At 64.0% G+C, this 55328-nt stretch carries 57 protein-coding genes and 3 pseudogenes (1 of these 60 only partly in view); 31 read left to right on the top strand and 29 right to left on the bottom strand.

Annotated features, from left to right (window positions below):
- Together ACYQML_RS03790 and goxA are read right to left on the bottom strand one after the other, a co-directional pair.
- A protein-coding gene (locus ACYQML_RS03790) for an NAD(P)/FAD-dependent oxidoreductase (protein ID WP_461234768.1) crosses the window boundary here: on the bottom strand, positions 1-336 show its 5' portion. It extends 735 nt beyond the left edge of the window; the window shows 336 of its 1071 coding nt (coding positions 1-336); the start codon lies at positions 334-336; the stop codon falls past the left edge of the window.
- 11 nt (positions 337-347) lie between these two features.
- Positions 348-2312, bottom strand: coding sequence for a CTQ-dependent glycine oxidase GoxA (gene goxA, locus ACYQML_RS03785; RefSeq protein WP_461234767.1), 1965 nt, complete (start codon positions 2310-2312; stop codon positions 348-350).
- A gap of 888 nt (positions 2313-3200) precedes the next feature.
- On the opposite strand from goxA, the gene ACYQML_RS03780 reads away from it, so the two are divergent.
- Both ACYQML_RS03780 and ACYQML_RS03775 read left to right on the top strand, forming a co-directional pair.
- Positions 3201-3452 (top strand): hypothetical protein, encoded by a 252-nt coding sequence (locus ACYQML_RS03780; RefSeq protein ID WP_461234766.1) that lies wholly within the window; start codon positions 3201-3203, stop codon positions 3450-3452.
- Between the two features lie 48 nt (positions 3453-3500).
- On the top strand, positions 3501-4259 hold the full coding sequence (locus tag ACYQML_RS03775) for a DUF6602 domain-containing protein (RefSeq protein ID WP_461234765.1): 759 nt from the start codon (positions 3501-3503) through the stop codon (positions 4257-4259).
- A gap of 149 nt (positions 4260-4408) precedes the next feature.
- On the opposite strand, the gene ACYQML_RS03770 is transcribed toward ACYQML_RS03775, so the two are convergent.
- The 13 genes from ACYQML_RS03770 to ACYQML_RS03710 all read right to left on the bottom strand — a co-directional run bounded on the left by ACYQML_RS03770 (position 4409) and on the right by ACYQML_RS03710 (position 15035).
- Positions 4409-4768 carry a hypothetical protein gene (locus tag ACYQML_RS03770; protein WP_056453189.1) on the bottom strand — a complete coding sequence of 120 codons (360 nt, stop codon included), beginning with the start codon at positions 4766-4768 and terminating at the stop codon, positions 4409-4411.
- A gap of 85 nt (positions 4769-4853) precedes the next feature.
- Positions 4854-5141, bottom strand: a complete 288-nt coding sequence (locus ACYQML_RS03765) for a hypothetical protein (protein WP_461234764.1) — start codon at positions 5139-5141, stop codon at positions 4854-4856.
- Positions 5142-5354: 213 nt separating this feature from the next.
- Entirely contained in the window at positions 5355-5543 is a 189-nt protein-coding gene (locus ACYQML_RS03760; protein WP_461234763.1) for a hypothetical protein, read from the bottom strand.
- 132 nt (positions 5544-5675) lie between these two features.
- A complete protein-coding gene (locus ACYQML_RS03755) occupies positions 5676-5963 on the bottom strand; it encodes a hypothetical protein (protein ID WP_461234762.1) in 288 nt (95 codons plus the stop codon).
- Positions 5964-6477: 514 nt separating this feature from the next.
- The gene (locus ACYQML_RS03750; protein WP_461234761.1) at positions 6478-7242 is read right to left on the bottom strand and encodes a hypothetical protein; all 765 of its coding nucleotides are present in this window, start codon (positions 7240-7242) and stop codon (positions 6478-6480) included.
- Positions 7243-7422: 180 nt separating this feature from the next.
- Positions 7423-8157: an Abi-alpha family protein gene (locus ACYQML_RS03745; protein WP_461234760.1), complete on the bottom strand. Its 735-nt coding sequence runs from the start codon at positions 8155-8157 to the stop codon at positions 7423-7425.
- Between the two features lie 62 nt (positions 8158-8219).
- Positions 8220-8948 carry a hypothetical protein gene (locus ACYQML_RS03740; protein ID WP_461234759.1) on the bottom strand — a complete coding sequence of 243 codons (729 nt, stop codon included), beginning with the start codon at positions 8946-8948 and terminating at the stop codon, positions 8220-8222.
- Positions 8949-9202: 254 nt separating this feature from the next.
- Positions 9203-9745, bottom strand: a complete 543-nt coding sequence (locus ACYQML_RS03735; RefSeq protein ID WP_461234758.1) for a glyoxalase superfamily protein — start codon at positions 9743-9745, stop codon at positions 9203-9205.
- A 334-nt stretch (positions 9746-10079) separates the two neighbouring features.
- Positions 10080-10877: a hypothetical protein gene (locus ACYQML_RS03730; RefSeq protein ID WP_461234757.1), complete on the bottom strand. Its 798-nt coding sequence runs from the start codon at positions 10875-10877 to the stop codon at positions 10080-10082.
- 377 nt (positions 10878-11254) lie between these two features.
- Positions 11255-11593 (bottom strand): hypothetical protein, encoded by a 339-nt coding sequence (locus tag ACYQML_RS03725; RefSeq protein WP_461234756.1) that lies wholly within the window; start codon positions 11591-11593, stop codon positions 11255-11257.
- A gap of 7 nt (positions 11594-11600) precedes the next feature.
- Positions 11601-12080: a hypothetical protein gene (locus tag ACYQML_RS03720; RefSeq protein WP_461234755.1), complete on the bottom strand. Its 480-nt coding sequence runs from the start codon at positions 12078-12080 to the stop codon at positions 11601-11603.
- Entirely contained in the window at positions 12077-13084 is a 1008-nt protein-coding gene (locus ACYQML_RS03715) for a nucleoid-associated protein (RefSeq protein WP_461234754.1), read from the bottom strand. The genes ACYQML_RS03720 and ACYQML_RS03715 overlap by 4 nt, the downstream gene beginning before the upstream one ends.
- Before the next feature lie 976 nt (positions 13085-14060).
- Positions 14061-15035, bottom strand: coding sequence for a GlxA family transcriptional regulator (locus tag ACYQML_RS03710; RefSeq protein WP_461235658.1), 975 nt, complete (start codon positions 15033-15035; stop codon positions 14061-14063).
- Between the two features lie 119 nt (positions 15036-15154).
- On the opposite strand from ACYQML_RS03710, the gene ACYQML_RS03705 reads away from it, so the two are divergent.
- From ACYQML_RS03705 to ACYQML_RS03680, 6 genes are all read left to right on the top strand, one after another.
- On the top strand, positions 15155-15949 hold the full coding sequence (locus ACYQML_RS03705) for an SDR family NAD(P)-dependent oxidoreductase (RefSeq protein ID WP_461234753.1): 795 nt from the start codon (positions 15155-15157) through the stop codon (positions 15947-15949).
- 190 nt (positions 15950-16139) lie between these two features.
- Entirely contained in the window at positions 16140-17087 is a 948-nt protein-coding gene (locus ACYQML_RS03700) for a GlxA family transcriptional regulator (RefSeq protein WP_461234752.1), read from the top strand.
- Between the two features lie 104 nt (positions 17088-17191).
- A complete protein-coding gene (locus tag ACYQML_RS03695; protein ID WP_461234751.1) occupies positions 17192-17638 on the top strand; it encodes a (2Fe-2S)-binding protein in 447 nt (148 codons plus the stop codon).
- Between the two features lie 14 nt (positions 17639-17652).
- Complete coding sequence (locus ACYQML_RS03690) at positions 17653-19899, top strand: xanthine dehydrogenase family protein molybdopterin-binding subunit (protein WP_461234750.1); 2247 nt, start codon at positions 17653-17655, stop codon at positions 19897-19899.
- A gap of 62 nt (positions 19900-19961) precedes the next feature.
- The gene (locus tag ACYQML_RS03685; protein WP_461235657.1) at positions 19962-20966 is read left to right on the top strand and encodes an SLAC1 anion channel family protein; all 1005 of its coding nucleotides are present in this window, start codon (positions 19962-19964) and stop codon (positions 20964-20966) included.
- Between the two features lie 150 nt (positions 20967-21116).
- On the top strand, positions 21117-22733 hold the full coding sequence (locus ACYQML_RS03680) for an FAD-dependent oxidoreductase (RefSeq protein ID WP_461234749.1): 1617 nt from the start codon (positions 21117-21119) through the stop codon (positions 22731-22733).
- Positions 22734-23238: 505 nt separating this feature from the next.
- On the opposite strand, the gene ACYQML_RS03675 is transcribed toward ACYQML_RS03680, so the two are convergent.
- Entirely contained in the window at positions 23239-23625 is a 387-nt protein-coding gene (locus ACYQML_RS03675) for a winged helix-turn-helix transcriptional regulator (protein WP_461234748.1), read from the bottom strand.
- 136 nt (positions 23626-23761) lie between these two features.
- Here ACYQML_RS03675 and gstA point away from each other — a divergent pair, with 136 nt between their 5' ends.
- Positions 23762-24379 (top strand): glutathione transferase GstA, encoded by a 618-nt coding sequence (gstA, locus tag ACYQML_RS03670; protein ID WP_461234747.1) that lies wholly within the window; start codon positions 23762-23764, stop codon positions 24377-24379.
- Between the two features lie 226 nt (positions 24380-24605).
- Positions 24606-25214 carry a hemerythrin domain-containing protein gene (locus tag ACYQML_RS03665; protein ID WP_461234746.1) on the top strand — a complete coding sequence of 203 codons (609 nt, stop codon included), beginning with the start codon at positions 24606-24608 and terminating at the stop codon, positions 25212-25214.
- A 434-nt stretch (positions 25215-25648) separates the two neighbouring features.
- On the opposite strand, the gene ACYQML_RS03660 is transcribed toward ACYQML_RS03665, so the two are convergent.
- Entirely contained in the window at positions 25649-26152 is a 504-nt protein-coding gene (locus ACYQML_RS03660) for a Thoeris anti-defense Tad2 family protein (RefSeq protein WP_461234745.1), read from the bottom strand.
- Positions 26153-26427: 275 nt separating this feature from the next.
- Between ACYQML_RS03660 and ACYQML_RS03655 the strand changes: the two genes are divergently transcribed.
- The 4 genes from ACYQML_RS03655 (at position 26428) to ACYQML_RS03640 (ending at position 29160) form a co-directional block, all read left to right on the top strand.
- Entirely contained in the window at positions 26428-27186 is a 759-nt protein-coding gene (locus ACYQML_RS03655; protein ID WP_461234744.1) for a hypothetical protein, read from the top strand.
- 65 nt (positions 27187-27251) lie between these two features.
- A complete protein-coding gene (locus ACYQML_RS03650) occupies positions 27252-27719 on the top strand; it encodes a hypothetical protein (RefSeq protein WP_461234743.1) in 468 nt (155 codons plus the stop codon).
- Positions 27716-27931 (top strand): hypothetical protein, encoded by a 216-nt coding sequence (locus ACYQML_RS03645; protein ID WP_461234742.1) that lies wholly within the window; start codon positions 27716-27718, stop codon positions 27929-27931. The genes ACYQML_RS03650 and ACYQML_RS03645 overlap by 4 nt, the downstream gene beginning before the upstream one ends.
- Positions 27928-29160 carry a relaxase/mobilization nuclease domain-containing protein gene (locus ACYQML_RS03640; RefSeq protein ID WP_461234741.1) on the top strand — a complete coding sequence of 411 codons (1233 nt, stop codon included), beginning with the start codon at positions 27928-27930 and terminating at the stop codon, positions 29158-29160. Before ACYQML_RS03645 ends, ACYQML_RS03640 begins: the two co-directional genes overlap by 4 nt.
- 209 nt (positions 29161-29369) lie before the next feature.
- Here ACYQML_RS03640 and ACYQML_RS03635 read toward each other — a convergent pair whose 3' ends face one another.
- The 3 genes from ACYQML_RS03635 to ACYQML_RS03625 all read right to left on the bottom strand — a co-directional run bounded on the left by ACYQML_RS03635 (position 29370) and on the right by ACYQML_RS03625 (position 30635).
- Positions 29370-29534: a hypothetical protein gene (locus ACYQML_RS03635; RefSeq protein WP_461234740.1), complete on the bottom strand. Its 165-nt coding sequence runs from the start codon at positions 29532-29534 to the stop codon at positions 29370-29372.
- A 311-nt stretch (positions 29535-29845) separates the two neighbouring features.
- Positions 29846-30109: a hypothetical protein gene (locus ACYQML_RS03630; RefSeq protein ID WP_461234739.1), complete on the bottom strand. Its 264-nt coding sequence runs from the start codon at positions 30107-30109 to the stop codon at positions 29846-29848.
- Positions 30110-30275: 166 nt separating this feature from the next.
- Positions 30276-30635, bottom strand: a complete 360-nt coding sequence (locus ACYQML_RS03625; RefSeq protein WP_461234738.1) for a hypothetical protein — start codon at positions 30633-30635, stop codon at positions 30276-30278.
- A gap of 229 nt (positions 30636-30864) precedes the next feature.
- Between ACYQML_RS03625 and ACYQML_RS03620 the strand changes: the two genes are divergently transcribed.
- Positions 30865-31383, top strand: a complete 519-nt coding sequence (locus tag ACYQML_RS03620; protein ID WP_461234737.1) for a hypothetical protein — start codon at positions 30865-30867, stop codon at positions 31381-31383.
- A gap of 329 nt (positions 31384-31712) precedes the next feature.
- A pseudogene (locus ACYQML_RS03615) lies at positions 31713-32663 on the top strand (IS481 family transposase).
- A 6-nt stretch (positions 32664-32669) separates the two neighbouring features.
- On the opposite strand, the pseudogene ACYQML_RS03610 reads toward ACYQML_RS03615, so the two are convergent.
- The 6 genes and pseudogenes from ACYQML_RS03610 to ACYQML_RS03585 form a co-directional block, all read right to left on the bottom strand.
- Positions 32670-32991: pseudogene (locus ACYQML_RS03610) on the bottom strand (transposase); the annotation flags it as partial.
- Positions 32977-33225: pseudogene (locus ACYQML_RS03605) on the bottom strand (IS21 family transposase); the annotation flags it as partial. The pseudogenes ACYQML_RS03605 and ACYQML_RS03610, both read right to left, overlap by 15 nt.
- Positions 33226-33551: 326 nt before the next feature.
- Entirely contained in the window at positions 33552-34346 is a 795-nt protein-coding gene (gene tetH / locus ACYQML_RS03600; RefSeq protein WP_461234736.1) for a thiosulfate dehydrogenase, read from the bottom strand.
- A gap of 12 nt (positions 34347-34358) precedes the next feature.
- Positions 34359-34904, bottom strand: coding sequence for a c-type cytochrome (locus tag ACYQML_RS03595; RefSeq protein ID WP_461234735.1), 546 nt, complete (start codon positions 34902-34904; stop codon positions 34359-34361).
- Positions 34891-36162: a sulfite dehydrogenase gene (gene soxC / locus ACYQML_RS03590; RefSeq protein WP_461235656.1), complete on the bottom strand. Its 1272-nt coding sequence runs from the start codon at positions 36160-36162 to the stop codon at positions 34891-34893. Before soxC ends, ACYQML_RS03595 begins: the two co-directional genes overlap by 14 nt.
- Before the next feature lie 52 nt (positions 36163-36214).
- Positions 36215-36706, bottom strand: a complete 492-nt coding sequence (locus ACYQML_RS03585; RefSeq protein WP_461234734.1) for a DUF302 domain-containing protein — start codon at positions 36704-36706, stop codon at positions 36215-36217.
- A 792-nt stretch (positions 36707-37498) separates the two neighbouring features.
- Between ACYQML_RS03585 and ACYQML_RS03580 the strand changes: the two genes are divergently transcribed.
- The 4 genes from ACYQML_RS03580 to ACYQML_RS03565 all read left to right on the top strand — a co-directional run bounded on the left by ACYQML_RS03580 (position 37499) and on the right by ACYQML_RS03565 (position 41611).
- The gene (locus ACYQML_RS03580; protein WP_461234733.1) at positions 37499-37945 is read left to right on the top strand and encodes a (2Fe-2S)-binding protein; all 447 of its coding nucleotides are present in this window, start codon (positions 37499-37501) and stop codon (positions 37943-37945) included.
- A gap of 11 nt (positions 37946-37956) precedes the next feature.
- Positions 37957-40209, top strand: a complete 2253-nt coding sequence (locus ACYQML_RS03575) for a xanthine dehydrogenase family protein molybdopterin-binding subunit (protein WP_461234732.1) — start codon at positions 37957-37959, stop codon at positions 40207-40209.
- Between the two features lie 74 nt (positions 40210-40283).
- Positions 40284-41114 carry an alpha/beta fold hydrolase gene (locus tag ACYQML_RS03570; protein ID WP_461234731.1) on the top strand — a complete coding sequence of 277 codons (831 nt, stop codon included), beginning with the start codon at positions 40284-40286 and terminating at the stop codon, positions 41112-41114.
- Between the two features lie 113 nt (positions 41115-41227).
- On the top strand, positions 41228-41611 hold the full coding sequence (locus ACYQML_RS03565; protein ID WP_461234730.1) for a hypothetical protein: 384 nt from the start codon (positions 41228-41230) through the stop codon (positions 41609-41611).
- Positions 41612-41696: 85 nt separating this feature from the next.
- Here ACYQML_RS03565 and tehA read toward each other — a convergent pair whose 3' ends face one another.
- Positions 41697-42707: a dicarboxylate transporter/tellurite-resistance protein TehA gene (gene tehA / locus ACYQML_RS03560; protein ID WP_461235655.1), complete on the bottom strand. Its 1011-nt coding sequence runs from the start codon at positions 42705-42707 to the stop codon at positions 41697-41699.
- Position 42708: 1 nt separating this feature from the next.
- Entirely contained in the window at positions 42709-43272 is a 564-nt protein-coding gene (locus tag ACYQML_RS03555; protein WP_461234729.1) for a hypothetical protein, read from the bottom strand.
- Between the two features lie 142 nt (positions 43273-43414).
- Between ACYQML_RS03555 and ACYQML_RS03550 the strand changes: the two genes are divergently transcribed.
- Positions 43415-43513, top strand: coding sequence for a DUF983 domain-containing protein (locus tag ACYQML_RS03550; protein WP_461234728.1), 99 nt, complete (start codon positions 43415-43417; stop codon positions 43511-43513).
- 172 nt (positions 43514-43685) lie between these two features.
- On the opposite strand, the gene ACYQML_RS03545 is transcribed toward ACYQML_RS03550, so the two are convergent.
- Complete coding sequence (locus ACYQML_RS03545) at positions 43686-45080, bottom strand: aminotransferase-like domain-containing protein (protein ID WP_461234727.1); 1395 nt, start codon at positions 45078-45080, stop codon at positions 43686-43688.
- A gap of 404 nt (positions 45081-45484) precedes the next feature.
- Here ACYQML_RS03545 and ACYQML_RS03540 point away from each other — a divergent pair, with 404 nt between their 5' ends.
- From ACYQML_RS03540 to ACYQML_RS03495, 10 genes are all read left to right on the top strand, one after another.
- Positions 45485-45967, top strand: coding sequence for an MSMEG_0572/Sll0783 family nitrogen starvation response protein (locus ACYQML_RS03540; RefSeq protein WP_056167628.1), 483 nt, complete (start codon positions 45485-45487; stop codon positions 45965-45967).
- Positions 45968-46049: 82 nt separating this feature from the next.
- Entirely contained in the window at positions 46050-47126 is a 1077-nt protein-coding gene (locus ACYQML_RS03535) for a Nit6803 family nitrilase (RefSeq protein ID WP_461234726.1), read from the top strand.
- The gene (locus ACYQML_RS03530) at positions 47080-48183 is read left to right on the top strand and encodes an MSMEG_0568 family radical SAM protein (RefSeq protein ID WP_461235654.1); all 1104 of its coding nucleotides are present in this window, start codon (positions 47080-47082) and stop codon (positions 48181-48183) included. Before ACYQML_RS03535 ends, ACYQML_RS03530 begins: the two co-directional genes overlap by 47 nt.
- Positions 48180-48725, top strand: coding sequence for an MSMEG_0567/Sll0786 family nitrogen starvation N-acetyltransferase (locus ACYQML_RS03525; RefSeq protein ID WP_461234725.1), 546 nt, complete (start codon positions 48180-48182; stop codon positions 48723-48725). Before ACYQML_RS03530 ends, ACYQML_RS03525 begins: the two co-directional genes overlap by 4 nt.
- Complete coding sequence (locus ACYQML_RS03520) at positions 48725-49720, top strand: sll0787 family AIR synthase-like protein (RefSeq protein WP_461234724.1); 996 nt, start codon at positions 48725-48727, stop codon at positions 49718-49720. The genes ACYQML_RS03525 and ACYQML_RS03520 overlap by 1 nt, the downstream gene beginning before the upstream one ends.
- Positions 49717-50892, top strand: coding sequence for an MSMEG_0565 family glycosyltransferase (locus ACYQML_RS03515; RefSeq protein ID WP_461234723.1), 1176 nt, complete (start codon positions 49717-49719; stop codon positions 50890-50892). Before ACYQML_RS03520 ends, ACYQML_RS03515 begins: the two co-directional genes overlap by 4 nt.
- Positions 50885-51166, top strand: a complete 282-nt coding sequence (locus tag ACYQML_RS03510; protein ID WP_461234722.1) for an MSMEG_0570 family nitrogen starvation response protein — start codon at positions 50885-50887, stop codon at positions 51164-51166. Before ACYQML_RS03515 ends, ACYQML_RS03510 begins: the two co-directional genes overlap by 8 nt.
- A 39-nt stretch (positions 51167-51205) precedes the next feature.
- Positions 51206-52474 (top strand): MSMEG_0569 family flavin-dependent oxidoreductase, encoded by a 1269-nt coding sequence (locus tag ACYQML_RS03505; RefSeq protein WP_461234721.1) that lies wholly within the window; start codon positions 51206-51208, stop codon positions 52472-52474.
- A gap of 337 nt (positions 52475-52811) precedes the next feature.
- Positions 52812-53744 carry a transporter gene (locus ACYQML_RS03500; RefSeq protein ID WP_461234720.1) on the top strand — a complete coding sequence of 311 codons (933 nt, stop codon included), beginning with the start codon at positions 52812-52814 and terminating at the stop codon, positions 53742-53744.
- Between the two features lie 231 nt (positions 53745-53975).
- The gene (locus ACYQML_RS03495) at positions 53976-54749 is read left to right on the top strand and encodes a Pnap_2097 family protein (RefSeq protein WP_461234719.1); all 774 of its coding nucleotides are present in this window, start codon (positions 53976-53978) and stop codon (positions 54747-54749) included.
- The last annotated feature ends 579 nt before the right edge of the window (positions 54750-55328 follow it).

Below are 55328 nucleotides of genomic sequence, written 5' to 3'. Positions count from 1 at the left end.
GCGCTCGATCCCGCGCTCAGCCAGAGACGCCGCCATCCGTCCTTCGAGCAGGGAGCGGTCGATATGGGCGCCGTGCTCGTGCCCGGCCGCCCTGCGCAGGGCGCAGTCACCCCAGATCGAGAAGCGTCCTTGACTGGCCATGGCGGTGTCGCCGTCGATCAGGGCGGACCAGCCGAGCCCGTCCAGAAACGAAGCTGCCGTGGCGGAGAGCGTTTCCCCGCGGCTCGGCACGACGCGATCCGGCGCGACGAGAACGGGAGAATGTCCGGCGAGGACGAGTCGCCGGACTGCGGACAGCCCGGCGACTCCCGCCCCGACGACCACGATACGGTCCACGCGCCGCGCGCTCAGCGGCGGGGGAACGGGGCTGCGATGTCCATGGAGCCGCGCTGGGTCTCCACGTAGATCACTTCCGGCACGCCGGTCAGGCCCTTGGGGCCGGGGCGGCGGACGAGGACACCCATGCGGGTCCACAGCTCGATCATGCGGCGCAGGCCATCGGTGTAGCCCGCCTCCACGTGAAGGCCGATACCGGCCGCGCCCCGCGCCCAAGGCACCCGCGCATGGTAGAAGCGCAAACGCTCCTCGTCGCTGAGATCGGTGCGCATGACGTGCTCGTAGAAAGTCTCCGGCAGGACATCCACCGGCAGCAGCGCGGGCCACCAGACCGGGGTGGGGAAGCCCGAGGCTGTCAGAACCGCCTGACAGCTGAAAGCGTCGCCCTGCCACGGCACACCCATCCAGCGGGTCAGGTCGCCGGGGGCCTGCGGGCCGATGGGAGCTCCTTCGCGCGGCTTGGCGGGATTGCCCGCGAACACGTTGGTGGCATTGAGCTGCAGGCCGAGATCCTGGATCAGGCCCGGTCGATCCGAGATCTTGATGCGGAAGGGCAGCTTCGTCTCGTCACGGCCGCGATAGAGGGCGGCGTGACGGATCGGCCACGTGATCTCGACCCCGGGGTGGAAGGCTCCGCCCGAGCAGGCATCGAGCGCGGCGCGGGTGAGGGCCTCCGGCCGGAGGGCGAGCGGCAGGTCGTCGAGGCGCGTGACGGAATCGGCGGCGGCGTCTTCGTAATCGTCGGCGAATTTTCCATCCGCCCAGAGTTCGAGCTGACGGTACTGGGTCGGCGTGAGGGTGAGCCAGGTGCGCTGGCTCTCCGGGTAATTCACCCCGTCGCCCAGCATGATCGGCATGGCGGCGGCCCGCTGGTCCTCGCCGCCTGGACGGCGGAAGGCCTGGAGAACGTTCTGCCGCATCGCGCGGCCCTCTTCATGGGGACGCGCCAGCTTGGCGATGAGCGCCGGACTGGAGAGGTCGCCGATCTGGTTCCAGGCCGCGCCGAGGAACGAGGAGGTGGCCACCCATTGCATGGTGCCGGCCCGGCGCAGAATCGGCAGCACGTCGCGCCGGAACGAGACGGTATCGGAGGGGGCCTTCAGATGGCCGAGCTCGACCATCGCTTCGCGGGCGGCGTCATAGAGCGTGACGATGGGTTCGAGCTGGGGCGCGAATTTCGGACCGCAGCAGACGATCCAGGCCGGTTCGCATGGCACGGAGGCGCCGTCGATTTCGACCCTGGCCTGTACCCAGCCGTCGCACCAATCGTCGTGCCAGCCGTCGTTGTTGGTGAAGTCGCGCACCGGGTTCTGCGGCAGGGCCGTGCGCGAGATGCCGTTGGCGGCAAAGACCAGCAGGCGGCCGTTGTCGTCGGTGCGCAGGTGGCCGAGATCGACATCGAGGGTGTTCCAGAACCGACCCTGCATGCGGCAGGCCGGATCCTTGCCCGCCGCATTGGCGGAGATGCCGCCGATCTCGACGATGCCGGGGTCGATCACCAGGAGATCGTCGCGCCGGTCGGCCAGGACCAGGGGATTGCGCTGGGTGCCGGGAATGCCGGGCGCCGCCGGCCCCTGATCGAGCGCGTTGATGAACCCGTACCAGGCCGCCTTGGTGTTGGCCACGTGGACGCTCCAGCGGACGCCCTTGGACGCGTCGAGTTCGCGCACCACACGGCCTTCCTCGTCGTAGCCATAGAGGCGGAACCGCTGAACCTGCTTCTTGATGCGGCCTTCGGAATCCTTGAAGCCGCCCTCCGGCTCGTCGAGGAGGCCCGGCACCTCGGGTGCGGGAAACCAGGCGTCGGAATTGCCGACCCGGGAAAAGCCGATCGCCGGATGTATGGCGACCCGGGCGATCCGGGCTCCCGCGGGCGCCGCCGCCGGCGCCTGGAGCGGCGATACGGCGGCCTTCGCGATAGACGAGGAGGCCAAGCCAAGGGCGGACGCCCCGATGAGGAAATCCCGACGTTTCAAGGCGCTATCTCGCTTATACGAACGACAGACACGTCTCGACCGGTCTGTGTCTCGTCTGGGACATAGCGCAGATGCCCTTAACATTGAGTTGCCTCTGCTTGTCCTGAAGCTCCTCTAGACTCAGGCCCGAGAGTCCCTTGTTGGGCTATCCAAGTATCGGTCCTGGCTGCTGTTTCCTGACCATGGAGCGATGCAGCAACGGTCGAAGCTCGTGCTCGATCTCGTCCTTCTCCACGTGGACATGTTCAGGATCAGGGTGGAGGGCGCAGCCGGCGAAGGCGTCGAGGGCGGGGCCGCCGTCGACGGGTCTCTTTGCCTAGCGTTGGTAGCGAGGCTCATCCCGGCGCGTCGCTCGCCCCCGAATGGCCCAGACGATCGACGACGACTCGAGGGTGGAAAGCACGTCATGGCTGGTGAGATCCCGCCCGCCACGCCTCGCCCCATACCTGAATCACCGGGGCGATCTGGGCCGGTCACCGAATACGGGTTTCCAAGAGGCGTCTCCGACCATCGAGCAGCCTCGCGGGCACGCTGCATCCGAAGGCGGACAACGTCACGCGGAACCCGACGCGGATCATTCGGTCCGCGAAGCGGTCCATGTAAGGCTTGGATTTTGGGGGAGCAGTAAGAGACTGCAAGCTCTCGGGAAATTTGGTCGGAGTGGCAGGATTTGAACCTGCGACCCCCACGTCCCGAACGTGGTGCGCTATAGCGCGACCGTTGATTTCATTGGCTTTTCAGCCATCGAAATCGGTCCATGTGGACCGCTTCATACACTCATTCGGTCCACGTTCCGGTCCACGGTCCCCATAGGTTCGTGGAGCGTTCTGCGGAGCATCGCGCTACAATCGCGCGATGCCGCCCCGCAGAAATCCCCGCCGATCCTACATGCGCGACGGCACCGAGCTGAAGCCGATGGACATCGCCAACGCCAAGGCGAACGGCGTGACCGGCGTCGAGGCATCCTGCATGTGCGGCCACGAGGCGACGATCCCGTTCGGTGACATGCCGGACAATCTCTTCATCCCCGACATCGCCCTGCGCCTGCGCTGTTCAGCGTGTGGCGGGAAGGAGATCACCACCCGCCCGGACTGGCCTCGGCGAATAGACCTGGACGCGAAGAAGCTTGGCGCACCATGATGGCAACCAACCTCGCATGCCAAGTGCGAACGGGAGGGGCGAACCACGATGTCGAAATATTCCGAAACACTCGGCAAACTTAGCAAAACGCTGGTTGCTCAATCCGATACTATTTTTGAGCACAACGGAAATCGCGGTGACTCTCGTGAGAGTGCGGTTATCGCTTACCTATATCAAGTTTTTCCAACCGCTTATGGCTTCGCTAAGGGTGAGATCTTTGATGCCGATGGAACCAATTCCGGTGAGGTCGATGTAATCATTTACGACACCGTCCACTCCCCAGTATTCAGAGATACTTCCAATAAATTACTTTGTCCAAATGAGTCATCGTATGGGGCAATCGAAGTAAAATCGAACCTGACAAAACTAGAGCTTAATAATTGCCAGGAAAAGATCGCGAGATACCGGAAACTGCAGCGTCCACAAGCGCCACCGAACACGCGCTTTATTACGCCCTACACCCCCTTCAGCGCGGGGGGAGCGCTGCGAATACAGAGCTCCGACAATAGCCCAATATATGGAGTTTTCGCCTACACTAACTCGATTGCTCTCGATACAATCTTGGCGGAACTGCAAGAAAATGAAAATATCGCGTTCATCGTTGTGCCGAACGAGTTTATTTTCATTGGAATACCATGGGTGTTCGAGGGCGAGATTCGCAGAAATTTTATCATTCGCACGCCAAAGTCAGTAGCTATTTGGGTTTTGTTGCTGCAGGCATGCTTGACGAACACGCACCTGATTGGTGCCGATGTAACTCAATTGCTCGCGGCAGCAGTTGATGAAGCCGTTCGCGGATACCCCTGAGAAAAAGGGCCATGCCCTCTTCACCGTCTCAATCGTGGCGGACGGGAAGGTCGTCTACGAGGACGATACGCAGACAGCAGAAAGCCCCGCCGCAGCGTGAGCCGGGCGGGGCAGGGGCAGTTATACAGGGATGTGGATAGCGGGGACGGTTACCTCGGCGGACGTCCATGGAGAACCGCGTCGAGCAGCTCCGACCGCGTCGCGCGCATCTCCTCCCGGACCGAGGACACCATGCCGTCGATCCGCCCCTCGAGCCGGGTGATGACGTCGCCGGTCACATATTTCTGCGCGACCTCGACCTTGAAGGCGTTCAGTGCGTCGCCCTGACGTTCGACGTTGAGCTTCACCGAAGCGAGGTCAAGCACCAGCGGGCTGACAGCCTCCTTCTCTCGCGTCTTGAGCTTCCCGGCGATCCAGTCGACCGCCTTCAGCACCGCGACGAGGAACAGCGCGAACGCGATGAGGGCGGCCCAGGTGATCGGGCCGCCGGCGAGGAACGAGGTGTCCATGATGCAAGCCCCCACGGGCGCGGTGGCACGCCGGTATTCCGGTCGCGCTGGATCAATGACCCTCCCCCTCCTCAGGGGAGGGGTGCTACTTCGAGAAGACCTTGCGGACGGCCCCGGCGATGCCGGCGACACCGATCACCGCCATGACGATCGACCATTCCATCTGATCGTAGGGCGTCGGCAGCTTCGCCACCCGCCAGTTGAACAGGAAGGTCGAGTCGAGAACGATCGCGCCGAAGTGGATCATGCAGAGCCCGAACGCGGTCGGGATCATCCAGGCCGTCCAGGGCGAGAGGTGCTGCGCAGCGCGCTCCGCCGCGATCACCTTGCGCTCCTCGACATAGGCGGCAATCCGCTTGAGCACCTTCGCCACCAGGTCAGCGGTGAGGGCCTGTTTCTTCGCCGGACGGCGGCCCAGCGTGTTGCGGATGCCTGCCAGGATCGTGCGGACCTCCTCGAAGGCGGTCGGCGCGGTGTGCCCGGCGGCGCGGTGAACGGCGGCGATGGCGGCGGCCCGGCGGTCGATCGTCGAGACCGACCGGCCGAGGCCTGCGAGATGGGTGACATACCGGCCGACCGTCCGGCCCTAAGCGGGAAGGGTGTCGACGCCCTGCTCGGCACACCAGCCGGTGAAGTCGCGCCAGTCGCCGGCATAGGCCCGGCGGGTCGCGTCTGATTTCGAGGCGGCGGCGAACCCGGCGGCGGCCTCATCCAGCGCGTCGGCCGGGGCGAGGGCGAGCGCCGTCGGGCGCACGATAATGGCGCCTTCCGACATGCTGAAATCCCCGGTTTGGGTGCTTGAGAAGGGCACTTATCGTGCATCCCGGATCATCGTGGCCGAGAGCCAATCAGGCCCGAAATTCGAGAGGCATATTTCCCGGCATATTTTGCGCGGGAATTGTCGTGGTCAGGCCCGAGCGGCGACGGCCTTCGGACGGCCCCGGAACGCGACGACGGTACGGGTACCGGGGAGCGATCCAGCCTGGAAGGAGCCGAGAACCGGACGGCGCTGCGCGGTCTCGCGCGGCACTTCGGTTCCGGTCAGATCACGGTAGAGGCGGCGAAGACCGGCGCGCAGCTCGTCTTGCGTCTGCATGCACTGCTCGACGGTGTACCGATGCCCCGGAACCCGGGGGCGGTCGGCTTGGCGGAGAAGGTCGGCGACCCGCTCGGCCTGCTCGCGATCCGTCGTCATCGGGTTCCGATCATGGCAGATTTGTCCGCGCACGTCTTCGGCCTCAACGCCTAAGCTGTTGAGCCGGTTCGCGGACGGAGCTGAAAGGGGGCCGGGGCTTCTCGCCGCCCGGCTAGCGGCCTCGTCAGTCCGGACAAGGCGCGGGCCATAGTTCACCTGGCAAGGTGCCCGTCAGGGATAAGTGATGATGAGATCCGCGTGCGGTCGTAGCATCATCGAAAGCGCATAGAGCGCTATCGGTGGGGGGATCAGCCCCCGGGTGCTGGGTCAGTATCGTGCGGCTCGCCGGCATCGGGTCCGGAAAGGCTAAGCCCGGCAGACGTTGTGAGGCCGCTATGGCTGGTCAGGTCTGGGAAGGTGAGGGGGATCAGAGCTTCATGCTGACCTCCCGCACCGGCGCTGGAAACGAGAACGCCCGCGGGCCTTGCGGCTGCGGGCGTGCGTCTCGGGACGGTGGGTTTCTGCAACGGATTGCCCGTCGGGTCAAGGATACAACACGAGGCGACTGTGCGCCTTACTCTCCAGAGTCCGACAGCCGTCGTTGGATTGCGCCCTCAAGCTCTCCCATCAACCTCCGACCATGACCTCTGAAAAGATTTATCGCGTCCCTCGTTTTCTCTCGAGGCTCGACATGAAGATTGGATTCCATATCGCCCATCGCATGCGCCATAAGATCGTCAATCTCAGCGAATTTCTTACGCAGATCGTCACCAATAAATATGCCAAAATGCTGCTTATGATTGATATAGGCATTGTTCAGAGAATTTGCCTCATTGTATAGCCTTAACCTTTCAAGCAGCATATAGGCTGCTTCCTTATCATCAGCGTTTTGCACATGCTGAATGCTCGCCCCGCTGTATTTTCTATCGAGCATAACCGCTTCGATTTCACTTTCAGTGCGCATGTTGAATAAGTAGGTACTTACCGGCCCGACGGATGCTCGCATTGTTGCATAGAAAGCGTCGCTAAACTTTCTCCACGCCTCCGGCAACACGCTGTATTCATGCTGATTGAACTTCTGACTCCGATCCATTTTTTTCGCAAAGCTGTGCTCAAGAGCCTTCACTTCTTTCGCCTGCTCAGATTTCCATTCTTCGAGTGCTCTGTTTTGCTCTGACTTGAAAGCTTCGAGCTTAATTTCGTAATTGCTAGAGATACGGCGGTTTATGATAAGCTGAACAACCCACCCCGATATTATTAGAAACAATCCTATTAATACCCAAGTCAAACCTCCAACACGATAGGCAGCACTTAGGCTGCGATCGATTAATTCAATCACCTGCAATGTCCTTTTAAAATCAGACGAGTTCGCGCGTTAGGATTGCGAGGAAAGAGCGGCCAGAACCTCGTCGGGGCTGATCTTTGCCGCGAGCAGGAACCGGAGGAATCGCGCAGCCGCGCCGTGTGGTACGCCTCCGCCCCCCCTGAGAAGGAGGTGAAAGACGGATTGCCTGTCGGGTCAAACTTCCGGGCTGCATGCTAATAGGAAGGCACGACCGAACGGGCTGAGCATAACCGTGTAATCGCCGTAGTCTCGCGGGTCATTTTGTAGGCGAAGAACTGCCTCCGCAACATGCTCCAAATCCCGAAATGGTCTGACATTACGGGCTTGCTTGATAAAGCTGATCAGCCCAGAACTATTTAGATTGTCGAAGACAAGATCAGCATTATGAAATAACTCGATCTTGTCATTTTTGTTCACGTGCCAACGTACATTCGTGAACGATCCTCCGCTTGGTCGGGCTCCTACGTAGATCTGATTCCTCCCCAATTCGCGCAGTACGTCCAATTCAATCGCTGACATGCGATGTATTACATCAATGAATGCCGGATGTGCATCTGTGGCCTTATTCTTGTCCATCGCCGTCGCTAGCAATGATGCTGACATTTTCTCAACGTGCGAACCTTCCGCCTCGTAGCTTACTCCCTCGAGTATCTTTCCTAGGAGGGGAGGCGGCGGAGCGATTCTCATCTCCACTGGCACCTTGTTGAGTGCCCGAAGAACGAACGGCTCATACTTCTCCCGGATCAGGTACCCAAATCCCCTACCTGCAACCACGATAGCGCGAACGAATTCGCCCATCTCCGTTCCGATCTCGCGCGCCGCAGGCTGGATCAAATCGCCGTAAGCGAGTTTTACGAGCTCTTTTGCTGCGGCCTCTGCAGCTGCGGTAGCTGGATCTTTGTCGGACATCATGCTCTCCCAGGAAGCATCAATGCTGACACAGCAGCAGGGAGGATGTCAGGTCAGCAGGATCATTCTGCTGTGGCTACATCCCCCAGCGCCGCCGAGCGCTCCAGACGCTCCTGGACCCCATCGGCCTGCACTGCGTACTCGTCTCGGACCAGGGCCGCCCCTGGAGCCCGAGCGGTGTGCTGCGCCTCTGTCAGCTCGTCGAGGAGCCAGCGGAACCGCTTGGCAATGTCTGTGGACGCCCGCTCACTGGCACCGCGCCCGCGAGCCTCGGCGTAGCTGGAGAAGCTGAAGCCCTCGGCCAGGATGGAGCGAAGGAATCGAACGCCGCTGTCACCGATCACGCGGGCTGCGCGATCGTTCATGGCCTTGACCGCCTTCGCGGTCTCGATACGGCCGAGCATCCGGATGTCTTCGATGGTCAGGCCGTTGGCGGTGTTCAGCGATGCATAGCCGGGGCTTAGGATCGTGCTGTCCCAGCTGCTGCCGTGCCGGACGCCGAGCTGCTTCTCCCACATGGCTTGCAGCATGCGGCCGACCTGGAGCTGTGCTTCCGTGATGCGGCCGGCGGAACGTTCGGCGGCGAGAACGTCGACGCGGCGATTGACGGTCGTCGTTACGAAGGTGCTGGCGTCGTAGGGATCGCGGAACATGCCCGTGCCCTCGACGACCTCGACGTCCCGGGCGGTGATCGGGGCGAGGCGGATGTTCTTGTTACGCCGCGTTGACGGCGGCACTCGGGTCGCGGTCTGACGGGTGGTGCTGGACGACTGCTTGGCCGACGCGGTCACGGTGGTGCCCCTGTGCAGGTCCGATCCTTATCGCCGGGCCTGATGTCATCCGTCCCTTTGCCTTGGCACGAATGTCAATGGGAGAAACATTGCAAGAACGTGGCGTTATGGTCGTCCGGTAGATACGGTGGACCGTCTGCTCACGACCCATAGCAGCCCTTGGGAAGGCATGCTTCCTGCCAGCGTGACGGACGAAAATCTACGAACGGACCAAGTGGGGCAGACATGAGGGAGTATGCCTGCCCCCAATCGGTTCAAACGTCCGGCTTGTCCTGACAGAAGCGAATGCGGTTGCTGAATGGGTCAGCTATACTCATTACGAGACCCCAGGGCTCGTCTTCAACGCTCGGCTTTGCATGCTTGTAGTCTTTGCTTGCAAGCTCCTGTTGGTAGGCTTTGACCCCCTGCATCCGCACGAAGACCGTAGATCCTGGGGTCGCATCCCCGTTGTGACCGCTAAGATGCAGGATCAGCCCGGCGCGTGAGACCTGAGCATAAAGAGGGAAATTATCGCCGAAGCGATGCTCCCAATCTAGGTGGAAGCCGAGGAAGTCGAGATAGAACTCCCTAGCCACCCCCTCGTCGAAGATACGCATGATCGGGCAGGTCTGACCGAAGCGGACGTCGGCGGCGGCGGAGATGGCGTTTGCCGCTGCGAGGACATTCCAGCTTTCGAGCCCATGCTGGGCCGCAACGATTTCGAGGGCCATTCCGTGGGTGATAGTCATCTGGTGGCGCTCGTGCAAAGCGACACGCAGGGCCTTTGCCATGGCCTTGGGATCAAGATGAGAATGCATCGTCTTCCTCAGTCGGGCAAACGGTCGTCAGGGCTCGCGTTGCTGACCCATTCGCCCCTGGGAAGGATGCGTACGGAATACGAAAACGACACTTTCACCATCCCCTTGCGGGTGCGAGCAGCAGGTAGTGTCAACCTGAGCGGAACCATATGGGGGAGTATTCGCTAAAGCAATCTCGGGCTGCTTCGGATTGGGGGCGGAACGCCCGCTTTCCACCCTTTGCGGGCTTTGGGAAGGTCCGCTTTCAGATCGCCTTAGCGGGACAGGAAGCACGACCGAGCTGGGTGTGGAGCGGTCCTTGAGTTTCGCGCCAAATGCGAGCGCCTATTTCACTCTACCCACAATACCGTCTCATGACTTTAAACGGATCAGACGGTGGCTGGGGGATGGAGTCCTTATTAAATCCTTTTCCAGACATACTGCCGGCAGGATTTTGTATCCCTATAGTTGGAATTCTGTACAATGGGTTTAAGCCAGTTCTGGGGGGCGACTGGCCGGCAACAGTGACCTTTCTAGGGAAAGATGTTTCAGCCATGAATTTAATGAGTGCCGACACTGCTACCGCGTCAAGGTGTAAGTTATACTCATCTCTTTTAGTTATATGAATTAGCAGTTTCCTTTCATCGTCCAATAACTCGATGTCTCCACTGGAAGGATTATAACGTGAAGTGATTATTCCACTAGAATGTTTCTGATCTGTCGCGTTGCAAGTAATTTGAATATAAGCCCCACTCCAATTGCCATGCAAAGTTACGGTAGGATTAAGCCGACGAGTCGCATGGATACTCCAGTCGGAGGGATACGACACGTACACCGTTCCACTTTCAAACATATTGCTGAGATGTTCAAAAGGAATATTGATGTATTCACCAGTGCCGCTTTGACGATAAATATCGATAGTGCCATAAACACGGCCCATAGCAAATCCTATTGCAAGTAAAAGTCCAACACTCACAATACGACGCATAAATTTCAGACCTTGTGTATCAGCTTCATTTGATTGGAAGCCTGTCGGAAGTTCAACTGCTCGGGTGCCAAAAGGCGGACGCCTGTAATGTCTGCTGAAGGTCGGAGGCGGGACGTCCGCTTCGGGGCGTAAGACCAGGGTTGGGTTATCACCCTTCTCGGTCATTTAGGGGTGGGTACCAAGCATCGAGCTCCGTCTCTGGAAATTCATATACTGACATGCGCCTATTTAATGTACATCTTCTTATAATGTACGAACTTTTCTCTTATTAGAATGGATAATCTCGCCAGATAATAAGCCACATACATAGTTGCTAAAATATAGATTACAGCCTTCAGCCAGATAACCTGAAAATTGACACCCTCGCACCCCTGCTCATATGGAGGGTCGCCTACGGCGCAAGCGAGGCCCGAGACAATCATCCATAACCAGCCCACCCCTACCGCTGCGAGCGCGCAACATAAGTGCCAAGCGTATCGGGGCATCACTAGGCCTTTCATGCCGCGGAATGGTCGAGCGTATTCTCCTAAGGCAGTAGCACGCTAGGCAACAGGTCCTCCGCTCAACCCGATCGAGATCAACTCGATCGCCATGTCGACACCCCGCGTGGCGCTGTCCCTGTTCCAGCCGTTGATCCGGCAGGCCTCCCGGAAGCTGGGCTCGCGTCCGACCTGCGCATTGAGCCAGGCCTTCAGCTGCGCCTTCATCCGCCAGTCGGCGACGTGGACCTCGGGCCAGCGCTGGACCCGGACATCACCGGGTTTCGGGCCGGCCTGCGCGTCCGCCTCGCTGTGCCCCGCCCAGGCGGCGACGAGCCAGAGGCGGACGAGGGTCGTGGGGTACTGCCGGGGCGGATCTGGGCCTTCGGGACGTGCGAGCATGGATCTCCTACTGGAACCGCGAAAAACGGTCCGGGGCAAAGCCCATTTCGCGGGCGATGTTGGGGTTGGGCAGCGATTCCATCTGGACCGCGATCCGGGCGTCCTCGATCACTTCGTCGGGCGTCGTGCAGTCGGGATGCCCCGGCCGGCAGTGGTTCGGCCAGGCGCCCGACCAGTGGCCGCGGAAGTGCTCCGAGGCGAGGTGAACCTGTTGGGCCCGGATCATTTCCGGCGTCACGGTGGTGGGCTTCCGCTGGATGCCCGACACGGTGCGGACCTGCTTCGGAGCTGCTTCGAGCCGATCCTTCGCCGACCGGCGAATCCAGCCGACCAGGGATTTCCAGCTCCGGGGCCGGAATCCCGGATCCGCCATGGCTGCCGCGATGCCGGCCTCGACATCGTCGCGGGTCTCCGACAGCACTGCGCCAGGCTGTCCTGCCAGGACCCGCAGCGTATCAGCGACCGTCCTACCGAAGCCTGCGCTCATCGCAACACGAGCGAGGTTGTCCTAATCGTCACGATGACTGAGCCGTCGTCCTGCTCGTCCCAGACGAAGGTGTCCTTCGCCCCGGGCGGGACAGTGATCTCGATGTTCTCGGCCGTGCGGTATTTCCGCGGTCCCGTCGATGGCAGCGATCCGTGGTCGAACGGGAAGCCCTCGCCATCGACGTCGTTGGCCGCGAGCTGGGCGTCCCAGGTCGACCGGACGGCCTCGGTACCGCCGGCACCGAACAAGTCAGAGAATACCTGCTCGGCGTCGAACTCTTGACGACGTAGGGCGATGTCGGTCAGCCGCTCGCGCCACTGGGCGCACACCTGCGGCGGCAGTTCGGTGGCATGGGCGCGGACCGTCGCCAGGACGGCCCTGACCACCGCGTCCGTCAATTCAGGAGCCTCCTTAGCGCGCCGCGCCCCGAGGAACTCCTGGAAGAAGTCGGTGATGCCTGATCGCTTGCTATGGTCGATCACGACAAGCTTGCCTTCATCGTCGCCGAGCTCAATCAACGCCGATTTCTGGAGCGCTTTTTTGTTCTCGGTCAGGGGGTTCAGGACCTCCGCCAGCGTCGCGTCGGCATCCTCCTCGACGATGTCGATCACCTGCCCACCGTGGTCGAACTTGATGAGCGAATAGAAGCGGCGGCCCCCCGCCCTGAGGATTGCCACCATCAGGATCCCGCGCTTGAAACGCCCGTCGTGCTTGGTCTGGTCGTCCTCGCGATGGAACTGGCGGGCGAGCTCCTTGGACATCTCGACGAACGTCGTCGGGTCGTCCTCCGCGCCCCGCAGGGCGGCAAGTGTCGGCGAGGCGTGGTCGAAGACGAAGCGGTTGCCCTTGAGCGTGTCGATGACGCGCGCCACGAAGAACGGCTCGAACTTCCCGATGTGCACCCTGTTACGAAGCGTCGGATCTGGCTTCCCGTGATGAACGGAGTGGAAGATGAAATGCTCGACCAGCAGCGTCGCCTTTTCCTCGTCGGTCAACACCGGCATCCGGTCCGCTCCCCCTTGGTAACCGGTGGCCCTGCCAACGCGGTTCGCAGTTTGTTCTAGTTAGCACGATTCCCGGCATCGGATAGGCCGAGCCCGACCACGCCGCCGGCGCATGCGGTCATCGGACCGCATCGAGCGTGACTTCCGGGACGGTGCGTGGCGGCTTTTCTCGCGGGGACCACACGCGGATGATCGCCTCGGGCGGGATCGGCATCCGAACCGTGAAGGCGTTGTGGAAGACGGTCCGGTAACACCCACCCATGACCGTGGCGTTGGCGCGATGTGCGCCTATCACCTCCGGGTCGTGGATCGCCTATGGCAATGTCGTATCCCTTCTACTTTCGGTCCCAAGCACGCTCCGCGTATCTGAGGACGCGCGGACCGAAGAGCCAGTCCAAGACCACCCGGGCTCGATCCGGCTTGCCGAGCTGGAACGCGGTGTAAAGGAAGTCGCGACCGTCCACCGCGACGGACCTCGATCGGTGCCGCGAACTCCATCAGCACCGGCGTGTCGTCCTTGTCGGTGCGGTTGTGTCGCCAAGCGTGGTGCACCGCCCCGTCGATCTCCCCGCAGGCGCAGAGCGCCGGATGCTCGACGATGTGCTTCCCGTGCGTGTCGTCGAGCGACAGGTCGGGCTTGTCAAAGAGGACGTCCGGGTCGGGCGGAGGTTGCTGACCCATTAGTCAGGAGCGCCCGCTCTCCCGAAAACCGCCTGAAAGGATGGGCGCCACTGGGACTTAAGCGCCAAGCGTCCGGTTCGGAGTTGACGCAGGAGGTGGCTGGCGGCCGCGGTGAGTGCGAAGCCATTTTGCGTCGCAGTCCAGACGAATGTCCGACTTCCTGACCTTGGTGCGGGAAAGCAGACTAGCAAAAATCTACTCAACCCCGCCATTCGTCATCGCCGCTGTGCGCCATGAGCTGAAGTTGGCTGCCTGTCCGGAAGCGGACGTTCCGCATCCGACCCGACTCGGCCGCTCATTCCGTTGTCTCGGTTGCCTGTAAGCGTGTATCGGACGGCTCCACGACGCGCGTGCCGCGACGCAAGCTCTGCGGCGTTTGACCGAACATGCGCAGGAAAGCCCGCCGCATCCGATTGCGATCGGCAAAGCCGGTGTCGCGCGCAACGACATCCATCGCATGGCGTCCGTCTTCGAGCATGCGTTGCGCGGCCTCCAGGCGGAGGCGCTCTACGGCCTTGGCCGGGGATTGTCCGGTCTCCTCGCGAAAGATCCGGCTGAATTGGCGGGGACTTACACTCGCGGCGTCAGCAAGCTCCTCGACGGTCAACGGATTCGCCAGATGCTCTCGAGCGTATACGAGCGCGCGGCGGACGCGGTCGGAGCGGGGCTCCAACTCCAAGAGTGCCGAGAACTGGGACTGACCGCCTGGGCGGCGGTGGTAGACGACGAGCTTGCGCGCCACCATCCGCGACAGGTCCGCGCCGTGATCGTCTTCGATCAGGGCGAGTGTCAGGTCGATGGCCGCGCTCATCCCGGCGGATGTCCAGATGGGTCCGTCGGAGACGAAGATGCGGTCTTCGTCGACGCGGACGCGGGGAAACCGAGCCTGTAAGTCCCTGGCATGGGCCCAATGCGTGGTCGCGGAACGGCCGTCGAGCAATCCTGCCTCGGCCAGGGCGAATGCCCCCGTGCATAGTCCCGCGACGCGTCGGGACGTCTGACCCGCCTCGGCGATATAGCTGCGTAGGGAAGGCGTGGTTGGGCGGGGAAGCAGCTCACCGACGACCATCAAGGTGTCCGGTGCGACGGTAAGAGGAACTGTCTCGACTCGGATGCCCAGCGACGACCGGATCGTTCCACCACACTCGGACATCACTGTCAGGCGGTAGGCCTCGTATCCGAGTTCCACGTTGGTGAACTCGAAGGCCGATAACGCGGCCAGTCCCATGACTTGGAACCCGTCCTCAAGAATGAAGCCAACCTCTGGCAACGAAACCACCACCGTTAATGTCCGGAATTGACGCTTTTACGTCATTTAAGACATCGCCGTCCAGTCGTAGTGTTGTGCCGTCGCAAACAACCAGCGGCGTATTACGAAGGACTAGGACTATGGGTAACCAGCCCGGAACCGTGCTCATCACCGGAGCCTCCTCGGGCATCGGTGCGGTCTACGCCGACCGCTTCGCTGCGCGCGGCCACAATCTCATCCTAGTGGCACGAAACAGGGCAAGGCTCGATGCGGTCGCCGAAACACTGTCGGGTCGCCATGGCGTCACGGTCCGAGCCGTCGCGGCTGATCTGGCGGGGGCCGAGGGACTCCGCGCAGTCGAAGCGATCCTGAAGACCGATGCAAGCATCACCCATCTGGTCAACAATGCCGGCTTCGGCAGCGCCGCGCCCCTGGCATCCGCCTCGGTGGACGAGATGGAACAGATGATTGCGATCAACGTCACTGCCCCGACGCGCCTGACTTACGCGGCCGTCCCACGTTTCACAGCGCGCGGCAGCGGCACGATCATCAACATCGCCTCGATCGTCGCCATTGGCCCGGAGGTACTCAACGGCGTTTACGGCGGCACAAAGTCCTTCGTCCTCGCCTTCAGTCACTCATTGCGCAAGGAACTCGCCGGCACCGGGGTGGCCGTGCAGGTCGTCCTGCCTGGGGCGACCGGCACGGAGTTCTGGGATATCGCCGGGCTTCCAGCCAGCAACCTTCCCGAGGGGTGGGTCATGTCCGCTGCCGATCTCGTAGACGCAGCCCTAGTCGGCCTCGACCGGGGCGAGTTCGCCACTGTTCCGTCGCTGATGGAGGGGGCCGAATGGGAGGCATGGGAGGACGCTCGCCAAGCGATGCTGCCACACCTGTCGAGCGCCGTCGCAGCGGACCGGTATCGGGCGGGTTGAGACGATTCACGCCGAGTCGCTCGCCCGAACATCGCGGTTCTGAGCACAGCAGGTTCAGGTCAGCTCGCCAATAAGGGCCTGTCGAGAACTTCGTCGCGAAGCCGCTCTTTGTCGCTAACCGGGGACCGCCTCTGCGAAATCTGTTAATGTCACCCAATACTTCCGGGAAACCGAACGCAGGGAGAAGGCCTTGGTGACCATCGGCGTTCTAGCGATCCCCGAGCTGAAGCTGATGTCGCTTTCGGCCATGGCGGTGTTCCAGGTGGCAAACAACGTTGCGGGCGAACCCTTCTACGACCTGCACCTCATCTCCGAAGCGGGCGGTCCGGTTCAGACGAACGCGGGCTTTGCCGTAATGACCGAGCCACCCGGCGAGGCGGCGTTCGACACCCTCATCGTCGGAGCCACTACAAGCGCGGGGGGGGACTCGCCGGTCCTCCTCGCGTTCGTGCGCCGGGTAGCTGGGCAGGCGCGGCGTGTCGCATCCTTCTGCCGGGGCAGCTTCGTACTGGCGGAGGCGGGCCTTCTCGCGGGCCGTCAGGTCACGGCCCATTGGCGCGACAACGCGGAGCTGGCGGCGCGCTTTCCCGACCTGCGGGTGAGAACCGACCAGCTCTACGTTCGGGATGGGGCGATCTGGACCTCGGCCGGCATGACGGCCTCCGTCGACATGGCCCTGGCACTGGTCGAAGACGACCTCGGGCCGGGGGCGGCCCGCGAAGTTGCCCGCCGGATGCTCCTCGATCGACGCCGCTCCGGCGGTCAGCCGCAGGCCTCCGACCTCCTGGACCTGGAGCCGAAATCCGATCGGATTCAACGGGCCTTCGCGTTCGCGCGTGGCCATCTGCGGGAACCGCTCAGTGTGACCCGCCTCGCCGATGCCGCCCGCCTCTCACCCCGGCAGTTCAACCGGGCTGTCCAGGCGGAGTTCGGTCTGTCGCCGGCCAAGGTGATCGAGCGTCTGCGTGCCGATACCGCCCGCGTGCTGCTGGTGCGGAGTCGGCACTCCCTCGATGTGGTAGCTATAGAATCCGGATTTGCCGACAGGGAGCGGATGCGCCGCGCCTTCCTGCGGATCTACGGGCAGACCCCGCAGGAGATCCGGCAGGGATTGCTGCGAGATAGACACGCCGCGTGAAGGCGGCGCATGTCCGAAAACGCTGCGTTTATGACGTTTGCGACCGCATCGGCCAGACTTATCCATAATGCAGTGCGGGGCGGACCTCTTGGAGAAACGCGGCTATGGTGAATCTGACGGTCAATGGCCGGCCACATGCTGTCGAGGCTGAACCCGATACGCCGCTCCTTTTCGTCCTGCGCGACACCCTTGGGCTGAGCGGCACCAAGTATGGCTGCGGCATCGGACAGTGCGGCGCCTGTACGGTCCTCCTCGACGGACAAGCGACGCGCTCCTGTCAGATCCCGCTGGAGAGCGTGGGGACACAGAGCATCACCACCATCGAGGCGATCGAGCGGGATCCGGTGGGCGCTAAGGTCATCGCTGCCTGGATCGGCATTGAGGTACCGCAATGCGGCTACTGCCAGTCGGGCCAGGTCATGGCGGCGACCGGCCTTCTGAAGGGAACGCCGAAGCCGACCGAGGATGACATCGCCTCGGCGATGACCAATCTCTGCCGCTGCGGCACCTACAACGCCATAGCCGCCGCCGTGCGGCAGGCCGCAGCCTGAGGGGAGACGGTACCATGAACGACGTCACGCCCTCCTGGCCGACCGCCGGCCGCGAGCCCATCCGCAACTTGTCGCGGCGAAACTTCCTCGGTGCCGCCACCGGCGCCCTCGTGCTCGGCGTCAATCTTGGTCCCAACCCCGTCGGCGCCGGGGAGCGGCCTGAGGGCGCGGCCGCCATAGCGCCCAAGCCCGGCACGCGGGTCGCGGCCTTCCTGGAGATGCGGTCCGACGGCACGGTGCGCCTGCTGAGCCCGTTCGTGGAGGGCGGCCAGGGCATCAATACTGGTCTGGCTCAGACCATCGGTGAGGAGTTCGACCTCGACCCGTCGCGCTTTGACGTCGAATGCGCGCCACCCGGCCCCGATTACGCCGTCGTCAACGGCCTGCGCATGACGGGGGGAAGCTTCTCGACCCGTTCCAGCTACGCGGCCATGCGGCGCCTAGGCGCCACGGCCCGCGAATTAATGCTGCGCTCCGCCGCGGCCAAGCTCGGCGTCCCGCAGGGTCAGCTCACCACCGATGACGGCCGGGTAATCCACACCACTTCCGGCCGGTCGCTCAGCTACGGCGAACTCGCCTCCGCTGCGCTCGCCCTCCAGCCACGGGACGACGTGCCGCTGAAGGACCCCAAGAGCTTTCGGTGGATCGGCAAGCCGGTCGCGCGGCTCGACATGCGGGACAAATCCACAGGCCGAGCGGTCTACGCGATCGACATTCGCCTCGACGGGATGCTCCACGCGGCGATCCAGCACGCTCCGCATCTTGGCACGGAGCCTAAGACCATCGCCAACGAGGTGGACATCCGTGCGATGCCTGGAATCGACTCGGTGCATCGCCTGCCCGGCGCGGTGGCGGTCGTGGCGGATTCCTGGTGGCGGGCGCGCAAGGGCGCGGAGGCGTTGCAGGTAACCTGGACAAGCCCCGCTCAGGACGGGGTCGCCACGGTCTCCAAATCCTTCTCGTCAACTGCGATGCTCGCGGCACTGAAATCAACGACGGAGCCGGGCATCGCCGCCGAGCAGGAGGGCGACGTCGCGGGCGCCTTCGCAACGGCGGCGAAGGTCATCGAGGCGGAATACGATGCGCCCTACCTCGCGCATGCCCAGCTTGAGCCCCCCTCGGCCATCGCCCGGTTCGAGGCGGATGGTAGCCTCGACCTCTGGCTGCCCAACCAGATGCCGGAACTGTTCCAACAGGTCGCGGCCGGCACGGCGGGAGTTCAGCCGGCGCAGGTGCGCATCCATTCGCCGATGCTCGGCGGCTTCTTCGGACGCCACTTCTACTACGGACCCGCCAACCCGTTCCCACAGGCAATCCTCCTCGCGAAGGCGACCGGACGACCGGTCCGGGTGCTGTGGTCGCGCGAGGAGGAGTTCGGCATGGATGCGGTGCGTCCCCTGAGCTTCGCCCGCTTCCGCGCGGCTCTCGGGAGCGACGGGATGCCGGTCGCCATGCAGACGACGGCAGTGGGCGAAGGCCCCATCGGGCGCTGGTTCGGTGCTCTGTTCAAATCGCCGGTGGATTCGTCTGTCGTGGAAGGTCTCGACAAGAAACCCTACGCCATTCCAAACCGGCGCCTCGATTATGTGAAGGTGCCGCACCCGGTCACGATCGCCTTCTGGCGCTCTGTCGGACATTCGATGAACGACTTCTTCTACGAGAGCTTCCTTGACGAGATCGCGGCCGCCGGAGCGAAGGACCCGTTTGCGCTCCGCATGGCGCTTCTGAAGGACAGTCCGCGCCACCAAACCCTGCTTCGGGCCGTCGCTGATTTGGCCGGTGGCTGGAAAGGCGGGACGTTCCAGGCAGCCGACGGCACGCGTCGGGCGCGCGGCGTCTCCATGGCCTCGCCCTTCGGTTCCGAGACGGCGACCATTGCCGAAGTCTCGCTGAAGGACGGCGAGGCGCGGGTGCATGACCTCTGGATCGCCATAGATCCGGGCAGTGTGGTCAACCCCGCCATCGTCAAGCGGCAGGTGGAGGGCGCAGCCGCCCTAGGACTCTCCTCGACGCTCCTGGAGCAGGTCGTCTACGAGGACGGGCAGCGTCAGGCGCGCAACTTCGATGCCTATCCTATCCTCGACCGCGAGCGCATGCCGCGCGTGCACGTCGCCATCATCGAGAGCGGGGCCCCGATGGGGGGAATCGGTGAACCGGGGCTGCCTGGCGTACCCCCGGCCGTGGTCAACGCCGTCGCGACGCTGACGGGGCAGCGCATCCGCAGCCTGCCGCTCGCAAAGACCCGGCTGTCCGGTGCCTGATCCCGATTGCCTCGCTTCGGATGCCCCCCGGTTGCCTGCATGGAGAAAGCGCGGCGATGACGATGCCTGTTACCGCGGACAATCTGCGGCTTGCCTCCGCGGCGCGCAAACCCCTATTCGATTACCTGCCGGTAAGCTTGTTCGGTTCCGTGATGGGACTGACGGGGCTCAGCATCGGGTGGCGGCTGGCAAGCGCCCGGTATGGGCCGCCTGCAGTCATCGGCGATGGGATCGGCTGGAGCGCGCTCGCCGTATTCGGCCTCCTAGCCCTGGCTTACGTCGCTAAGGCGGTGACCGCTTGGACAAGCGTCCAGAGTGAGTTCCGGCACCCGATCGCCGGGAACCTCTTCGGGACGGTGCTCATCAGCCTGCTCCTGCTACCCTTCGTGCTCCAGCCACTCAGCCCGTTCCTAGCGGCGGCGGCCTGGACGCTCGGCGCCGGCGGGATGATTCTGTTCGCCTTTCTGATCGTCAGCCGCTGGATGGGCAGCCGGCACCAGCTTTCCCACGCAACGCCGGCCTGGATCGTGCCGGTGGTTGGCCTTCTCGACGTGCCACTGGCGGGGCCGGCGCTCGGACTGCCGCACACCCAGACCCTGATGATGTTCTCATTGAGCATCGGGTTGTTCTTTGCGGTCCCCCTCTTCACCCTGGTGTTTGCCCGGCTCGTGTTCGAGGAGCCCCTGGTCCCGGCCCAGCGGCCGACTCTGATGATCCTCGTGGCCCCCTTCGCGGTCGGTTTCTCCAGCTACGTCGCGACGTTCGGCCGGGTCGACGCCTTCGCCGAGGCACTTTTCCTCGTCGCCCTGTTCGTCTTCACTGTGCTTATGGGCCGACTGCGCGATCTGCCGCGGTGCTGCCCGTTCCGGATTTCGTGGTGGGCTGTAAGCTTCCCCATCGCCGCCATGGCGGTAGCAGCGCTGCGTTATGCCGGGCATGCTCAGGCAATCGCCGCAGATGCGCTGGCGCTGCTGTTGCTCGGCCTTGCCACGGTGATCGTTGTCGGCCTAGCGATGCGCACGCTCGTCGGCATTGCCCGGGGCGAACTCCGTCAACTCGCCGGTTAGTCCACGTACTCCGTCGGCCGGCGAACGCGGAGAAGACTGTTCGAGCGCCGGTGCGCAGGCGGACCAGTGTGGTACCCGTTGCAAGACCGCGCGCCTGCTTGGCTAAGACGCGCGATCGATGCTGCTTCTGATCGTGCGATGGAGGAACACATGGAAACCATCGGCCGCGACCTCCACGAGATGCAGCGCGTCCCCCTGGCCGCCGCGCATGTCACCGCGCTCCGGGCGCTTGGGGCGGAGCGGGTTTATCCGGCCGGGACGTTCCTCGCCCGCGCCGGCGAACCAGCCGACCGCTTCGTCTACGTCGTCGAGGGCGAGATCGAAGTGGTGAACCCGTTCACCGACGAGCGCCACCTTCCGTCCACCCTCGGGCCGACGCAGTTCATGGGCGAAATCTCGATCCTGAACGGCGGCACCTGGTCGATGCCCATGCGGGCGGTTACCGAGACCCGCGTCATCGAGGTGCCACGGGTCGACATGCTTCGGCTGATGTCTGAGATCCCTGAAATGTCGGACATCGTCATCACGGTGTTGGCTGCGCGCCGGCGGCGACAGCTCGATTCGCGCGACGGTACGCTGGTCCTCATCGGCGAGGATGACGACCGGGCCGTCCGGCGGATTGCCGAATTCGCGAGCCGCAACCGCTTCCCCTACCGATCCTACGCGCTTGGCACTCCAGAAGCGGGAGCCATCGCGAACAGCTGCGCGATTTCCTCCGCTCGGCCGGCCGTGATCTTCGGCCGGGACATCGTGGTGACAAACCCGACCCCGGACAAGGTCGCGCAGCTGCTCGGCCTGAATTACAACCTCGTCGACGACGAGGCCTTCGACGTGCTCATCGTCGGCGGCGGCCCCGCCGGAGTGGCGGCCGGCGTCTATGCCGGGGCGGAGGGGCTGCGCGCCCTGGTGATCGAGGATCTCGCGATCGGCGGCCAGGCCGGCACGTCCAGCCGCATCGAGAACTACATGGGCTTCCCGACCGGCATCTCCGGGGCCGACCTCGTCTGGCGCGGCGAGGTCCAGGCGATGAAGTTCGGGACGCGGTTCGCGATGCCGCGCCGGGTGGTGAAGCTGGAGCGGCTCGAAGACGACGCCTTCTGCGCGACCTTCGACAACGACCAGCGGGTTCGCGGGCGCGCGGTCATCGCCGCGACTGGCGTGCAATACCGGCGATTGCCGATCGACCGCCTCGAAGCCTTCGAGGGCGCGGGCGTCTATTACGCAGCCACAGAAATCGAGGCGCGCTACTGCAAGAACACCGAGACCATCATCATCGGCGGCGGCAACTCGGCGGGTCAGGCGGCGATGTTCCTCAGCCGCTCGGCGGGACATGTGCGCCTCCTGGTGCGCGGACGATCCCTCGCGACCTCGATGTCGAGTTACCTGTCCAGCCGCTTGGAGGCCGAGCCCGCGATCACGATAGAATACGGCTCCGAGGTGACCGCCCTGCTGGGTGCGGATCACCTCGAAGCGGTGACGATCCGCAACGTCGCAGACGGCACCCTGCGCACGATCTCAACCTGTGCCTTGTTCGTGATGGTTGGTGCCGCGCCCAATACCGGCTGGCTTTCCGGCCTCGCCAAGCTCGATGCCCACGGGTTCGTGCTGACCGGGGAGGCGATCGGCGAGACCTCGCCCTACGCGACCTCGCAGCCCGGCCTCTTCGCGGTCGGCGATGTGCGCGCCAATTCGGTCAAGCGCGTCGCATCATCGGTAGGCGAGGGATCGGTCGTTGTCTCCAGGGTCTGGGAACACCTCAATCGGTGATCGCTTGCGCTCACCCGTTAGTGAACGTCGGTTTTGCAGATCCTCATCCGAAAGCGGACTGGCAAAAATTCATCCAACCTGGCCATTCCGCTTTCGGCCCATTTGAGCCACTCCGGGCATTCAATATCGGTGGCAAAAGCGGACATGAACGCCCTTGCATCATGGGGGCCGATCAGAGCCCCAAATCCGTAATCGGCGTGAGTGTGCGACGGTGGAGGGTAACCACTGTCATCACAGCAGGTATTCCCTGCCGCAGTGCGAACCCTGGCCAGATACCGGTTCGGTTGCTGACGTGGAGCGTCATGCGGTCGACTTCGCAGAGGCCGGGAACGAAGCCGCCATTCACTCGCCCGCTCGCCCAACATTCTGCTGATCCCGGGGACATCGCCCCTCGCCCATCAAGGGGAGAACCTCATTTCGTCGGACCTCATGCTTTCGTACAACACGATGACAACGCTTGATCGATAGCTGCCTGACCGTGGGGATGATCAGGAGCGCGGCGCCCTTAGACAGCGACCTGGCCCTGCAGAGCCTCCCCGTGCACCGGCTCCGATTTCGTCCGAAGATGCAGTTTCGTGCCGACCTCGACGATGGCTCGAATGACGGGGGTGAGCTCTTCTCCGAGCTTAGTCAGGGCATAGTCCACGCTCGGCGGCGTCGTCGACAAGACGGTGCGGGAAAGGACGCCGCGTTCTTCCAGATCCTTAAGCCGCCCGCTCAGCACCTTGGCGGAGATGGTCGGCATTGCGCGGCGCAGCTCGGAGAAGCGACGCTGCCCCTCGCTCAGGTTCCAGATGATCTCCGGCGTCCAGACACCACCGAGCAGGCTCATGCAGGTGGACATCGGGCAGCCCGAGGGCGGCGCGACCTTCTTCCTGAGCTTCAAAAACATGACCCCCTCCTCGGTACCGGTTGGCGACTTGGTTTCCCGGACGATACCGTGAAATGGCAGTCACAGAAAGTTACCGAGTTTCCTAAAGTTACGATATCTTCTAGCTCTGCGGTCACGTCGCAACCGGAGAATTCCGATGAAGCTGTTTTATGCCCCCGGCGCCTGCTCGCTCTCGCCGCATATCGTTCTGCGAGAGCTCGACCTGCCCTTTGAGATCGAAGCCGTCGACCTCAAGACCAAGACGACTGCTTCTGGCGTGGACTTCACGACCATCAACCCCAAGGGTTACGTTCCGGCACTCCAGCTCGATGATGGCGAGGTCCTGACCGAGGGCGTGGCCATCGTGCAGTATCTGGCTGACAAGCATGCGCCCGGCACCCTCGCCCCGACCTCCGGCACCGTCGAGCGCGCGCGGCTCAACGGGCACCTGAACTTCATCTCGGCTGAATTGCACAAGGCCTTCAGTCCGCTGTTCAATCCAACGCTCGCACCCGCGGCGCGCGAGGCGACGTTGGCTAATCTTGGGCGCAAGCTCGACGTGATCGACAAGGCTCTCTCCGATGGGCGCCCCTTCCTTACCGGCCCGGATTTCACGGTCGCAGACGCCTATCTCTTCGCGGTGCTGAGCTGGTCACCGAAGCTCGGCGTGGATCTCGCTGGCAGGCCGCGCCTCGGCGCGTTCAGCCGGCGCGTCGTCGCCCGCAAGGCCGTCCAGGCCGCGATGGCGGCGGAGGGTCTGCCGACGGCGGCGTGACGCATCTGCGGGTCGCTCTCGTCCATTCTAAGGCAACCCGCAAAGCGGCATTTCCGACGCGGTTGATCCCGTGATCCACCGCGTCACAACACTGTCCCCGCGCTCCTATCGGGTGGGCCGCGGGCCCGCGGCTAGGCTCAAGCCGGCCGCCGAGCCCATGTGCAGAACGGGCCCCAGCGAAACAGCGATGTCGCCGCGGGAGCACCTTGCAACCAAGGACAATCGTATGCCGAGCATGTCCGGAAACACCGCCGCAACCGTCGATGCCATGACCGCCAGTGCCGTCGACGGGATCCCATTCCTCGACGATGCCACCCGCCCCAGGGCACCGGCCATTCCCGGCGTGACCCCTGCCCAGCGTGCGCAGGGACGGCGTCTTGGCCTCTATCACTGCCACCATCTGGAGGAGCTCGCCGCCGTTCGCTACGCGCTGAGCCGACTCCTGGCGGGGGCCGGCAACGTCGAGGCCGTGTCCCACCGCATGGCTTCCCTGTCTATGATCGAGAACTACCGAACCTTCGGAAATCTGTGCGGAAGGCAGTGTCATCTCCTTCAGATGCACCACGACATCGAGGAGGGCAGCCTCTACCCCCATCTGAGGCAGAACGTGGGCCTGCGCCCCGTCCTCGACCGTCTCGGCGCGGAGCACCGGACTGTGCATGCCCTGCTCGAACGCATCCGGGAAACTTCGAATGCCATCGCATCGGACCCGACCAGGGAGAGCATCCTCGCGCTCAACGAGATCTACGAGGTTTTCGAGCGGATCGTCGTCTCGCACTTTGGATACGAGGAGCGCGAACTCGAAGAGGCCATCGGTTTCTATGACGCCCTTTAAATGCAGCGGAGCGACCCGAACCGAGTTGATTTCAACCACACGCGCGGGGCCGATCAGGGCTCGGCGATGATCGTCATCCGCGATGCGAAGCCGGACACTGAGAAAGGTCCAGTACGAGCGACTTGGGCAGAGCTATAAAGCCCTCGCGGAAACAGTCCGGCCAGATATTGCCGATGTGCTTTGACAGCGTCTTCTTCCAGGCAGTCTCCGCTTTGAACCAGACTGGCTAAAATCAACCCAACCCGGACGTTGGCCTCCGCCAGAACAGCCTGGGAGCGGACCTTCCGCGGGTCGGCAAGGGGGCATCCATTGCTGTTCAATGAAACCCTGCCTCATGTGGGCTTTTAAGCGTCGCTCGCTACGGCTTGTGCAATTATATTTAATTAGAGGCTGCCTGCAGCAACGGATAATTTATTGGTCCGCTGCCTGCTTGGCTACGGTACGAGTTCGTAATCGAAGGCGAGGAGGTCCTCGCTCTCGCCGATCCAGCGCGCGTCGTCCGCTCGAGGCTCCACAAGGTGGAGGCCGTCGCCCTGATCATCCGGCCGGCGCACTAGGTACCGGTACGCCCTGCGCCAACTGACCCGGCGGACGCGCTCGCCCTGGCGCAGCCAGATCAGGGCCTGCCCGAGGTCGCGGCCGGTGACGGCGACCGGGCGGAGGGTGACGAGGGGGGCGTCACCGAGGTCGACTAGGCCGACGCTTCTGTCCGCTTTCACGGACAGCCAGTGGTCCTGCCCCTCATCGAGCATCAGCCTGTGCCATGCCAGGAGGCGCTCCTCCGGCATCTCCAGGACGACGCGGCCTCCGACGGCATTGGCCATCGCCCCCGCGCGGTAGAGCTCTTCCCATCCCGGACGGACGGCATCGAGACGAACGAGGCGGGCGTGGAGGCCGGGCATGATGGCATCGGCGTGGTGGATCAGGGTGTCCGACACGGCGATCTCCTAGGGTTAGGAGGGCATCGTCCCCCTTGCGGAGCGACCGTCACAAGTAGCGATGAACACCTGTTCAGATGCGCGGCCCAACAACGGACCAATGTTGGACCATCTGCGGCCCATCCGCGGTCTACCGTTGGGCCATCCGCGGTACCGCCCAGGGTCATCCGCGGCCCATGTAAGGCACATGCCTCGCGGTCCTGCAAAATCTGCCCTTGTGACGGTCGTTCCCCGTGCGGACCATCCATGGAGGTCAGACACCACGAAGGCACCCCATGCTCACTCAGATCCTCACGTTCATCGGGTTCACCCCTGCCCCTCCGCCCCCAGCGCGGCCGCTCTCCCGGCGGTCCGATAAGCCCGTCGGACCGCGTCCGACGCCCTCCGACGAGTTGTCTGACGCTGTCAGAAAGCAGCGTGCAGAGGCCAAAGCCGACCTGCATAGGCGTGCGTTGGCGACGCCCCAGATCTGGCATGGCGCGGACCGCAACTGGCTCCGCGCGTACCTCGAAATCGACAGGGCCAGCGTTCCGAACGGGATGAGCGTCAACGAAGCCGCAATCGCCCGCGCTCGCCTGGAGGTCGGACGTGAGGTCGCGGAGTACCTGCGCGCTCTCCAAATCCTGGGCAGGCGCACGCGGTGGGTCAAGGAGGCGCAAATTCAGATTCCGGAGAAGGCGAAAGCGATTCGTCGGGACCTGGAGAGCGTCGCCGCGACGGATTTCGCGACCTGGGACGATGCCAGGCAGGTCCTCTCACGCCGTCAGACGGATGCCCGCCGCCTCGGCGAGCCAGTCCCGCCAGATCTAAATGTCCCACGAGAGGTCGAGCAGGGCATCGCGGAAATGCTGGCGGAGCGGGTTGCCCGCCTAGCCAAGCGAGCCAGCCAGGGCGGCCGCGGGAACACGGGCACGGGAGGCACCACGGGGGAAGCGGGGGTTACAGGGACGGCTGTGATCCCCCCTGGCACGACGCCTCCCAAGGGGACAGCAGACGAGGAGCCTGAGATCTACACGCCGCCGGGTCCCAAGTAGCCGTGAAGGTTTCGCAAGGCCGTCCGACAATCTTTGTCCGACATCTAAAGTGCAGGAGTAGAGGAATGAGTGTTAAGCCAGCCATGGCGGTCGGACACGCTCCGCGCGCCGCCCTCCAGTCGCCCCCCGTTCCGGGCGGCTCGCTGCCAGGGGCTATGCCCCGTGGACCCCAAGTGCCTGCGGCTATCGACCGGCGCAAGTTGGCCTCGAAGGTTGACGTCCGGCTCACGGGCCCCCTCCGCGGCGCCCTCACCGAGGCGGCCAAGGCGGCGGGCGTCACGGACGGTGCGTATGTCCGCCGCCTGGTTGCGGATGCCCTCGGGCTCGACGCCGAGGCGGACCGTGGGTCGGGCCCCCGGCAGCGGATCCCGGACGCGGACCTGATGGTTCTCGCCGGCCTCGTTCGGGAGGTCGGGAGCCTCTACGGTCCGGCGCGGGCCGGCAAGACGGAGGAGGTCATCCTCGGCCTCGATGGTATCCGGGGCGCCCTGGTGCCGATGGTGGTCGGCCTCAATGCGAGGGCCTCGGCATGACGAGCCGCATCCGCATCCAGGCCGTCGCGACCGACGAAATGCGCCTCATCGTGATGGAGGCTCACGGTGCCGGTGACGCCGCGACGCTCACCCACTTCTCCGCCGCCCTGGCAATCATTGGGGAGCGGCCCGGCGACCGAGGCGCGCCCATCCTGCCCCCGCCGGTGCCGGCCATCGCGCCCCCGAAGAAGCCCCGCAGGAGGCGACCATGATCAGTGGCGCGATGCGGGGCAAAGGCGGCGATGCCCTCGCGCACCACCTGCTCAAAGCCGAGAACGAGGAGGTCCTGGTCATCCCCGCCCGAGGCCTTGGCTCCCCTGATCTGGTCGGCCAGGTCCGCGAGCTCGTCGCCCTCAGCCTCGGCGGCCGGACGGACCGCCCCGTCTATCACGTCCACTGCGATCCGAACCTGGAGATCGCCGACAACGACGCCGCCAGGTCGCGGTTCTGGCAACTGTTCGAGGCCGAGTTCGGGCTCGCCGGGCAGCCCGTATGCGGTGCTGTCCACGTCAAGCACGGACGCCGGCACGAGCATCGGGTCTACAGCCTGGTACGGCCGTCCGGGAACGTCGTCGACGTTGGGTTCGATTTCGCCCGCCGGGAGCGTGTCGCGCGCGTGGTCGAGTTCGAGTTCGGCATGCCGGGGCCCACGCCCTCCAAGCACGCCCGGGCCATCGTTCGAGCCCTGCGCGAGGCGGGCCGCGATGACGTCGCCGACTGGATGGAGACAGCGGGGGCAACCGAGGTGGAGCGCCCCGTGGCCCGCCTGTCACCGACCGAGCGCCTCATCGAGGAGAGGACCGGCGTCCCCCTCGACGACCTACGCGCGGCCGCCTTGGCAGCATGGCGCGCGTCGGACCATGGCGATTCGTTTCTCGCGGCGCTCAGGGAACGGGGCCTCGATCTCCGCGAAGGGCGGTCCGGTCCGGTCGTCGTCGACGGGAGCGGGACAGCGCATCTCGCCACCCGCCTAGTGGGCGCGGCCGCACGCCGGGCAGACGGCACACGCATTCCCGCAGGCGACGTGAAGGCGCGCCTGGCGGGCCTCACCCTAGCAGCACATGGAAACGATCATGGACGACAGGCTGGATCAGATCATCGCGGAGCAGGCCGCGCAGAGGCGCTTGCTGGAGGCCCTGATAACGGCCTTGGCGCCCGAGGAAACCCCTGCGGAGAGGAGCATGCTGGACGTCCTCCAGGAGCTCACGACGGCGGTGGACGATCAGTCGGGGGTAGTGTCAGCAATGCACTCGCACGTATCGAGGCTCGCCCTGCCGCGGCCCTTATGAGAGCGCGCCTGAGGCTGATGCACCCAGATCGAGCCGTGGCTATGGCCGCCGGTCTCGATGCGGTGCGTGCCGGTCGGTGGGTCCCCGTCCCCGGGCAGTCTCTCGATATTTGGGGTATCCCGATTACGTGGGATCGGCCCCGCCTCGGTTAGGTTTTTGTCGCGCTGAGCCAATCTTCGAGGTCGACTTGGCGCGGATCGCAGGGCTGACGCGTGAGTGCTGGCGCGGGGGCTTGTGGCCGCGCTTAGCATGCTGCCACTCACGCTCAGCCTTTGCCTCGGTAGTTGGCTCCATCGCACGTGCGGCGACCCGAGCGGCTATCTCGGCAATATGCTTAGCCGCTGTGCAGGGACGGCGGAGCCTACGCGCCATTGGAGAGCCAGCCCATGATGCGGTTGAGCGTGACCTTGACGCAGCTGCCTGGGGAGCTCGGGAATATATTCAGCTCTCCGTCGGCGCGCCCGATGTCGTCCAGCCTGTATTCATAGAAGGCGCGCGCATAAGCGAGGATCTCGGCCCGGGACATCTCCTCCACATTAGCGATAGCCCAAACCGGGAACTCGAGGAGAGCGCTGGTCGTAAGCAAGAACACCCTGCGCTGGGGGTACAAAAGCGAGCACCCGGTCGAGAGGCAGTCGAGCGACCGCCTAGCATACGGCTTGGCTTCTGCGAGGGTGAGGATCCTGGGGCCGACGGCGGCGCCCGGGGGTGAACGAGGAAATCATCAGTAGGCTCTTGTTTCGGGTAGCAGGCGACGGTGCCGGCTCCACGCTAGTGTCCGTGAATGCGGACACTGGCGAGAGATCGGGGGGAGAATTGCATACACCCGGGGACGTCTCAGTAGATTTCCTCGACGGCGGCCGCGTCCTCGGGAGAGAGGGGCGGTTCGATGAGCCCGTGCTGTCTGAGTTGGCCTGCGAGGTCGTCGGCTTCCCTGACTTGTTCCCCGAGCTCCACAGCTCTCTCGTTCAGGAGCTCGGCGAGCTTCGGGACGACCCAGTCGGGGACTCGTCTCTCGCCGACCGCCCACCTTTGAATGAGCCTTGGGTCCATGGTTTCGCGGGGGCCGTTCGGATGAAGCTGCCCCAACAGCCGGGCCATCGGGCGCTGCCAATCGCGCCCAATGAGGATGGCGCCGACTCGCGCGAGGACGGTAGCGGACGTCACCGGTAAAGCGGGCCTGCCCATTTTCTTGGGCGCGGGTTTGTCTGACGGCAGCACTGGGGGCCTCTGTTGTTGGCCCCCTAGGCCGCCCGGGGGCTAGGGCTCAGGCGGCGGTCGCAGCCCTGGTGTTCCGGACGAGCCGCGTCACCTCGAACGCGGAGGCGTTGCGAACGATGATCCGAACACCGGGTCGGATCAGGTCAAGATCGTCTTCGCGGGTAGGTTGGGCACCGACACCCTCGGGCTCGCCGTCTTGGGGATCGTAGCCCCACGCCGTCCAGCCCCCGCGAAGGACGAGTGTTCCAGTAGGTCCGTACCCGAAAACCTCTCGGTCGATCTGTTCAGCCAGGTCATAATAGCCTGCCGTGCGGAGGGCATCCGCCGTGAGGGACATCTGAGCGATGGTCAAGCTGACGGCGGCGGTGGGCGTGTTCAGCGTGGGGTGAAGGGCGGTGAGGGGCATCCGAGGAGGCATCCGTCGTTGGAGAGAGGAGCGGGCAGAGCCGTCTCCAGGCAACAATATGCATGCAGATAAGATGTCCCACAAGATACGGACATTTAGCTTTTCATCTTTTTTCCACGTGTCCTTTTGAGTTGTACCTGGGCTCCGTGTCCGCGGGGGGATTCGCCTGAGTTCGGGATCCGCTAGACTCCCGCTTTGGCCGGAATTTCGGCCGAAGTGGGAGGGTATCGTGAGCGTCGACTACGCGAGAATGGGTCTGGTCTGGGCGGTCCGCGATGCGATAGCGGACGAGCGCGAGGCGGCGATATCGTGGCAGCGGCATGCGGAGCGCCTGGAGCGCGAGCTCGCGAATGCTAGGATCGCGGCCGCCGCGACCGAGGCTGGGAGGTTGGCACAACTCCGAGGGTTGCGTGCCGCCCTGGAAACGGTCGCGCCGTTCGACCTTGTCCTGCGACGGACGGGGCGGCACCACGATAATGGCTCTGAGGAGCGCCAGTACGAGACAGTGTTCGCGGAAGCACACGACGAGATCGCCCGCCAGCATGGGAGGCCCCTCGCCCGGCGCGCATTGACGGCGGCCGAGCGCGCAGACGAGGCTGAGGCGGAGGTCCTCGCAGAGCCCATCCGGGTGACGCGGTTCCTGCGAGTGCTTCACCGGCGCTGGCGGTTTCGGAGTGACGAGTACCGCTCCGAAGCCGGAGCGGTCCGAGCTAGAGAGGAAGTCGCCCGGGCGGCCCGTGGAGCGTAGCTACTAGTCCCAGTTAGTTACGCTTTCGCTTCGCCAATCAGTCGACGTTCCCGAAGAGGTCCTGCCCCGCCACCGCGGCAGCATCGACACCGAGCTTCGCTACCGACCTGTGCCGTAGCTACACCAGACCCCCAAGGGTCAACTACGTCTGGCCGTGCATTCTGCCATCTACCCGGCGAGTGCGGACGGCAAAGCGCTTGTCGCAATGTCTCTTCCAACCGGGCTGCAGCCGATCGTCTTCCTTCATCAGACATGACCGCCGCTTGAGCTAGGTGTTTGATCCCGCAGTGTGGTGATACGGTTGAGCACCATGCTGCGAGGGAAGCGCTATGGGCCAGGTTCTCCATGGAAGCGCCACCACGACGGAGGCAGTCCGTCGCGCGATCCAGTTACGTGAAGAGAGCGTAAGGGCGCTTGCCCGGCGCTACGGTGTCAGTCCGACGACGGTGCAGAAGTGGCGCAAGCGGACGACGATCGCGGATGCCCGGATGGGACCCAAGGAGCCGCGCTCCATCGTCCTCACGCCTGAGTAGGAGGCGATCATCGTCGCCTTTCGGCGTCAAACCCTGCTTCCCCTCGACGACTGCCTCTACGGTCTCCAACCGACGATCCCGCACCTGACCCGGTCTTCGCTGCATCGCTGTCTGGAACGGCATGGGATCAGCCGACTGCCCGAGATCGACGGCGACAAACCCAAGAAGCAGCGCTTCGCGAGCTACGCCATCGGCTACGTCCACATCGATATTGCCGAGATCAGCACGGCTGAAGGCAAACTCAGGCTGTTCGTAGCCATCGACCGAACTAGTAAGTTCGCCTTCGTACGGCTGGTCGAAAGCGCCGGCAAAATGGAGGCGGCCCAGTTCCTGCGCGACTTCATCGAAGCGGTGCCTTACCGCATCCACACGGTGCTCACCGACAACGGCATTCAGTTCACGTCACGCCAGCGAGACATCTACGACAGTCAGCACATCTTCGATCGTGTTTGCGACGAGCATAGCATCGAGCACCGTCTGAACAGGGTGAACCACCCTTGGACCAACGGGCAAGTCGAGCGAATGAACCGAACGATCAAGGACGCAACGGTCAAACTCTACCACTACGACAGCCATGCTCAGCTTCGAACACACCTGCATCTGTTCGTCGATGCCTACAACCACGCCCGCAGGCTCAAGACCCTGCGTGGCCTGACACGTACTGAGTTCATCCTCAATGCCTGGACGAAAGAGCCCGATCGCTTCAGGATCGACCCGTCACACCTCATTCCGGGACCATACAGCTAGGGCTTGTCATCGCTTGAGCCAGTCGATGGCAGCGAAAGGGCACAAGACGCCCACGAAGCTGACTGCGGTCTTCTCGTATCGGTGGCGATGGTGCGTGGTTCATGAGCCTGGCCCAGGGGCGCTCGACCTGATTACGATTGTTGTAGATCCAATCCGGGCAAGCGACGAGCGTCTCGTGGCGCTGAGGCGGGATCGCAGGCCGCGCGCCCATGTCCCAAATGGGCTCGCGAAAGGCGTGGCTGGTGTAGCCACGGTCTCCGACTACCAACTTGGGCACGCCGGGCAGTTGATCGAGTAGTGGAACCGCATGGGGCAGTTCATGGGCCTGCACCGTGTAGTCGGCGGCCATGGTCGTCCTCACCATGGGCCTGAGCAAATTTAGGTAGGCTTCCAAGTCGAGGCAGAGCGGTCGGCGCTCCAGCCGGGTCAGCACGATCAGCTTAACTGCATCGATGCCAATCGCCCCGAGCCGGATCGCGTCGGTGACGGCCGAGACCACGACGTCCTTGTGCATCGCCTCCATCAGGCGCAGCACCTGGGGGAACTCGTGCTTGCCGCGGTTTGCCGCGCTTCTTGCTGTAAGTGTCGAGTACGGCAGAAAGGTCGAGCGCTTCCCGCACCGTGTCGCGGACAAGGTGTGCCATGTGCCCAGGCGGCACGAACTCGTGCAGCGAGGGCGGCAGCAACCAGTCCTGATCCGCATCCTAGGAGCGAAACATTTTGGCCATGAGCCGAGTGAATCACCCTCCGGTCCCGCCGTCGAGAGAATTACTCGGACGGGCTCCTAGCCCGTCTCCCGGGACACTCTCACGACAAACTGCCGGACTGCGGACTGTTCAGGGCAAAGGCGGCCCGAATGGCGGTCATTAAGGTGTCTGGGGCCGGCTGTCACCCGGCTTTGGCGTAGGTAAAGCCTGCCCGCTGCAATTCAACCAAGAAGGCGACAACACTCGGCACGAGCACGGCGCCTGGCACGAGGTGGTTCGTTAGGTCCGCCGCTATGGTATCTGCCGAAGAGCCGGATCCGCCCCCGCGTTCCCTCACAGCGCGGGCGATGGCATGGACAGAGTCGTGACATGCAACGAAAACCGCACCTCGTTCCTGTAGCGTATGGATGTTGTTATTATCCGGACCGTAATATCCCGCAACATTCTGAATGTCGTCCGCCGACGAAGTCCCGGGTTTCGGGCTTGCGAAGGTGTTCTTAGTGGCTTTGCCGCCCGAGAGTGCGGCGAGTCCATGAGTATCCCAAGCGACCTGGTCGAAAAGCGCGAGGTGGGCAGACCCGTGAATAGCCGCAACAGCGAGGAAGCCGGGATTTCCGTGCGAGAATACTTGTCCGCTGATCGCTTCCCGCATCAGATTGAGCCAAGGAGCACCAAGCTCAGTGGGCTCCCAGACTTGAAGGGAGCGATACCTGTACGAGAGCACCGCATCGGCGGCCTCGTGATCCCATTGGTCGCGTGACGTAAGTAAAAACGGAACCGTGCCGAAGGTCCGGCGCCGGGGAGCGGCGGAGAGGCGGCGCTTCAGGTCTTCAAGCCCACTGCTATCGCTTGCTTCTGAATCAAGGCGGGCGGAAGCCGAGGTCGGCGCAGCGGTGACGGCGCCGGCGAGAAGAGCGGCATGACTTAGTACGCTCAGTGCCGCTCGCCGGCTGGGACGGGGGAGTTCGTGTGGCATGTTTTGTCTCGCTCACGGTTGGCGGGAATTGCGAATGACGCGAAAGTCCTGGTCAGGGACGAAGCCTTTGCGGTTCGGCATCTGGATAGCGGGCAGACTCGAGCGGTCGAGCTCAAGCGTGGACGGAACGATCCCGTTGAGGCTCAGGATGTAGGCAACGACCGCATAGGTGTCGTCGTCGCTGAGGGTCTGGGGGGCAGGGTAGGGCATGGCACGTCGGATGTAGTCGAAGAGGGTGGTGGCGTAGGGCCAGAAGCTACCGACCGTTTTGACCGGAAGATTCGATGTGAGCGTCCCCTGGCCGCCCACCAGTCGATCCGCGGCGCCGCCCTCTCCTCGCTCGCCATGGCAGGCTGAGCAGTTTTCTTCGAACACCTGGCGACCACGCAGGGCGGTACCACTTCCGAAAGGAAGTCCCGTTCCGTTCGGCAGGACGTCGATGTTCCACAACCTTACTTCCTCAGCTGTGGCGGGACGGCCAAAATCGTAGGCATGAGCCCCCGTCGCTAGCGACGCCGCTCCCAGGAGCCCCAAGGCAAGCGTGTTAAGCCAAGACATTGCGTACCACTCCGTCCGCCCCAATCGCCCAGGTCTGCTGAGCGTTGTAGTGAAAAAGGGCATTTGTTCCGGTCATGGCGATAAAAGTCGCTCTGTCCGGCTGCACATTACCCTTCTCATCAGTTGAACGACTGACGATTTTGGTTGGGATCCCGTCCCAATTCCAGTCAATTTGAAACCGAGTCTGTGCCTTCGGAAGTGCGGGTAAGTTGATTTTAGCGTCTTTCCACGTATTTGCCCCGTCGGTGCTTACCTCGACACGAACGACGCATCCGTTTCCGCTCCAGGCAAGTCCAGTGATCCGGTTATAGCCAGGAAGAATTGTCATCATCCCCGAGGGGGCGGTGATGACGGAGTTTACTTCTTGCTTCAATTGGAACTGACGCGCCCTGCCGTCGGCCTGGAGCTGGGTATAGCGCGCCGTTTCCCAGCGGGTCATGAACGGTCGATCACCGAATTTCAGCCGTCGAAGCCACTTGATATTCAAGTTACCTTCGAATCCGGGTAGGAAAAGGCGGAGGGGGAAGCCGTGCGCGGGCCTGAGTGACTCACCGTTTTGTCCGAATGCGAGCATACCCTCCGCAACGATCTCGTCGGTTAGCGGGATGCTTCGGGCGACAGCGGAGCCGTCGCCGCCTTCGGCCAACATCCAGGTTGAGTTGCGCTCTACGCCAACAAGGTCGATGAGGAACGAAAGGGGCACCCCGGTCCATTCGTTCGTACTGATGAGCCCGTGGGTGTTCTGGACCGTGACGTCGGGCGGGGCCTCCTTCCAATTCTCCCATCCATTCCCGGTGCATTCGAGAAAGGCGACGCGCGACGTCGACGGCATGGAGAGGATGTCGTTCATGTTGAAGACGAGTTCCTTCTTCACCATGCCGTGAACCAGTAGGCGGTGTTTGGCCGGATCAATTTCCGGTGTCCCCGAATGACTGCGCTCGTAATGCAGGTCCGCCGGGGTGATGGTGCCGACGAGTTTGTCCAACGGAGCCTTCGAATTGATGGCTTCCGCAGCGTCGATGTGGCGCCGCCCGGGGGTCGATTCCGGCACTCGAGCGAGATGAACGAATTCCGAACGCTCGCTTCTGTCAGAAAGCGCGGCACCAGGCCCACGGGCCGGCACATCGGCAAGACTGTCGGCTGCCGCGGTCTCGGCGACGGCAGCCCCGGCGAGACCGGCGGCTCCTACGAGAATTCGGCGGCGCGAAAGTCCGTCGGAAGCCAGGGTGAGCGGCGGGCCTCGACGTATGGGATTCATGGCTTCGAATTCCTCGACCAAGTGCCGAAAGGCTGGCTCGTGAGACGGTTTTTCAGTTCGATCTACCGGCACTGACGGCTGCGGCGATCAGTGGCTCGGCACCTGCCAACTTCTCGGCCAACCCTGCAGGCAGTCCGTGCTTGCCTTCGAGTATTTTGGCCGAGAGGTAGACGACGAGGGTCTTTCGTGCAGGATCCTCGCGCACCAGCACTTTAAGAGGCAGTTCGAGGCCGAAGTCAGGAGCAGCCAGCATCAAGGGAGTGCCACCCTTGGGATTACCGTAGACAAGCAGAGTCGTGGGAGGCATGTCCAGACCGACCGATCGTGCAGCTTCGCGTTGATCGATCACCGCGAAGATCGTGAGACCTTTGCTCTCCAAAGCAGATCGCAGTCTCTGAAGAGTATCCGTGAAGGAATATGCGCTCTCGATTCTTGTTGCCTCTGGCATCTTATCCTCCATTGCGTGCGCCATCGTGGTATATGCTGCGGCGACCAGAATACCGCTGGCTATCAATTGTTGTATATAACGAAGGTTGAAGGGCATCGGTAATCATCTCCTATTCCTTGATCAGTTAATTCGCTTAAGATCGAAGATGATCCAACCCGCGCTGGAGGATGGAGGGCTACTGCAAAGGATGAGGGCGACCTAAACCATCGTATGGTTTGCACGGGGGCATTCGGCTGGCAGGGACGTCCGATCAGCTGAGGGGAGTCCGGCGAGGGGAGGTGACGGCCTTTTCAATTGACCCGCCGCTTTGAACAGTCCGACCAAGTTCTCGCGAACGGATTATAGCTGGTTCATCATAGCCCCTGAGGAGCGAAGATGAAGCAGACGTCCGAGCAGGCTGGGTATCCGGCATATGCCGCGGCCAAAGACATTCGTTGGGACACACGCCGGCAGTCTCGTCCGAGTCCGCCTATGCCGACCCAACCAAGCTCCAGCGCCCTGCGGGCGGCCTAGGCGACGCGTAACCTTCAAGGGCACGAGCATGCATCCCTGAAGTTCTGGCGGAGACATCTCGCGTCGGCTGCCCGACCGAATGGAACACCGGATCGCTCGGATGTAGAGGACCAATCATTGCAGTGCTTCCCCGTACTCGAACCCCTCTACCTTCGTATGATACCAGAAGGCTGTAGCGACCTGTAACGATGTAGTAACATCGCGTGGTCGATCGGAACTCCGGAACATAAATCCCGTACGAATAACTTTTTTTGCTGTGCCGGACAGGTCGTAAGCACGGGTGGACATTCGAGCTTTAATACCCCGTCGGCAAGTATCCGTGAGCAGGATCTTGCGGATGGCACTTGTTTGCGCCCTGTTCGGGGAGGAGGGACGATGATTACGCTGACAGTCAATGCCCGCGCCTACGAAGTCGCTGTAGACCCGGACACTCCACTTCTGTTCGTACTGCGCGACAGCCTAGGCCTGACCGGCACCAAGTACGGCTGCGGCATCGGGCAGTGCGGTGCCTGCACCGTGCTCCTCGACGGGGAGGCGACGCGCTCCTGCCAGATCCCGGCCGAGAGCGTCGGCACACAGAGTATCACAACTATCGAGGCCATCGCACGGGACCCCATGGGCGCTAAGGTGGTAGCGGCCTGGATCGGGGGCGAGGTGCCGCAATGCGGTTACTGCCAGTCTGGCCAGGTGATGGCCGCGACCGGCCTTCTGAAGCAGAACCCGAAGCCCTCGGATGCCGACATCGCGAACGCCATGACCAACCTCTGTCGCTGCGGCACCTACAACGCTATCGCTGACGCCGTTCGGCGCGCGGCCGCCTGAGGAGCCGACGCATGAACGAACTCTCGCCCTTGCTCCTGCATCGCCAGGAGCCGGTTTTGTGCCAAGAGCCCGTCCTGAACTTGTCCCGGCGCGGTTTCTTCGGCGTTGCTGCAGGCGCCCTTGCGCTGGCCGTCGAGTTTCCCAACGAAGCCCGTGCCCAGGCAGAGGGTGCAGCCGCCATCGCGCCTAAGCCCGGCACCCGGGTAGCCGCATTCCTTGAGATCCGCCCGAATGGCAACGTGCGCCTGCTCAGCCCCTTCGTGGAGGGCGGACAGGGCATCAACACCGGGCTCGCCCAGACCATTGGCGAGGAACTCGACCTCGATCCTTCGCGCTTTACCGTCGAATGCGCGCCGCCGGGGCCAGACTACGCCGTGGTCAACGGCCTCCGCATGACGGGCGGCAGCTTCTCGACCCGCTCCAGCTATGTCGCCATGCGCCGCCTTGGGGCCACCGCACGCGAGATGCTTCTGCGAGCCGCAGCCGCCCATCTCAAGGTAGCACAAGCCAGCCTGAGCACCGACGATGGACGCGTGCTGCACAAAGCCTCCGGCCGCACCCTCGGCTACGACGAGCTCGCGACGGCGGCACTGGCCCTTGTGCCGCGCGAGGACGTGCCCCTCAAGGACCCTAAGGATTTCCGCTGGATCGGCAAGCCGGTGGCGCGCCTCGATATGCGCGCCAAGTCGACGGGGCGCGCGATATACAGCATCGATATACGCATTGAGGGAATGCTGCACGCCGCCGTGCAGCACGCGCCGTATCTTGGCACCGAGCCGGAGAGCATCGCTAACGAGGTCGAGGTGAGGGCGATGCCGGGCGTACACTCGGTCCACCGTCTGCCGGGGGCGGTGGCGGTGGTAGCAGATACTTGGTGGCGGGCTCGCAAGGGAGCGGAGGCGCTGAGCGTCACTTGGACGAAGCCCGCTGCTGAGGGCATCGCCACGGTTTCGGCCGGCTTCTCCTCAATGGGCATGCGCGCCGCCCTGAAGGACGCGACCGGCGAGGGTGTCTCCGCCGAGCAGGAGGGAGACGTCGCGACAGCCTTCAAGGGAGCGGCCAAGATCGTCGAGGCTGAGTACGACGCGCCCTACCTTGCCCACGCACAGCTGGAGCCTCCCTCCTCCGTGGCGCGGTTCAATCCAGACGGCACCCTCGACCTCTGGCTACCCAACCAGATGCCCGAGCTGTTCCAGCAAGTCGCGGCCAAGACCGCTGGATTGCAGCCGGATGGGGTTCGCATCCATTCGCCGATGCTCGGCGGGTTCTTCGGACGCCACTTCTACTACGGCTCGGCCAACCCGTTCCCGCAGGCGATCCTGCTCGCCAAGGCGACCGGCAAGCCGGTGCGGGTGCTGTGGTCGCGTGAGGAAGAGTTTGGCATGGATGCGGTGCGCCCGCTCGGCTTCGCCCGTCTACGCGCGGCCCTCGACTCGAAGGGCATGCCGGTAGCGTTCCAGGCCTCGGCGGTCGGCGAGGGACCGATTGGGCGCTGGTTCGGCGCCCTGTTCAAGGGACCGGTGGATTCCTCCGTCGTCGAAGGCCTCGACAAGAAGCCCTACGCGATCCCGAACCGCCGTCTCGACTACGTCAAGCTCGCCCACCCGGTCACCATCGCCTTCTGGCGCTCAGTCGGGCACTCGATGAACGACTACTTTTACGAGAGCTTCCTCGACGAGATCGCCGAGGCCGGGGGGCAGGATCCATTCGCCCTGCGCATGGCGCTCTTGAAGGACAACTCGCGCCATGCGACCCTTCTGCGCCGGGTCGCCGACCTTGCCGGCGGCTGGAAGCGTGGGCCGTTCCAGGCCCAGGATGGGGGCACGCGCGCGCGCGGCGTCTCCATGGCCTCGCCCTTCGGGTCGGAGACCGCGACCATCGCGGAGGTCTCGCTCCAGGGCGGCGAGGCGCGGGTGCACGACCTCTGGATCGCCATCGACCCCGGCAGCGTGGTCAACCCGGCCATCGTCAGACGGCAGGTGGAGGGCGCGGCGGCGCTGGGCCTTTCGGCGACCCTGCTAGAGCAGGTGGTCTACGAAGGCGGGCAGCGGCAGGCACGCAACTACGACGCCTACCCGATCCTCGACCGCGAGCGAATGCCCCGCATCCACGTCGCGATCGTGGAAAGCGGCGCCCCTATGGGCGGCATCGGCGAGCCGGGACTGCCGGGCGTGCCGCCGGCAGTGGTCAACGCGGTAGCGGCGCTGACGGGGCGGCGGGTGCGCAGCCTGCCCCTGTCGAAAACACGGCTATCGGGCGCCTGATGCAATGGGATCGCGGCCCGGCGTGACGCCCGGGCGTGGTGACGTGGATTACACGAAGCGAAAAGGGTTTGACCATGGGTGTTCTAATTACGCAGGACGGGACTGAGATCTTTTACAAGGATTGGGGGGCTAAGGACGCCCAGCCGATTGTTTTCCACCACGGCTGGCCCCTGAGCGCCGACGATTGGGACAGTCAGATGCTGTTCTTCCTCGGCGAGGGGTACCGCGTGATCGCCCATGACCGTCGGGGTCATGGCCGCTCGACCCAAACTGACATCGGCAACGAGATGAATACCTACGCGGCGGATGTTGCCGAGTTGGCCGCCGCCCTCGATCTGAGGAACGCCATCCACGTCGGCCATTCTACTGGCGGTGGCGAAGTGGCGCACTACGTTGCCCGGGCGGAGCCGGGCCGCGTCGCCAAGGCGGTACTGATCGGCGCCGTGCCACCAGTGATGGTAAAATCCGAGGCGAATCCCGGCGGCCTGCCGATGGAGGTGTTCGACGGCTTACGAGCGGCGCTCGCTGCCAACCGGGCGCAATTCTACCGAGACTTGCCCTCAGGCCCGTTCTACGGCTTCAACCGAGCGGGCACACAAGTCTCGCAGGGCGTGATCGACAATTGGTGGCGCCAGGGCATGATGGGCGGCGCCAAGGCCCATTACGATTGCATCAAGGCTTTCTCGGAGACGGATTTTACCGCCGACTTGAAGCTGATCGAGGTGCCCGTGCTGGTGATGCACGGCACGGACGACCAGATCGTGCCGATCGCCGATTCGGCGCTCCTCGCGCATCCGCTCCTGAAGCACGGCACGTTCAAGACCTACGATGGGTTCCCACACGGCATGTGCACGACCCATGCGGACGTAATCAACCCGGACCTCCTTGCCTTCTTCAGGATATGAAACGCGTACCAAGCCAAAGCGGATATGGCGCCGGCTAGCCGTCGCCTAAGTCGGTAGCGGTGAAACTGGCTCTCCCGGCGACCCGAGCCCACGATTCCGAGCGCTGCGGTACGATGGCCCCATTCGCCGCGTTGGACGTCACAGAGGGCATGATGATCGGCTGCAGCATGCTGCACTATCGGCATCAAGCGCTTATTCGCTTCCTCCGTGCGAGGCTCGCAGCCAATCCCGGAGCGTGCAAAGCCGCTTTTGAGGTGCGTCTGTCGCTGCTGCGCCTTCCCTACCTCCCGGCGGTCAGCAGTATCGAGCGCCGGGAATTAACATACGATGCTTGTCTTAACCTGCTCAATACGAAGAGAGCCCTGGCAGGTATGGAGTTCGAGTCGCGCGTGTTCATGGCCTCGAACCTGTTGCCGTCGACGGTCAGGAAGCCGAGTTGTCAGCAGAGCACGACAAAATGCCGGTACGTCGCGCGATTTGCGTCCCTGTTTTTCTAATGGAAGTCGGCGATCGTTTGAAATGGCGGGGACGCCGTTGGAGATCTATGATCACGTTCGGTGCAAGCGGCTAAGGGCGGCTTCATCAGGTTCGACCGGCAGGAAGAAGTTTTCCTTGAAGCATCAGGACGACGGTCCTGAGCGTGGTCCAGCCAATAAAGAGGTTGGCAGCAACGAACAGCGGAATGGCGATGCTAACGTTCGGCCCTTCCAACCCTCGTTCCGTCAGGCGCAACGCGGCGAGCGGAAGAGCCGATACACCGAAGGTGTAGGCCCAGGCCGCCGGCGAGAACGGCTGCATCCGCAGCCAAGGAACAAGCCGCACCATAACGAGGGCCTGAAACAGGGCATATCCGAACAGGATCTGTGCGAGCCGATCCGGCATCCCGTCGGTAACTGCTAGGTAGGCCACGCAGGCGACCGACGGCGGTGCGAGGTGCAGCCCAAGCGAGGCGCGCAACGGCACGGGAAGGGTCCTCAGCATCATGCGATGTACAACGACCGACTCCAGCGTCAGCCAAGATAGAAGTCCGGCCCCGAAGTAGAGCAAGCCCAGATCCTTCATCCCAAACGACGCGCACGTGATGGCCGCGACGAAGCCCCCGCCGACCGTCGGCATGTAGAGGATCGGCGTGGTTTCCTCGAGCGCGCGGTCCCCCATCCAAAGGGTCCCCGCTCCCCACGCGGCAAAAAGGGTCACTCCAACGAGACCCACGAGGGCAATCATCAATGCGGCGGCTGGCCAGTGAGGGGCGAGGCCGACGCTGGCGATCATAGTCGCGACGGGTGCCAACGAAGTGAAGAAAGAGGACGTGGGGTCTCGTGCCTCGCGAAGAACAGCGTCCCGGTCATTCAGCCACCGAGCGACGTAGAAGCCGAGCCATGCCATCCAGACCGCGACGCCGAGAATGGATATCGCCTCACCGACCCAACCCGGCACCAGGCCGAGGCGAGCGGCGGCGCGCCAACCGTTCCCAAGGCCGCAAAGACCCAGAACCATCCCAAAGAAAGTCGCAGGGACCCGCAACGGCGAAAGCCTCGCGGTTTGATCCTCGTGGCGAGCCGGGTGTTCCTTCTTGCCTGATGCCCTTACCATCTCAAACAATCGTGGAGATCGTGCCATGCGGATGCGACAACAGGGTCGCGAGTAGGCGGAGGCCGTACTGCAGCGTCTCTGTATCGGGAGTCGCGCCTAAGGAGATACGGATCGTCTCCGGAGCGGGCCCGACTGTGAAGGCACCACTCAGGATGACCGACAGTCCGAGCTGACGCGCGCGTGCCCCGAACTCGCCGCAACGCCATGGCCCGGGAAGCCGGAGCCAAAGGTGATGACCACATGGATGTGCCAGGACGTTGAGGTCCCGCAACGCTTTGCGTGAGGCCACCAACCTAAGGTCGTTTTCATCCCGGATGACTATGGTGAGTTCAGAGTTGAAATATTTGGCCAGCGCCCGCTGAGGCTGCAGGCGGACACTGGAAGTGAGACGCACGAGGCGGATGACCTCTTTGAGCGCCTTGACGATTGCCAGGTATTTCGGGACTTTGCGGCAGGCAATTGTCGGGCTCCTGGATTCCATCATTACCTCTATTGTCTGCGATGTCTGTGCATACATAAAATAGGTGATGTAGCAACTACTTTCCCATATAAGATAGCTCAGCAATCAATCTACACCATGATTGTATGGATCATCATACCATACATTACTCATACGTAAGGGCACACGGAAGCGCGCGAGGAGGCATGAAGCTCAGGGGGGCTGGACCGATGCCGAGGACGACCAACCGATCGCTTCTGTCAGTCGGATGGCGTTCCCGGTGACTGCCTTCGGCATCTGGTTGGAATTTGCCTACGACCCGCCTGTGTGGCTGCATGCCGTCCTGACGCTGCTACTATGTTGCTAGCCTGCGTGCCGATCGTCCGGCCGCTGAAAGGGCTATTCATCGCCAGCCAGTACCTCAACAAGGCCGAGGTGGGCTGCTTCGTAGTCCGAAAGCCGTCTGGCGCAGATCTCACTCCGAAAGAATAGTCGCCACGACCCTGAGCGCTTCCGGCAATATCTTCCAGTTTGTGACTTCAAATGTAGGCGGAAGCAAGCGCTGGCGAGCCTTCGAGTGCGTGGGCGAGCACTTCCAGACCGTGCGTGATCTGCTGCCGGTTCGAGGGACCGCCGAGGCAAAGACGGACCGCTTCCGGTGGCGTACCAGCAACGCAAAAGGGGTCGCTGGCAACGACGCCAAGTCCGGCGGAACGTCCCTGGCTCGCGAAAGCCGAGCGCGTCCAACCCTCCGGGAGTGTGATCCAGACATGAAAGCCGTGCGAGTCCGCGGTGTACGTCCCGGACGGAAGCAGCGAGGTCGCGATGCGCTGGCGCGCGGCGGATTCCTCGCGCACGAACTGCACGATGGCATCCGCCGTGCCGTCCATGACCCATCGTGTCGCCAATGTTGTCGTGATCGGCGAGGCCATGACGGTGGCTGCCCGCAGAGCAGCGCCGAGTGGCAGGGCGGAACGGGCGCTCGGTGCGACCAAGTAGGCAAGCCGGAGGCCGGCGCCGAGGCACTTAGCAAGGCCCGCCACGTAGTAGGTGATTTCAGGCGCTAGTTCGGCGAAGCTCGGGGGCGGCGCTGGGCAGATGCGTGCGTAGGCGTCATCCTCGATGATGGTGACGGCATACCGGCGGGCGACCGCAATAATGGCCTCGCGCCGCGTCCGAGACAGGGTCGCGGTGGTCGGATTCTGAATCAATGGGTTCAGGTAGATCGCCTTGGGGGCGACTCTAGTGCAGACGGCCGCGAATCCGTCGGGGTCGACGCCGCGCCGGTCCATGGGCAAGTCGACGAGGCGCAGTCCGAGATGCGCCGCCAGGGACCGGATGCCCGGATAGGTGATGCGTTCGGCGCAGATGGCGTCACCCGGACGGGCTATCTGGCCCAGCACGCTGAAAAGGGCGCTGTGGGCGCCGGGGCAGATGAGCAACCGCTCCCGCGGCGTGACGATGCCCCGGCCCTTCAGCCAACGCAGGGCCGCCTCCTTATCCTCGTCCGTCCCGCCGAAACCCTGGTAGCGCAGCAGGTTGGAGAGGTCGCCGGACAACTCGGCGAACGAGGCCTGCATCCGCGCCTGCAAAGCCGGCGCGTCGGGCTCGGGAGGCAGGTTCATCGTGAAGTCGACCGGCCCGATCCGTGAGCCGTCCTTCGAAGGCGTGGCCCGGCCCGGGCGCACGGGATCGATCACGAAGGTGCCCTGGCCTACGCGTCCTTCGATCAGACCGCGCTTGTGGGCCTCGACATAGCCGCGCGAGACGGTCGTGAAGTTGAGGTCGAGGGCCTCGGCCAGGGCCCGCTGGGTCGGGAGCCGCGTGCCGACTGTCAGGCGTCCGGTCCGGATGTCGTCCGCCAAGGCCTCAGCGATGGCGAGGTAGTGGGGCTTCCCCCAACGCTTCAGGTCGGGCGTCCACGTCCCGCTCATGACATCCGAAGGCGTCGGTCGCCCGTCTCGCGCTGCTGAAGTCATCCGTTCTCCAAGCACACCATCAAGATGCAATCAATATCTAATTGTATGGGTAGCAAGCCCCATACCGCCTGGGAGACCCCAACGGCCTACAGGACCAATACATACAATACCATCAATCTATGCAGTCAAACTGGGCATAGCGTGATGCTCCCTTGTGCACATGCCGATCTGGTTGCCATTGGAAAATAGATATCCGGGACCAAGGCGCAATGATGATTGAATGCAAGATTGTATGCATTCAACTTGGAGCTATTGATGGTTTTGTTGATCGGCCTTCGTTGGCACGTCGCTTGCCATGAAGGGGTGTGACCACCCGAGGCTTCGGCCGACGCGGTCCAACCCATCACGGAGTGAGATCCATGCCCGCAGTGAATCGCGAACCCCATAAGAAGGGCGACTTCCTGGTCGACTACGAGGAGAAGGTCTTCGAGGACGTAAAGGCCGAGCCCGGCCAAAAGGCCCTCGTAACCTTCCATACCGTCGCCTTCGAGGGCTCCATCGGCCTCGTGAACCTGCTCCAGGCCACCCGTCTGCAGCGCAAGGGCTTCGAGACTTCGATCCTGCTCTACGGTCCCGGCATCACCCTCGGTGTCCAGCGCGGCTTCCCGCGCCTCGGCGACGAGGCCTTCCCGGGCCACCTGAACTTCAACAACCAGCTTGAGAAGTTCATGGCCGAGGGCGGCAAGGTCTACGCCTGCCGGTTCTCGACCCAGGCCCTCTACGGCCACGGCGAGGCCGCCTTCATCGAGGGCATCCGCATGATCAACCCCCTCGACGTCCTCGACTGCATGCTCCTGCACAAGCGCGACAACGCGGTGATCATCGACACCTGGACCGTCTGACGCGGCCTCGGCCCCATCGACCGGGACGTCGCATCCGGCGGCCGCACGCGACGCGGCCGCCGTCACCACCGGAGGATCATCCATGTCTGAGAACCGGATCGTGCGGGCCGCCGCCGTCCAGATCGCGCCCGACCTCGACCGACCGGACGGCACGCTCGAACGGGTGCTCAACGCCATCGACGAGGCCGCCGCCAAGGGTGCGCGCTTCATGGTCTTCCCCGAGACCTTCGTGCCGTATTACCCGTACTTCTCGTTCGTGCTGCCGCCGGCCCTGCAGGGCGCTGAGCACCTGCGCCTCTACGAGCGTGCCGTGGCGGTGCCGGGCCCCGTGACCCAGGCGGTCTCGGCCGCCGCGCGCCGGCACGGCGTCGTGATCGTGCTTGGCGTCAACGAGCGCGACCACGGCTCGCTCTACAACGCGCAACTGATCTTCGATGCCGACGGCACCCTGAAGCTCAAGCGCCGCAAGATCACCCCGACCTACCACGAGCGCATGATCTGGGGTCAGGGCGACGGGGCAGGCCTCACTGTAGTCGACACGGCGGTCGGCCGCGTCGGGGCGCTGGCCTGCTGGGAGCACTACAACCCGCTTGCCCGCTACGCCCTGATGGCCCGGCACGAGGAGATCCACGCGGCGCAATTCCCAGGCTCGCTGGTCGGCCAGATCTTCGCCGACCAGATGGAGGTGACGATCCGCCACCACGCCCTGGAGGCGGCCTGCTTCGTCGTCAACGCCACCGGCTGGCTCACGGACGAACAGGTGGCGCAGGTCTGCCCGGACGAGCGCCTCCGCGGGGCCTGCCGCGGCGGCAACTGCACCGCCATCGTTTCGCCCGAGGGCCGCCACCTCGCCGATCCGCTCGGCCCCGGCGAGGGCATCCTCATCGCCGACATGGACCTCGCGCTGGTGACCAAGCGCAAGCGGATGATGGACTCGGTCGGCCACTACGCCCGCCCCGAGCTCCTCAGCCTCCTCCACGACGACCGACCGGCCTCGTTCGTGCACCAGCCGACCCGTTCGCAACATCAATCCCGGAGCCTCGACCATGGGCAGTTCCCCGCTTCCGACGAGCCTTCCCTCGCTTCCGCCGGACATGGCGGGTCTGGTGGGGATGCCGACGGAACGCCTGATCAATGCGCTGCAATCCTACGGCGTTAGGCTCGCCGACACCCGGGCCGGGGCTCCGAGCCGACGCGGCGGCGCTGGTCCTTCCGACCACAAGGCGATGACCATCGCGGGCCGCACCGTGATGGTGCCGGTCCACACCGAGACCGCGTTCGATTCCCCCTTCCTGGTACGCCGACCGGACCCGGACGGGGTCTCGGTCATCGAGCACGAGGGCGCGGTAATCGGGCGAGTGACCTTCCCGGGCAAGCCGCGCTTCTACGCGCTCTCGACCTTCGACGGGGTGCCGTACTCGAAGATCGCGGTGCTGCACGGACGCGACGTGCTCGCCACCACGGTGCTGCAGACCTGCATCCGCTACGCCAGCCGCACGAAGACCTGCCAGTTCTGCTCCATCGGGCAGTCGCTCTCGGCCGGCCGCACCATTGCACGAAAGACCCCCGAGCAACTCGCCGAGGTCGCCCGCGCCGCCGTGCTCCTCGACGGGGTCAAGCACATGGTGATGACCACGGGCACGCCGAACGCCACCGACCGCGGTGCTGCGATCCTGTGCGAGAGCGCCTTCGCGGTGAAGGCGGCGGTGGACTTGCCGATCCAGGCGCAATGCGAGCCGCCGGACGACGACCGCTGGTTCGAGCGCATGAAGGCGTCGGGCATCGAGGCGTTGGGCATGCACCTGGAAGCGGTGACGCCCGAGGTCCGTGACCGGATCATGCCCGGCAAGGCGAGCGTGCCGCTGGAGCGCTACTACGACGCCTTCGCGGCGGCCGTGCCGGTCTTCGGTCGGGGCCAAGTCTCGACCTACATCCTGGCCGGCCTCGGCGACGCGCCGGAGGCGATCCTCGCCATGGCCGAGCGCCTGATCGGGATGGGCGTCTATCCCTTCGTCGTGCCTTTCGTGCCGATCTCCGGCACCCCGCTGGAGAGCCACCCAGCGCCGTCGCCGGACTTCATGCACGCGATCCTGCAGCCCCTGTCCGAGATGCTGGGGCGGGCGAATCTGCGCTCGACCGACATCAAGGCCGGCTGCGGACGCTGCGGCGCCTGCTCGGCCCTCTCCACCTACGAGCGCGCGGGGGTGGCGGCATGATCCTCGAACCCGTCGCGCCCTACCGCCCGAGCCATTTCCGGGTGAAGTTCGCCACCGCCCCCTGGGAGCGGCAGGCATGCGCTGCCCTGCGCCGGCAGGTGTTCTGCACGGAGCAAGGCATCTTCGCGGATGATGACAGCGACGCCATCGACGGACATGCGATCCCGATCTGCGCCCTCTCGACGCTTGGCGGCGACGCCGACGCCGTGGTCGGCACGGTGCGCATCCACGAGGTTGCGGAACGACCCGGCGAGTGGTGGGGATCGCGGCTGGCCGTTGCCAAAGCCTTCCGCGGCACGGCGGCACTCGGCGCCGGGCTCATCCAGGTCGCGGTCTCTTCAGCCCATGCACGGGGATGCACGCGCTTCCTGGCGCACGTGCAGGACCGGAACGTGCCGCTGTTCGAGGCCTTGAATTGGGCGAGCCTTGATGCAGTGGAGCTCCACGGTCGCCTTCACCACCTGATGCAGGCCGACCTCGCCGCCTACCCGCCTATGCACGATCCCGAGTACGGGCTCGTCACGTTCCGCAGGGCAGCGTGATGACCGCGGCCGTCGACCTCCAGGCCCTAGCCGGCCAGATCCGGGATGCGCGTGGCGTCGCCCACAAGCGCGACATCGATGCCGTCGTCACGCGCCTGGGACTGGGGGACCGGCATGCCGCGGTGCCGGTCGGAGACGATTGCGCCGCCATTCCCGATGGCGACGGCCACCTGCTGCTGGCCATCGAGGGCTTCATCGACAGCTTCGTCACCGCCGATCCGTACTTCGCCGGCTATTGCGGCATCATGGTCAATCTCAGCGACGTGGCAGCCATGGGCGGGCGCCCGCTTGCGGTCGTCGACGCCCTGTGGAGCCGGGATGCGGCGGCGGCGGACCCGATCCTCGCCGGCCTCTCCGACGCGGCCGCACTCTACGGCGTGCCTGTCGTCGGCGGCCACACCAACACGTGGTCCGAGACCGGCAACCTCGCGGTCGCCGTGCTTGGTCGGGCGGGCCCGCGCCTGCTGACGAGCTTCGACGCGGCCCCCGGCGACGACCTCATCGCGGCCATCGATCTGCGCGGACGGTTTCGCGATCCGCATCCCTATTGGGACGCATCGACCGGTGCGCCGGGCGAACGCCTGCGCGCCGATCTCGCCTTGCTGCCGGGGCTCGCCGAGGACGGTCTCTGCCGCGCCGCCAAGGACATAAGCATGGCGGGCGTCGTCGGCACGGCCCTGATGCTGCTCGAATGCTCGAAGGTCGGCGCCGCCATCGACCTCGACGCGATCCCGCGGCCCGAGGGCGTTCCCCTCGCACGCTGGCTCACCGCCTTCCCGAGTTTCGGCTACCTCCTGAGCGTCCGCCCCGGAGACACTCCGGCCGTCCTCGCGCGCTTCGCCGAGCGAGGCATTTCAGCCGCCATGATCGGAGGCATCGATGCGAGCCGGGTCGCCCGCATCCGGGACGCAGCAGGCGAGGAGGCCGTGGTCTGGGACTTCGTGGCCGGCCCGCTGATTGGCTGCGGCCGGGATGAAGCGGGGCCCGAATCATGACCGGTCTGCGCATCGCCCTCCTGACCCACTCGACCAACCCGCGCGGCGGCGTCGCCCATTGCCTTGCCCTGGCCGAAGCCCTGTGCGGGCTCGGGCACGAGGCGGTGGTCCACGCCCCCGACCCGTCCGGCCGCGGCTTCTTTCGCGATGCCGCCTGCCCGACGGTCTCCGTCGCCGCCCGCCCCGTTGCCGGCGACACGGTCGACCTCGTGCGGACGCGCATCAACGACTACCTGATCCACTTCGGATCGCCGGCGGCCTGCGACTTCGATGTCTTCCATGCCCATGACGGCATCGGCGGCAATGCGCTTGCGACCCTGAAGCACCGGCGTCTGATTCCAGGGTTCGTTCGCACCGTCCATCACCTGGACGCCTTCGCGGAACCGCAGCTTGCCGATTGGCAGGATCGCTCGATCCAGGAGGCTCGACGCCTCCTCTGCGTCAGCCATGGCTGGACCGAGCGCGTCCGGTCGGACTACGGTGCGACGCCTGAGGTCGTCGGCAACGGCGTCGATCTGGCGGCCTACCGTTCCACGCCCGACCTGCGGGATGCCGTGGTTCGGGAGCGCTGGGGGTTGGGCGGCGGTCCCATCGTCCTGAGCGTCGGCGGCTTCGAGGAGCGCAAGAACACCCTTGGCATCATCGAGGCCTTCGCGCGCCTGCGTGAGCGCCATCCCGGGGCCCAGCTCGTCATCGCCGGCGGCGCCTCGCTCCTCGACCACGCCTCCTACCGCGCGCGGTGCCATGCGGCCCTGACCGTCCACGGCTTGGCGGCAGGGTCGAGCGGCCCCGTGATCGAGACCGGTCCGGTTCCGCAGGCCGACATGCCGGCCCTCTACCGTGTCGCCGACATGCTGGCTTTCCCTTCCCTGAAGGAAGGGTTCGGTCTGTGCGTGCTGGAGGCGATGGCCTGCGGCACTCCGGCCATCGTCTCCCTCCGGCCGCCCTTCACCGAATACCTAATCGAGGGTGACGCCCTCTTCGTCGATCCGGCCGACCCCGACGACATCGCCAGAACCATCGCAACCGCCCTGGTGCCGGAGACGCGCGCCCGCCTGAGGGTCGCAGGCTTCGCACGGGCCGCCGCCCATTCCTGGCGGGCCTGTGCCGAGCGCCACCTCGATGCCTACGCGGGCTGCACCCGCACCAGACAGGAGCCAACCCATGCCTGAGATGCATTTTCACGTTCGCTGGCCCGACGGTCGGCGCGAGGCCTGCTACTCGCCCTCCCTCGTGGTGAAGGACTTCCTCACGCCGGGCGAGAGCTACGCGGTCGACGATTTCGTCGAGAAGACCCGCACCGCCCTCAACATCGCCAGCGAGCGCGTGCGCGAGAAGTACGGCTTCGCCTGCTCGTCCGCCCTGGACCAACTCGCCCGGATCGAGGCCGCCGCGAAGCTCCAGCCTTCCGATGGACGGGTCATGGTCGAGACCTTCGAGCCCTGAACCGGCACCCCCTTCCTGCAAACTCACGGAGTGAGAGCCATGACGTCCACCCCCCGTCACGTTCCCGTTGCCGTCGTCGGCGGCGGCCAGGCTGGCCTCTCGGTCAGCTACCACCTCAAGCAGCGCGGCATCGAGCACCTCGTCTTCGAGAAGAACACCGCCGCCCACACCTGGTCGACGCAGCGCTGGGACACGTTCTGCCTCGTCACGCCGAACTGGCAGTGCGATCTGCCGGGTCATCCCTATGACGGGCCGGAGCCGGACGGCTTCATGCGGAAGGACGAGATCGTCGCGTATCTCAAGGCCTTCGTCGCCAAGGTGAACCCGCCGATCCGCGAGGGCGTCTCGGTCACCCGCATCGAGCGGCAGGAAGACGGGATCTTCTCGGTTCAGACCTCGGAGGGCGACTACACCGCCGACGAGATCGTCGTGGCCTCGGGCGGCTACCACACGCCGATCATCCCGCGCATGGCCGAGAAGCTGCCGGACTCGATCACGCAGATCCACTCGAACCAGTACCGCAACGCCGCCCAATTGCCCGAGGGCGAGGTGCTCGTCGTCGGGTCCGGCCAGTCCGGCGCGCAGATCGCCGAAGACCTGCACCTCGCCGGGCGCAAGGTGCACCTCGCGGTAGGCGACGCACCCCGCTGCGCCCGGTTCTATCGGGGTCGGGACGTCGTCACCTGGCTCGCCGACATGGGCTACTACGAGATGACCGTCGACAACCATCCGCTGCGCGACGGGGTGCGCGACAACACCAACCACTACGTCACCGGCCGTGACGGCGGACGCGACATCGACCTGCGCCGCTTCGCCACCGAGGGCATGACGCTCTACGGCCTGATGGAGGACTACCGGGACGGTAGCCTGCGCTTCCGCGACGACCTCAAGCGCTCGCTCGACGGCGCCGACCGGACCTACAACGGCATCAACGCGGCCATCGACAAGTACATCGCAGAGAAGCGCATCGAGGCCCCGGAGCAGGCGCACTACGCGCCGGTCTGGGAGCCGGGCGAGCCGGTCACCAGCCTCGCCCTCGACGGTTCCGGCATCACGTCGGTGGTCTGGTGCATCGGCTTCTCGCCGGACTTCCGCTGGCTCGACGCCTCCGTGTTCAACGGTTCGGGCAGCCCGAAGCACAGGCGGGGCGTCACGAACGAGGAGGGGATATACTTCATCGGACTGCCTTGGCTGAACACCTGGGGCTCCGGACGTTTCGGCGCGGTCGGCCGCGATGCCGAACACGTCGTCCAGGCGATCCAGCAGCGCCTCGGCACTGAACGGTTCGCCCTGAAGTTCGCGGTCTGAGGCTGACCTCTTGGGTAGGCTGGATGGCACCGGGCAGCATATCCGGTGCAACCGCTTCTGTCTCGTTCCCTCGAAGCCCAAGGGATCGCTCCGACGATGTAGTGCCTGTGCCATCCATGCAACAAGGCATCACTCCAAGCATCGGCCAAGAAATATCAGGTAGACTACGAAGACTTACGACGTAGAATATAATCATTGTTGGATATGCATACAAATTTAGTGTACATCCAATCAATCAAAATAAACATCTAACAAGAATGCCGATATGCCAGTAACGCCGATGCTTCCCGGCGGACGGTTGCGGCTGCCTGATGCAGATCCGAGAAGGGGATTGATGATGTTGAAGAAGTTCGCGGTCGCGGCAGGGACGTTCGCCGCTATCACCCTGGGCGCAACCGCCTCGTTCGCGCAATCCACCACCATCCCCGGCGAGCAGGTCGGTCTCGCCGTCGGCGCGCCGCTTCCCGAGGGCATCTACGCCATCGACACCTTCATCTTCCGCCGGAACGACACCCGGTTCTCGACGGATACCGCGATCAACGTGCCGGTCCTGGTCTGGTCGACGGGCTTCAAGCTGTTCGGTGCCAACGTCCAGCCTTTGCTCGCCCAGCCCACGGTGTTCGGCTTCCCGAACAATCCGGGCGGCCTGCCGAACCGCGACTTCTCAGTCAACGTCGGAACCCTGGTCGGATCGATCTTCGCCTGGGACCTCGGCAACAACTTCGGCGTCAGCTACCTGGCGGCGGTCCATCTGAACGATCTGGATGCCGGTCGTGGCCTGACGCAGTTCTCGTCGAACACCTACCGCCAGGGCTTCGCAGCGAGTTACACGGGCGATGGCTGGAACCTCACCGCCAACCTGACCCATAACTTCTACGACTCCCCCGGTCGGTTCGAGGGGGCCGCCGGCCGGGCGATTGGTCCGCTCTACCTTGCCGACGCCCTCCTGCTCGACCTCACGGCCACCAAGAAGTTCGGCAAGTTCGAGGTCGGTGCGGTCGCCTACGGGGTGACGGACCTGCCGCTCGGCGGCGGCGACTTCGCGCGGGCCTCCGCGCAGGGCTACACCCGGGCCGGGCGCTTCGCGGTCGGCGGCCTGATCGGCTATGATTTCGGGCCCTTCACGGCGCAGCTGATGGTCGCCCGCGACGTCGCGGTCCGGACCCGCGGCACCGAATCCACCGACGGCTTCATTCGTCTCATCGCCCCGCTATACAGCGCGCCTAAGGCTGCCGAGCCGATGCCGGTCAATCTCGTCCGAAAGTATTGATCCCGGAGTTCGCGGCCCGGATCGCCCACACTTGAGGTGACGGTGCCGCGTCCGCAATCGAAGTGAAAATCCTTCCCAAGGACCCCGCTTTGATAGGGGCCGGGTGGTTCAGTCTCAACAGCTACCGCCACCCGGTCCCGCCCTCCGCAACGGAGTAGGTCGATGAGTTTACACATGCGGTTGGCTGGTGCCGGCTCGCCCCCCTCGGACGCGTCCAGCTATGTCCTAGGCATGCCGCACCTCAGCCCGAACGGCCTTTCCGAGAACTGGCTGTGGAAGGAACTCGGGCATCGTCACTGGAACATGATCGCCAAGGCCTATGGTAGGGCGGCGACCGGGTTCGGTTCCGTGGGCGACCAGCCCATCTACGCCGCGTTCCGAAACATCTCGCTGCAGGGTGGCGACCTTGGCGGCGTTCGAGAGAATGACAGCTTGGATGTAAGCTCGACGATTGCGCACCTCTCGGAGACCCGGGTCGTCAGTCGCCATTTAGCCGCGTGCCAGGACCGGTTGATCGCGGATGTGGAGATGACATCCGTATTCGTGAGACGGCAGGCGGAGGGCGTAAACCGATCCATTACCCGCGCGAGGATGGAAGGTGGAGAAAATATTAAACTTCCCCCTCAGGTCAGGAAAGTCGAACTCGCCGCTAGCGACCGAAGCGTCTCGCATCATGGTGAGTGTGCAGAAGAGTATGAGTTGGGGGCCGTGCTGATCGAGCCGTGCCCTTATTTAGACTTCAACGGCGCTGGGCTTCTTTACTTCAGTAGCTTCATCGCGGCCGTGGATCGGGCCGAATGGCGCCTCATCGGAAAGGATGCGGCTCTGTATGCGACTCGCGAGCGTCGAGCTGTTTTCCATGCGAACATTGAGATAGGTGACGACCTCACGGTGCGCATTCTGACTTCACAGCACAGTAATGTGTGTCACCATCGCGCCCTACTATGTGGCTCGGTAGACGGTAGGCTCCTCGCAGAGGTCATGACATGCCGTGCAATAACTTGAGTTAGAGTATGTTTGTGACTGCCCGTTTTCTTGGCTGGCCCACCCGAGTTCGGTCGATCAGGTGCGAAGTTGCGGCAAAAATGGCCTTGTGTTGAGCTTGTGATATTGCCGCTTCGCTTCCTGTTCTGTGGTCGGCGTGAATTGATCCGAAGGTGAGGCTGCAGTTCGGCTCAAAAGGAGCGGTCCGCGTTAGGCGAACCGCCCTTAGAGTGACGTTTAGCAGATTGGGCAGGACCACCACTGGCCTGGGTGAAGCCCAGCGCCGTTAGGTGACGGCATACCCTCAGGAATGGGTCCTGCCTGAATCGGTAGAGTTCTATCCTGATGTAAATCTGATTTCGCGGGGTGCCGAACCGATCCTGTGGTCAAGTCATCCTTAGCACGCGATGATTCAACAACCATGCCGTCGGTGCGGTACGAGGGGGCCTGAAATTGATGCCCCCATGCTTCGAACGTGCGCACTTCCTGCGCCTGTGCAACTCCGAAGGTGCCTGCAACGACCGTCAAAGCAAAGAACAAACTTTTATGCACGACAATTCTCCTTTATCTAATTGCACCGCGCCATGCGTGTGCTTCTGA

The sequence above is a fragment of the Methylobacterium sp. CM6244 genome (genome assembly GCF_054817885.1).
This window is presented reverse-complemented; position numbering and strand designations above follow the sequence as displayed.

Coding starts and splice junctions, on each gene's coding strand:
- ACYQML_RS03730 (WP_461234757.1), bottom strand. CDS start 10,877: ATGACCGAGAAGGGTGATAACCCAACCCTGGTCTTACGCCCCGAAGCG.
- ACYQML_RS03640 (WP_461234741.1), top strand. CDS start 27,928: ATGATCAGTGGCGCGATGCGGGGCAAAGGCGGCGATGCCCTCGCGCAC.
- gstA (WP_461234747.1), top strand. CDS start 23,762: ATGAAGCTGTTTTATGCCCCCGGCGCCTGCTCGCTCTCGCCGCATATC.
- ACYQML_RS03775 (WP_461234765.1), top strand. CDS start 3,501: ATGTCGAAATATTCCGAAACACTCGGCAAACTTAGCAAAACGCTGGTT.
- ACYQML_RS03625 (WP_461234738.1), bottom strand. CDS start 30,635: ATGCCCCTCACCGCCCTTCACCCCACGCTGAACACGCCCACCGCCGCC.
- ACYQML_RS03695 (WP_461234751.1), top strand. CDS start 17,192: ATGGTGAATCTGACGGTCAATGGCCGGCCACATGCTGTCGAGGCTGAA.
- ACYQML_RS03655 (WP_461234744.1), top strand. CDS start 26,428: ATGCTCACTCAGATCCTCACGTTCATCGGGTTCACCCCTGCCCCTCCG.
- ACYQML_RS03575 (WP_461234732.1), top strand. CDS start 37,957: ATGAACGAACTCTCGCCCTTGCTCCTGCATCGCCAGGAGCCGGTTTTG.
- ACYQML_RS03500 (WP_461234720.1), top strand. CDS start 52,812: ATGTTGAAGAAGTTCGCGGTCGCGGCAGGGACGTTCGCCGCTATCACC.
- ACYQML_RS03525 (WP_461234725.1), top strand. CDS start 48,180: ATGATCCTCGAACCCGTCGCGCCCTACCGCCCGAGCCATTTCCGGGTG.
- ACYQML_RS03550 (WP_461234728.1), top strand. CDS start 43,415: ATGGCGTTCCCGGTGACTGCCTTCGGCATCTGGTTGGAATTTGCCTAC.
- ACYQML_RS03540 (WP_056167628.1), top strand. CDS start 45,485: ATGCCCGCAGTGAATCGCGAACCCCATAAGAAGGGCGACTTCCTGGTC.
- ACYQML_RS03770 (WP_056453189.1), bottom strand. CDS start 4,768: ATGGACACCTCGTTCCTCGCCGGCGGCCCGATCACCTGGGCCGCCCTC.
- ACYQML_RS03630 (WP_461234739.1), bottom strand. CDS start 30,109: ATGGCCCGGCTGTTGGGGCAGCTTCATCCGAACGGCCCCCGCGAAACC.
- ACYQML_RS03675 (WP_461234748.1), bottom strand. CDS start 23,625: ATGTTTTTGAAGCTCAGGAAGAAGGTCGCGCCGCCCTCGGGCTGCCCG.
- ACYQML_RS03515 (WP_461234723.1), top strand. CDS start 49,717: ATGACCGGTCTGCGCATCGCCCTCCTGACCCACTCGACCAACCCGCGC.
- ACYQML_RS03755 (WP_461234762.1), bottom strand. CDS start 5,963: ATGACGACGGATCGCGAGCAGGCCGAGCGGGTCGCCGACCTTCTCCGC.
- ACYQML_RS03650 (WP_461234743.1), top strand. CDS start 27,252: ATGAGTGTTAAGCCAGCCATGGCGGTCGGACACGCTCCGCGCGCCGCC.
- ACYQML_RS03690 (WP_461234750.1), top strand. CDS start 17,653: ATGAACGACGTCACGCCCTCCTGGCCGACCGCCGGCCGCGAGCCCATC.
- ACYQML_RS03505 (WP_461234721.1), top strand. CDS start 51,206: ATGACGTCCACCCCCCGTCACGTTCCCGTTGCCGTCGTCGGCGGCGGC.
- ACYQML_RS03760 (WP_461234763.1), bottom strand. CDS start 5,543: ATGTCGGAAGGCGCCATTATCGTGCGCCCGACGGCGCTCGCCCTCGCC.
- ACYQML_RS03745 (WP_461234760.1), bottom strand. CDS start 8,157: ATGTCCGACAAAGATCCAGCTACCGCAGCTGCAGAGGCCGCAGCAAAA.
- ACYQML_RS03585 (WP_461234734.1), bottom strand. CDS start 36,706: ATGCCCTTCAACCTTCGTTATATACAACAATTGATAGCCAGCGGTATT.
- ACYQML_RS03580 (WP_461234733.1), top strand. CDS start 37,499: ATGATTACGCTGACAGTCAATGCCCGCGCCTACGAAGTCGCTGTAGAC.
- tehA (WP_461235655.1), bottom strand. CDS start 42,707: ATGGTAAGGGCATCAGGCAAGAAGGAACACCCGGCTCGCCACGAGGAT.
- ACYQML_RS03685 (WP_461235657.1), top strand. CDS start 19,962: ATGCCTGTTACCGCGGACAATCTGCGGCTTGCCTCCGCGGCGCGCAAA.
- ACYQML_RS03530 (WP_461235654.1), top strand. CDS start 47,080: ATGCCGACGGAACGCCTGATCAATGCGCTGCAATCCTACGGCGTTAGG.
- ACYQML_RS03520 (WP_461234724.1), top strand. CDS start 48,725: ATGACCGCGGCCGTCGACCTCCAGGCCCTAGCCGGCCAGATCCGGGAT.
- ACYQML_RS03680 (WP_461234749.1), top strand. CDS start 21,117: ATGGAAACCATCGGCCGCGACCTCCACGAGATGCAGCGCGTCCCCCTG.
- ACYQML_RS03645 (WP_461234742.1), top strand. CDS start 27,716: ATGACGAGCCGCATCCGCATCCAGGCCGTCGCGACCGACGAAATGCGC.
- ACYQML_RS03715 (WP_461234754.1), bottom strand. CDS start 13,084: ATGCCGGTGTTGACCGACGAGGAAAAGGCGACGCTGCTGGTCGAGCAT.
- ACYQML_RS03735 (WP_461234758.1), bottom strand. CDS start 9,745: ATGCATTCTCATCTTGATCCCAAGGCCATGGCAAAGGCCCTGCGTGTC.
- ACYQML_RS03495 (WP_461234719.1), top strand. CDS start 53,976: ATGCCGCACCTCAGCCCGAACGGCCTTTCCGAGAACTGGCTGTGGAAG.
- ACYQML_RS03595 (WP_461234735.1), bottom strand. CDS start 34,904: ATGTCTTGGCTTAACACGCTTGCCTTGGGGCTCCTGGGAGCGGCGTCG.
- soxC (WP_461235656.1), bottom strand. CDS start 36,162: ATGAATCCCATACGTCGAGGCCCGCCGCTCACCCTGGCTTCCGACGGA.
- tetH (WP_461234736.1), bottom strand. CDS start 34,346: ATGCCACACGAACTCCCCCGTCCCAGCCGGCGAGCGGCACTGAGCGTA.
- ACYQML_RS03665 (WP_461234746.1), top strand. CDS start 24,606: ATGCCGAGCATGTCCGGAAACACCGCCGCAACCGTCGATGCCATGACC.
- ACYQML_RS03780 (WP_461234766.1), top strand. CDS start 3,201: ATGCGCGACGGCACCGAGCTGAAGCCGATGGACATCGCCAACGCCAAG.
- ACYQML_RS03720 (WP_461234755.1), bottom strand. CDS start 12,080: ATGAGCGCAGGCTTCGGTAGGACGGTCGCTGATACGCTGCGGGTCCTG.
- ACYQML_RS03570 (WP_461234731.1), top strand. CDS start 40,284: ATGGGTGTTCTAATTACGCAGGACGGGACTGAGATCTTTTACAAGGAT.
- ACYQML_RS03635 (WP_461234740.1), bottom strand. CDS start 29,534: ATGTCCCGGGCCGAGATCCTCGCTTATGCGCGCGCCTTCTATGAATAC.
- ACYQML_RS03565 (WP_461234730.1), top strand. CDS start 41,228: ATGGCCCCATTCGCCGCGTTGGACGTCACAGAGGGCATGATGATCGGC.
- ACYQML_RS03535 (WP_461234726.1), top strand. CDS start 46,050: ATGTCTGAGAACCGGATCGTGCGGGCCGCCGCCGTCCAGATCGCGCCC.
- ACYQML_RS03725 (WP_461234756.1), bottom strand. CDS start 11,593: ATGCTCGCACGTCCCGAAGGCCCAGATCCGCCCCGGCAGTACCCCACG.
- ACYQML_RS03510 (WP_461234722.1), top strand. CDS start 50,885: ATGCCTGAGATGCATTTTCACGTTCGCTGGCCCGACGGTCGGCGCGAG.
- ACYQML_RS03705 (WP_461234753.1), top strand. CDS start 15,155: ATGGGTAACCAGCCCGGAACCGTGCTCATCACCGGAGCCTCCTCGGGC.
- ACYQML_RS03545 (WP_461234727.1), bottom strand. CDS start 45,080: ATGAGCGGGACGTGGACGCCCGACCTGAAGCGTTGGGGGAAGCCCCAC.